The 57671-nt window shown below is 72.0% G+C and carries 48 protein-coding genes (1 of these 48 running past the window's edge); 22 read left to right on the top strand and 26 right to left on the bottom strand.

The features are described 5' to 3' along the window. Nucleotides 1-74 precede the first annotated feature (74 nt). Nucleotides 75-1268, top strand: coding sequence for a DUF4190 domain-containing protein (locus IFU40_RS00990; RefSeq protein ID WP_191916581.1), 1194 nt, complete (start codon nucleotides 75-77; stop codon nucleotides 1266-1268). 265 nt (nucleotides 1269-1533) lie between these two features. On the opposite strand, the gene IFU40_RS00985 is transcribed toward IFU40_RS00990, so the two are convergent. Beyond that, entirely contained in the window at nucleotides 1534-2550 is a 1017-nt protein-coding gene (locus IFU40_RS00985; protein WP_191925072.1) for a substrate-binding domain-containing protein, read from the bottom strand. A 42-nt stretch (nucleotides 2551-2592) separates the two neighbouring features. Beyond that, nucleotides 2593-4272, bottom strand: coding sequence for a glycoside hydrolase family 13 protein (locus IFU40_RS00980; protein ID WP_191925071.1), 1680 nt, complete (start codon nucleotides 4270-4272; stop codon nucleotides 2593-2595). Nucleotides 4273-4609: 337 nt separating this feature from the next. On the opposite strand from IFU40_RS00980, the gene IFU40_RS00975 reads away from it, so the two are divergent. Further along, complete coding sequence (locus IFU40_RS00975) at nucleotides 4610-5134, top strand: adenine phosphoribosyltransferase (RefSeq protein ID WP_055832072.1); 525 nt, start codon at nucleotides 4610-4612, stop codon at nucleotides 5132-5134. An 84-nt stretch (nucleotides 5135-5218) separates the two neighbouring features. Here IFU40_RS00975 and IFU40_RS00970 read toward each other — a convergent pair whose 3' ends face one another. Continuing rightward, nucleotides 5219-6433, bottom strand: coding sequence for an FAD-dependent monooxygenase (locus tag IFU40_RS00970; protein WP_191925070.1), 1215 nt, complete (start codon nucleotides 6431-6433; stop codon nucleotides 5219-5221). A gap of 64 nt (nucleotides 6434-6497) precedes the next feature. Here IFU40_RS00970 and IFU40_RS00965 point away from each other — a divergent pair, with 64 nt between their 5' ends. After that, the gene (locus tag IFU40_RS00965) at nucleotides 6498-7022 is read left to right on the top strand and encodes a MarR family winged helix-turn-helix transcriptional regulator (protein ID WP_191925069.1); all 525 of its coding nucleotides are present in this window, start codon (nucleotides 6498-6500) and stop codon (nucleotides 7020-7022) included. Between the two features lie 52 nt (nucleotides 7023-7074). Here the strand turns inward: IFU40_RS00965 and IFU40_RS00960 are convergent, their stop codons facing one another. The 4 genes from IFU40_RS00960 to IFU40_RS00945 all read right to left on the bottom strand — a co-directional run bounded on the left by IFU40_RS00960 (nucleotide 7075) and on the right by IFU40_RS00945 (nucleotide 13168). After that, nucleotides 7075-8985: an FAD/NAD(P)-binding protein gene (locus IFU40_RS00960; RefSeq protein ID WP_191925068.1), complete on the bottom strand. Its 1911-nt coding sequence runs from the start codon at nucleotides 8983-8985 to the stop codon at nucleotides 7075-7077. Beyond that, the gene (locus tag IFU40_RS00955) at nucleotides 8982-10370 is read right to left on the bottom strand and encodes an NtaA/DmoA family FMN-dependent monooxygenase (RefSeq protein ID WP_191925067.1); all 1389 of its coding nucleotides are present in this window, start codon (nucleotides 10368-10370) and stop codon (nucleotides 8982-8984) included. The genes IFU40_RS00960 and IFU40_RS00955 overlap by 4 nt, the downstream gene beginning before the upstream one ends. Further along, nucleotides 10367-11572, bottom strand: a complete 1206-nt coding sequence (locus IFU40_RS00950) for an LLM class flavin-dependent oxidoreductase (RefSeq protein WP_191925066.1) — start codon at nucleotides 11570-11572, stop codon at nucleotides 10367-10369. Before IFU40_RS00950 ends, IFU40_RS00955 begins: the two co-directional genes overlap by 4 nt. Nucleotides 11573-11812: 240 nt before the next feature. Next, nucleotides 11813-13168 carry an amino acid permease gene (locus IFU40_RS00945; RefSeq protein WP_249404016.1) on the bottom strand — a complete coding sequence of 452 codons (1356 nt, stop codon included), beginning with the start codon at nucleotides 13166-13168 and terminating at the stop codon, nucleotides 11813-11815. A 727-nt stretch (nucleotides 13169-13895) separates the two neighbouring features. Between IFU40_RS00945 and IFU40_RS00940 the strand changes: the two genes are divergently transcribed. From IFU40_RS00940 to IFU40_RS00915, 6 genes are all read left to right on the top strand, one after another. Further along, nucleotides 13896-15311 carry an FAD-binding oxidoreductase gene (locus IFU40_RS00940; protein WP_191925064.1) on the top strand — a complete coding sequence of 472 codons (1416 nt, stop codon included), beginning with the start codon at nucleotides 13896-13898 and terminating at the stop codon, nucleotides 15309-15311. Nucleotides 15312-15338: 27 nt separating this feature from the next. After that, complete coding sequence (locus IFU40_RS00935) at nucleotides 15339-16994, top strand: ABC transporter substrate-binding protein (protein ID WP_191925063.1); 1656 nt, start codon at nucleotides 15339-15341, stop codon at nucleotides 16992-16994. A 65-nt stretch (nucleotides 16995-17059) separates the two neighbouring features. Continuing rightward, the gene (locus IFU40_RS00930; protein ID WP_070408765.1) at nucleotides 17060-18076 is read left to right on the top strand and encodes an ABC transporter permease; all 1017 of its coding nucleotides are present in this window, start codon (nucleotides 17060-17062) and stop codon (nucleotides 18074-18076) included. Further along, on the top strand, nucleotides 18073-18921 hold the full coding sequence (locus IFU40_RS00925) for an ABC transporter permease (RefSeq protein WP_055832059.1): 849 nt from the start codon (nucleotides 18073-18075) through the stop codon (nucleotides 18919-18921). The genes IFU40_RS00930 and IFU40_RS00925 overlap by 4 nt, the downstream gene beginning before the upstream one ends. Then, complete coding sequence (locus tag IFU40_RS00920) at nucleotides 18918-20591, top strand: dipeptide ABC transporter ATP-binding protein (RefSeq protein WP_191916573.1); 1674 nt, start codon at nucleotides 18918-18920, stop codon at nucleotides 20589-20591. Before IFU40_RS00925 ends, IFU40_RS00920 begins: the two co-directional genes overlap by 4 nt. Beyond that, nucleotides 20588-21778, top strand: coding sequence for an aminotransferase-like domain-containing protein (locus IFU40_RS00915; protein WP_191925062.1), 1191 nt, complete (start codon nucleotides 20588-20590; stop codon nucleotides 21776-21778). Before IFU40_RS00920 ends, IFU40_RS00915 begins: the two co-directional genes overlap by 4 nt. 170 nt (nucleotides 21779-21948) lie before the next feature. On the opposite strand, the gene IFU40_RS00910 is transcribed toward IFU40_RS00915, so the two are convergent. Continuing rightward, complete coding sequence (locus tag IFU40_RS00910) at nucleotides 21949-22968, bottom strand: LLM class flavin-dependent oxidoreductase (RefSeq protein ID WP_191925061.1); 1020 nt, start codon at nucleotides 22966-22968, stop codon at nucleotides 21949-21951. A gap of 256 nt (nucleotides 22969-23224) precedes the next feature. On the opposite strand from IFU40_RS00910, the gene IFU40_RS00905 reads away from it, so the two are divergent. Next, nucleotides 23225-24001, top strand: a complete 777-nt coding sequence (locus tag IFU40_RS00905) for a hypothetical protein (protein WP_156784851.1) — start codon at nucleotides 23225-23227, stop codon at nucleotides 23999-24001. Between the two features lie 82 nt (nucleotides 24002-24083). Continuing rightward, nucleotides 24084-24845: a L,D-transpeptidase family protein gene (locus tag IFU40_RS00900; RefSeq protein WP_191925060.1), complete on the top strand. Its 762-nt coding sequence runs from the start codon at nucleotides 24084-24086 to the stop codon at nucleotides 24843-24845. A 121-nt stretch (nucleotides 24846-24966) separates the two neighbouring features. On the opposite strand, the gene IFU40_RS00895 is transcribed toward IFU40_RS00900, so the two are convergent. Further along, nucleotides 24967-25683 carry a GNAT family N-acetyltransferase gene (locus IFU40_RS00895; RefSeq protein WP_191925059.1) on the bottom strand — a complete coding sequence of 239 codons (717 nt, stop codon included), beginning with the start codon at nucleotides 25681-25683 and terminating at the stop codon, nucleotides 24967-24969. Between the two features lie 203 nt (nucleotides 25684-25886). Between IFU40_RS00895 and IFU40_RS00890 the strand changes: the two genes are divergently transcribed. Then, nucleotides 25887-26405, top strand: a complete 519-nt coding sequence (locus tag IFU40_RS00890; protein ID WP_191925058.1) for a GNAT family N-acetyltransferase — start codon at nucleotides 25887-25889, stop codon at nucleotides 26403-26405. A gap of 159 nt (nucleotides 26406-26564) precedes the next feature. On the opposite strand, the gene IFU40_RS00885 is transcribed toward IFU40_RS00890, so the two are convergent. From IFU40_RS00885 to IFU40_RS00840, 10 genes are all read right to left on the bottom strand, one after another. Beyond that, a complete protein-coding gene (locus IFU40_RS00885) occupies nucleotides 26565-27110 on the bottom strand; it encodes a GNAT family N-acetyltransferase (protein ID WP_191925057.1) in 546 nt (181 codons plus the stop codon). A 63-nt stretch (nucleotides 27111-27173) separates the two neighbouring features. Continuing rightward, nucleotides 27174-28148 carry an ABC transporter substrate-binding protein gene (locus tag IFU40_RS00880; protein WP_191925056.1) on the bottom strand — a complete coding sequence of 325 codons (975 nt, stop codon included), beginning with the start codon at nucleotides 28146-28148 and terminating at the stop codon, nucleotides 27174-27176. A gap of 149 nt (nucleotides 28149-28297) precedes the next feature. Continuing rightward, nucleotides 28298-29080: an amino acid ABC transporter ATP-binding protein gene (locus IFU40_RS00875; RefSeq protein WP_191925055.1), complete on the bottom strand. Its 783-nt coding sequence runs from the start codon at nucleotides 29078-29080 to the stop codon at nucleotides 28298-28300. Continuing rightward, a complete protein-coding gene (locus tag IFU40_RS00870) occupies nucleotides 29077-30123 on the bottom strand; it encodes an amino acid ABC transporter permease (protein WP_191925054.1) in 1047 nt (348 codons plus the stop codon). Before IFU40_RS00870 ends, IFU40_RS00875 begins: the two co-directional genes overlap by 4 nt. Nucleotides 30124-30472: 349 nt before the next feature. Beyond that, nucleotides 30473-31789, bottom strand: a complete 1317-nt coding sequence (locus IFU40_RS00865; protein ID WP_191925053.1) for a M20/M25/M40 family metallo-hydrolase — start codon at nucleotides 31787-31789, stop codon at nucleotides 30473-30475. An 8-nt stretch (nucleotides 31790-31797) separates the two neighbouring features. Continuing rightward, complete coding sequence (locus tag IFU40_RS00860) at nucleotides 31798-32151, bottom strand: carboxymuconolactone decarboxylase family protein (protein ID WP_055935442.1); 354 nt, start codon at nucleotides 32149-32151, stop codon at nucleotides 31798-31800. 321 nt (nucleotides 32152-32472) lie between these two features. Next, on the bottom strand, nucleotides 32473-33657 hold the full coding sequence (gene hpxO, locus IFU40_RS00855) for an FAD-dependent urate hydroxylase HpxO (RefSeq protein WP_191925052.1): 1185 nt from the start codon (nucleotides 33655-33657) through the stop codon (nucleotides 32473-32475). Between the two features lie 8 nt (nucleotides 33658-33665). After that, nucleotides 33666-33986, bottom strand: a complete 321-nt coding sequence (gene uraH, locus IFU40_RS00850) for a hydroxyisourate hydrolase (RefSeq protein WP_055935447.1) — start codon at nucleotides 33984-33986, stop codon at nucleotides 33666-33668. Then, a complete protein-coding gene (uraD, locus tag IFU40_RS00845; protein ID WP_070408754.1) occupies nucleotides 33983-34510 on the bottom strand; it encodes a 2-oxo-4-hydroxy-4-carboxy-5-ureidoimidazoline decarboxylase in 528 nt (175 codons plus the stop codon). The genes uraH and uraD overlap by 4 nt, the downstream gene beginning before the upstream one ends. A 193-nt stretch (nucleotides 34511-34703) precedes the next feature. Beyond that, on the bottom strand, nucleotides 34704-35363 hold the full coding sequence (locus IFU40_RS00840; protein WP_249404015.1) for a helix-turn-helix domain-containing protein: 660 nt from the start codon (nucleotides 35361-35363) through the stop codon (nucleotides 34704-34706). Between the two features lie 159 nt (nucleotides 35364-35522). Here IFU40_RS00840 and IFU40_RS00835 point away from each other — a divergent pair, with 159 nt between their 5' ends. The 8 genes from IFU40_RS00835 to IFU40_RS00800 all read left to right on the top strand — a co-directional run bounded on the left by IFU40_RS00835 (nucleotide 35523) and on the right by IFU40_RS00800 (nucleotide 46503). Next, a complete protein-coding gene (locus IFU40_RS00835) occupies nucleotides 35523-37295 on the top strand; it encodes an NCS1 family nucleobase:cation symporter-1 (RefSeq protein WP_191925051.1) in 1773 nt (590 codons plus the stop codon). Continuing rightward, entirely contained in the window at nucleotides 37292-38170 is an 879-nt protein-coding gene (locus tag IFU40_RS00830; RefSeq protein ID WP_342343452.1) for an aspartate/glutamate racemase family protein, read from the top strand. Before IFU40_RS00835 ends, IFU40_RS00830 begins: the two co-directional genes overlap by 4 nt. A gap of 51 nt (nucleotides 38171-38221) precedes the next feature. Further along, nucleotides 38222-39556 carry an allantoinase AllB gene (allB, locus tag IFU40_RS00825; RefSeq protein ID WP_191925050.1) on the top strand — a complete coding sequence of 445 codons (1335 nt, stop codon included), beginning with the start codon at nucleotides 38222-38224 and terminating at the stop codon, nucleotides 39554-39556. Between the two features lie 101 nt (nucleotides 39557-39657). Beyond that, nucleotides 39658-40812, top strand: a complete 1155-nt coding sequence (locus tag IFU40_RS00820; protein WP_191925530.1) for an acetamidase/formamidase family protein — start codon at nucleotides 39658-39660, stop codon at nucleotides 40810-40812. Nucleotides 40813-40975: 163 nt separating this feature from the next. Next, nucleotides 40976-42715 (top strand): AtzH-like domain-containing protein, encoded by a 1740-nt coding sequence (locus tag IFU40_RS00815; protein WP_191925049.1) that lies wholly within the window; start codon nucleotides 40976-40978, stop codon nucleotides 42713-42715. 256 nt (nucleotides 42716-42971) lie between these two features. Next, nucleotides 42972-44159 carry a pyridoxal-phosphate-dependent aminotransferase family protein gene (locus tag IFU40_RS00810; protein WP_181016019.1) on the top strand — a complete coding sequence of 396 codons (1188 nt, stop codon included), beginning with the start codon at nucleotides 42972-42974 and terminating at the stop codon, nucleotides 44157-44159. 76 nt (nucleotides 44160-44235) lie between these two features. Continuing rightward, nucleotides 44236-45519 carry an allantoate amidohydrolase gene (locus tag IFU40_RS00805; protein ID WP_191925048.1) on the top strand — a complete coding sequence of 428 codons (1284 nt, stop codon included), beginning with the start codon at nucleotides 44236-44238 and terminating at the stop codon, nucleotides 45517-45519. Nucleotides 45520-45645: 126 nt separating this feature from the next. Continuing rightward, on the top strand, nucleotides 45646-46503 hold the full coding sequence (locus tag IFU40_RS00800) for a PhzF family phenazine biosynthesis protein (protein WP_191925047.1): 858 nt from the start codon (nucleotides 45646-45648) through the stop codon (nucleotides 46501-46503). 235 nt (nucleotides 46504-46738) lie between these two features. Here IFU40_RS00800 and IFU40_RS17125 read toward each other — a convergent pair whose 3' ends face one another. The 3 genes from IFU40_RS17125 to IFU40_RS00785 form a co-directional block, all read right to left on the bottom strand. Next, nucleotides 46739-49684: a molybdopterin cofactor-binding domain-containing protein gene (locus IFU40_RS17125; protein WP_191925046.1), complete on the bottom strand. Its 2946-nt coding sequence runs from the start codon at nucleotides 49682-49684 to the stop codon at nucleotides 46739-46741. 67 nt (nucleotides 49685-49751) lie between these two features. After that, a complete protein-coding gene (locus tag IFU40_RS00790; protein WP_191925045.1) occupies nucleotides 49752-50585 on the bottom strand; it encodes an FAD binding domain-containing protein in 834 nt (277 codons plus the stop codon). A gap of 1 nt (nucleotide 50586) precedes the next feature. Then, on the bottom strand, nucleotides 50587-51201 hold the full coding sequence (locus IFU40_RS00785; RefSeq protein ID WP_070408746.1) for a pyridoxine/pyridoxamine 5'-phosphate oxidase: 615 nt from the start codon (nucleotides 51199-51201) through the stop codon (nucleotides 50587-50589). A gap of 107 nt (nucleotides 51202-51308) precedes the next feature. On the opposite strand from IFU40_RS00785, the gene IFU40_RS00780 reads away from it, so the two are divergent. After that, nucleotides 51309-52331 (top strand): methylenetetrahydrofolate reductase C-terminal domain-containing protein, encoded by a 1023-nt coding sequence (locus tag IFU40_RS00780; RefSeq protein WP_191925044.1) that lies wholly within the window; start codon nucleotides 51309-51311, stop codon nucleotides 52329-52331. A gap of 388 nt (nucleotides 52332-52719) precedes the next feature. Here IFU40_RS00780 and IFU40_RS00775 read toward each other — a convergent pair whose 3' ends face one another. From IFU40_RS00775 to IFU40_RS00760, 4 genes are all read right to left on the bottom strand, one after another. Continuing rightward, a complete protein-coding gene (locus IFU40_RS00775; protein ID WP_191925043.1) occupies nucleotides 52720-53715 on the bottom strand; it encodes an antibiotic biosynthesis monooxygenase in 996 nt (331 codons plus the stop codon). A 2-nt stretch (nucleotides 53716-53717) separates the two neighbouring features. After that, on the bottom strand, nucleotides 53718-55130 hold the full coding sequence (gene guaD / locus IFU40_RS00770) for a guanine deaminase (RefSeq protein WP_194716724.1): 1413 nt from the start codon (nucleotides 55128-55130) through the stop codon (nucleotides 53718-53720). A 188-nt stretch (nucleotides 55131-55318) separates the two neighbouring features. After that, complete coding sequence (locus IFU40_RS00765) at nucleotides 55319-56026, bottom strand: SDR family NAD(P)-dependent oxidoreductase (RefSeq protein ID WP_055935465.1); 708 nt, start codon at nucleotides 56024-56026, stop codon at nucleotides 55319-55321. Between the two features lie 126 nt (nucleotides 56027-56152). Continuing rightward, on the bottom strand, nucleotides 56153-56638 hold the full coding sequence (locus tag IFU40_RS00760; RefSeq protein ID WP_191925042.1) for a pyridoxamine 5'-phosphate oxidase family protein: 486 nt from the start codon (nucleotides 56636-56638) through the stop codon (nucleotides 56153-56155). A 178-nt stretch (nucleotides 56639-56816) separates the two neighbouring features. Between IFU40_RS00760 and IFU40_RS00755 the strand changes: the two genes are divergently transcribed. Then, nucleotides 56817-57671 carry the 5' portion of an alpha/beta hydrolase gene (locus IFU40_RS00755; protein WP_206754863.1) on the top strand. 204 nt of this gene lie beyond the right edge of the window, so 855 of the gene's 1059 nt are visible here — the first part of the coding sequence; it begins with the start codon at nucleotides 56817-56819; its stop codon lies off the right edge, out of view.

The following is a 57671-nucleotide window of genomic DNA, read 5'->3' as shown; positions in this document are numbered from 1 at the left end:
CGCGGCGCGGGTCGTCGCTAATGTGAACGCGTGCCGTGAGCCTGATCGCGACGCCACTCACCCGGGAGCTCTCTATGTCGTCTGCCCTGATCCATCTCTCCGTTCCCGTCGACGCGGCGCGCGACGCGGTCGCCGCCGCCCTCGGTGAGCAGGGCTTCCGCGTGCAGCCCACCGCGTCGGGCTCGCTCGACGTGTCGCGGGGGAGCCTCGGCACCACTCTCGTCGCCGGGGCGTTCGCCGGGCAGGACATGCACGTGCGGTTCGATGTGCACTTCGCGCCGGAGCAGGGCGGGGCGACGGCCGCGTTCGAGCACTCCGCCGCCGGCGGCTTCTTCAAGGGCGGGGCGATCGGCGCGGCGAAGTCGGGTGACGTCGTGAGCGAAGCGGCGCACGCCGTCGGTGTGCGCCTCGCGCAGCAGGGCCTCGTCGTCGGTGCCGTGCCCGCCCCGTCCGACGTGGCGGGCGACCCCGCCGCCGCCGACCCCGCTTCCGCCGACCCGGCGCTCGCCACCGCCTCCGGGTACCCGGGCTATCCCGGTGCCGCGGCGCCGTCGGCCGGATACACGGCCGGCGGGTACCCGGCCGGAGCGATCCCGCCGCCCGTCGATTACGCGAACCGCACCAACGTCGTCTCGATCGTGGCGATCGTCCTTGGCTTCGTCGTTCCCCTCGGCGGCATCATCGCCGGAGCCGTCGGCCTCGCGCAGATCAAGCGCACCGGCGAGAAAGGACGTGGCCTCGCCATCACCGGCATCATCGCCGGCTCCGTCCTCACCGTGCTGACGACCCTCGGCGTGATCGCCCTGATCGTCTTCGCCGTCTTCGCCGAGAGCCAGTCCTCCGCCGACCCGTTCGTGCCGCCGTCGACGTCGGAAGACGGCGGAGTCACCATCGCCCCCGGCGAGCCGACGCCCGACGACGTCTACGTCCTCGCCGTCGGGGAGTGCCTCGACGCCCTGCCGAGCGGGTACGTCAGCGACGACAGCTTCGTCGACTGCGCGACGCCGCACAGCTACGAGGTGTTCGCCGCGTCCTCGCTCGCCGACGGACCCTTCCCTGGAGATGACGCCATCACCGCCCAGGCGGAAGCCGTCTGCGACGCGGAGTTCGCCAGCTTCATCGGACTCTCGTTCGCCGACTCGACCCTCAACGTCGACTACTTCGCGCCCGTGGGCGAGACCTGGGCCGAAGGAGACCGCGCCGTGTCGTGCCTGGTGTCCGACCCGGCCGGCGAGGTCTCGGGCAGCCTGGCGGGTTCCGCGCGCTGATCGCGGGGCGGGGGTTCCGCACGGCAGAAGGCCGCGCGGGCCACCTGCGCGGCAGGACTCCGGCACAGCGGCCGTTTTCCGGGCCGCGGAGCCCCGCGCGCCCGGTTCTGCAGGAGGTGCGCGTTGCACAGGCGCGGCGGGTGTCGCGGACCTCCGGGAACCTCCCTCCGGTCCTCGTGCGCGGCCACGCCCCGCAGAAAGCTACCGCCCCCGCCCGTACCTCCGGGGCGGCGCGTGGGCCCGGCGACCTGACCGGCCGCGGGGCTCAGTGCCCCGACTGAGCCGACGACGGTGGCCCCGTCGAACCGCGGTCGACGAGTTCGAACGGCAACGTGCCGCGGCCCGGAGCGGGGTCGGCTCCCTCGAGCGCGGCGAGCACCGCTTCGGCGGCGCGCGCGCCCTGCCCCCGCGCGAACTGATCGACCGTGGTCAGGCTGAACCAGCGCCCCAGCTCGTGACCGTCGACGCCGATGACCGACACGTCCTCGGGCACGCGCAGGCCGAGCTCGCGCGCCGCGAGGATCGCCCCGATCGCCATCTCGTCCGAGGCCGCGAACACGGCGGTCGGTCGCTCCGCCGTCGCCAATACCCGTGTCGCCGCCGCCGACCCGCCCTCGATGGTGAAGTCGGCCGGTTCGACCCGCGGTGCCGACAGGCCCACGTCGGCGAGAGCGGATTCGAAACCCCGCCGACGCAGCCCCGGCACCGACGACGCGGCGTCGGTGGTCACGTCCGCGCCGATGTGCACGAGCCGGCGATGCCCGAGCTCGAGCAGGTGCGTCGTGGCCAGGCGCCCGACCGCGAGGTCGTCGACGGTCAGGGTGGTCAGCTGCGGGTGGGGCCCGGCGATGGCGACGATCGGAACGCCGAGGCCGCGAAGAGACGCCGACTCCTCGGCATCCACCTCGATCGCGATCGTGATCACGGCGTCGATGCGCCGGCGGCGCAGGTGATCGTCGAACACGCGGCGACGTTCGGTCGGGTCGGCGCTCACGCTGTACAGCGTGATGTCGTAGCCCTCGCGCACGAGGGCGTCGGAGATGCCGGCGAGTACCGTGCTGAAGAACCAGCGGTCGAGGAACGGCACGACCACCCCGACCGCCCGCGCCCGTCCCGTGGCGAGGCTCGACGCCGCGGCCGACACGACGTAGCCCAGTCGCTCGGCCGCGGCGAGCACGCGGTCGCGGGTCGATGTCGAGACGGGGCCGCGTCCGCTCAACGCACGCGAAACCGTGGCCGTCGACACCCCCGCCGCGCGGGCGACGTCGTCGATTCCGGCCACGGTCTCGCGTTGTTTCGTCGGATCGGTGCGGATGCGGGCGGCTCAGGCCGCCGCGATCCACACGGTCGTGTCGGTGGGCAGGCGCTCGCCGTCGAGGGGACCGCTCGCGATGAGCACCCCGCCCGCGGGCAGCTCGACCGGGGAGTCACCGAGGTTGGCGATCACGGTGAGCGTGCCGTTGCGCAGCGCCACGACGTCGTCGCCGTAGCCGTCGAGCCACTCGATGTCGCCCGCACCCAGGCCGCGCGCGCGGCGCTCGGCGAGCAGCGCGCGGTAGAGCGTGAGGGTGGAGGAGGGGTCGTCGACCTGCACGTCATGCGCGAGCTCGGCCCACTCGGCGGGCTGCGGCAGCCAGGCCTCGCCGGTGGTGTTGAAGCCGTACGCGGGGGCGTCGGCGGTCCACGGGATCGGCACGCGGCATCCGTCGCGTCCGTAGCGCTCGCCATTCGTGCGGAACCAGGTCGGGTCCTGACGTGCGTCGTCGGGCAGGTCGATGACCTCGGGCAGGCCCAGCTCTTCGCCCTGGTAGAGGTACGACGAGCCCGGCAGGGCCAGCATGAGCGAGGTGGCGGCGCGGGCGCGGCGCAGGCCCTTCACCGGGTCGGGCTTGCCGGGGGACTTCGGGCCGATGCCGGCGCCCTGCGGGTTCTCGGCCGTCAGCGCCAGGCGCGAGGCGTGGCGCACGACGTCGTGGTTCGAGAGCACCCAGGTGCTCGGGGCGCCGACGGCGGTGTACTCCGCGATCGACTCCGTGACCACGTCGCGCAGGGCCGCGGCATCCCACTTCGTTTCGAGGTAGTGGAAGTTGAACGCCTGATGCATCTCGTCGGGACGCACCCACAGCGCCGTCTGCTTCACCGTCGGCAGCCACGCCTCGGCACAGAGGGCGCGGTCGCCGTCGTATTCGGCGAGCACCTCGTGCCAGTCGCGCCACACGTCGTGCACGCCCGGCTGGCCCCAGTACGGAACCTCGGCGGCGTCGCCGCCCATCGAGCCGCCCTCGGGGTCGGGCGTGAAGTCGGGAAGACCCTCGGCCTTGATGAGACCGTGCGCCACGTCGACGCGGAAACCGTCGACGCCGCGGTCGAGCCAGAAGCGCAGGATGTCGCGGAACTCCGCGCGCACCTCATCGTTGGTCCAGTCGAAGTCGGGCTGCGACTCGTCGAAGATGTGGAGGTACCACTGGCCCGGCGTGCCGTCGGCCTCGGTCACGCGCTTCCACATGCCGCCGCCGAAGACGGACTCCCAGTTGTTCGGCGGCAGGTCGCCGTTCTCGCCCTTGCCCTCGCGGAAGATGTAGCGCGCCCGCTCGGGGCTGCCCGGCGCGGCCTTCAGCGCCTCTTGGAACCACACGTGCTGATCGCTGGAGTGGTTGGGCACGAGGTCGACGATGACCCGGATGCCGCGCTCGTGCGCACCCGCGAGCATCGCGTCGAAGTCGGCGAGGGTTCCGAAGATCGGGTCGACGTCGCGGTAGTCGGCGACGTCGTAGCCCGCGTCCTTCTGCGGTGACCGCTGGAAGGGGCTGAGCCAGATGGCATCCACCCCCAGGTCGTGCAGGTCGTCGAGGTGCGCGGTGACGCCGGGCAGGTCGCCCAGGCCGTCGCCCGACGCATCCGCGAACGAGCGCGGGTAGATCTGGTAGATGACGGCGGTGCGCCACCACTCCGCGCCGGGCGCCGAGGCGAGGTCGGAGCGCGCGTCTTCCTGCGTGAAAGTCATGCGACCACGTTAGTGCAAGCGCTTGCAGTCGTGTGTCTCGACGGTGTCCCCGCGCCCCTTGCTCGTTGAGTGTCCGGAACACGCCGCACTCCCGGGCCCGTGCGCGGCGTGTCTTGGACACTCAATAGGGGGTGCGGCGCGGGGCGGCCGGCGGGCGTCATGCGGGCCGGGGGTGGGCGTCGTGCGGGCGGCGCTCGGCGCCGCGCCCAGCGCCCGGCGCCCCGCGCCCGGCGTTGAGTGTCCGAGACATGCCGCTCGCGGTGGGGAGAGCGCGGCGTGTCCTGGACACTCAACGAGGGGAAGGGCGGGGGTGGAGCGCCGCGATTAGGCTGGGGCGGTGCCCGACGCCTCTGCTCTCGCCCGCGCTGAATCGCTCATCACGAGCATCCCCGACTACCCGAAGCCGGGGATCGTGTTCCGCGACATCACGCCGCTGCTGACGGATGCCGCGGCCCTGCGCACCGTCGTCGAGGCGTTGATCGAACCCTTCGCCGGCCGCTTCGACGCCGTCGCGGGGGTCGAGGCGCGCGGCTTCTTGCTGGCCGGCGCCGCGGCGATCGTCGCGAACGTGGGGCTCATGCCGATCCGCAAGGCCGGGAAGCTCCCCCGACCGGCCGCCGCGGTCGAGTACGACCTCGAGTACGGCTCGGCGACCATCGAGATGCACGACGACAATGCCGCGGGTGCCCGCGTGCTGCTTCTCGACGACGTGCTCGCCACCGGCGGAACGCTCGCCGCCGGCCGGGAGCTGCTGCAGACGGTGGGCAGCGAGGTCATCGGCATCGCGACGCTGCTCGAGATCGACGGCCTCGGCGGCCGCGAGGTGCTCGGCGGCGACGTGCACGCGGTCTTCCACGTCTGACGCCCGACCGAACGCTCGGCCGACGGGGAGACGGCCGGATGCCGAGAGCTTCGGATCCCGCGTCACCAGCGCCCGCGGCCGGTGTCAGGCCGCCCTCTCGCGGAGTGTCGGCAGTTCCTGATCGGTGTCCGCGACCTGGCCGAATCGCGCTGTCAGGTGAGAGAGCGGCGGCGCGGTCATGGCCTTCATGAGCACACCGCGCGCGGCCAGGCCGAGCCGGGTGTGCGGGTACGCCAGGCGCAGCATCCCGCGGGGGATGCCCTGGATCTGATCGACCAGGGGACGCATCCAGCCGTCGAACGACGAGAGCGCCTCGTCCAGTCGGTCGCGGTCGACGGGCCCGTCGACCTGCGACAGGAAGGCCGCGAGCACATATCCGCCGGTCAGCGCGAGCGATGAGCCGCCCCCGCCCATCGGGGTCACGCACCACGCCGCGTCGCCGATCACGCACACGCGGCCACGGTGCCATCCCGGCATCCGGATCTGCGTGAGCTCGTCGATGTACACATCGTCGGACGCGTCGAAGCCGTCGAGCACGCGCGGGGCCTGCCACCCGGCGTCGGCGTAGCGCTCGCGCAGCACGCGCAGGGCGTCGTCGCGGCCGCGCTGGGCGAGGCCGTCGTCACCCGCGTACGACAGGATCGCGCGGGTCGTGCCGTAGGGGTCGGGGCGCAGATGCACCTGGCGTCCGCCGACCGCGTTGTACCAGCGCCAGCGTTCGTCGTCGTCGGCGGTGCGCGGGATGGTGCCGAAGGCCATGGTGATGCCGAGGGGGTCGGCATCGACCTCCGACGTGGCGAAGAGCAGGTCGCGCGTGCGCGAGCGCACGCCCTCGGCCACGATCAGGAGGGAGGCGTCGAGGCGCTCGCCGCTCTCGGTGACGATCGAGACGCGGTCTTCTCGCGACTCGTCGACCTCCGCGACGGCATCGCCGTAGACGAAGCGGACGCCCTCGGGGAGGGATTCGAGGATCGCGCGCGCGAAGTCGCCGCGGAGCACCTCGAGCTCGGCCGTCGCCCCGTCGGGTCCGTCGGAGGGGAGCTCGGCGATGACCTTGTCGTGCGCGTCGACGATGACCGTGCCGGTCTCGGTGGTGTTCTTCGCGCGGATCGCGTCGGTCAGGGCCATGCGATCGAGCACCTCGCGGGCGATCCCGCGCACATCGACGTTCTGCCCGCCGTCGCGGAAGGCGGGTGCTCTCTCGACGACGGTGACGTCCCACCCGATCCGTCGCAGCCACCAGGCGGCGGAGAGCCCGGCGATGCTGGCGCCGGTGATGAGGGCGTGCGGTGCGGTCATGGCGACTCCTCGTGATCGATGCGAATAGCTTTACAGCAAAGTCACTTGACTGTAAAGTCATTGCATGGCCGCATTGAACTCGCTCTCGATGACCTGGTCCGACCTCGAGATCGCGGTCATGCACCGCCTCCGCGACTGGACGATGGCGTCCGACGAGCTCAACAGGCACCTCTCGGCGTGGATGAGCCTGCCGGTGTCGGATGCCGAGGCGCTCGGGCAGATCGTCTGGGCCGCGCAGTCGGGAGAGCCGGTGGCGCCCGCGCAGCTCGCGCGTCAGATCGGGATGACGTCGGGGGCGGTGTCGGTCCTGATCGACCGACTCGAGCGCGCCGGGTACGTCACCCGTCGTCGCGATGACGCCGACCGCCGACGGGTCACCCTGCACCCGACCGCGACGGCGCTGGAGGGGATGGAACGGTTCCTCGGGTTCGCCGGTGCCGAGGTGGCCGCGGCGACCCGGGAGACGACGGCCGAGGAGCTGCGCATCATCCGGGCGTTCCTCGATCGCATGACCGACGCCGCGTCCGCGGCGAACGCGCGGCTGCGCGAGACGCCCGCGCCGCACCCTCCGCGCGCCCCCCAGCGTTGAGCGTCCACAACACGCCGAGCTGCCCACCCCGGGCGCGGCGTGTCGTGGACACTCAACGAGAGGGGGCCGTCGCTCGTCGCGGTGCGCGCACCGACGCCACGGCATCCGCCACCGCTCCCGCGACCCGGTCGGTCTGGCGCAGGGGCAGGGCGTTCGAGTGGGGCCGCGTGAACGCCCCGGCCTCCATGGCCGAGGTGAAGGGGCCGAGGGCGAACAGCGTCGCGTGGGCGGAGCCGTCGCGGGCGATCACCCGGCCATCGGCGTCGACGTCGATGCGGCCGAGCGAGCCGGTGAACGTCGCGTCGCTGACCTGCACCTCGCGGCCGTGGCGGGTGGCCAGCTCGCGCAGCGCCGGATTCTCGCTCGCGGCGGCCCCGCTGCCGGGGAGCCAAGCATCGACGAGGGTGGTGGTGACCAGTTCGCCGGGAACGCGGGGAGAGGATGCCACGAAGCGGCCGTCCGCGATCCGAACGGCGACCTCGGGGCCGAGGAAGCGCACGACCCCGGCGTCGGCGAGGGCGCCGATCTCTTCCAGGCGGTGCGCGGGCGGGCCCGAGGCGACGTAGCTGAAGAACGTGTGCCAGGTCACGGGGAGGTCGACGGCCCGCGACCTGGCGCTCCACCGCTCGGTGGGGATGTCGGCCAGGGCCAGGAACGACAGCAGGATCGTGAGGAACAGCGCCTGCGCGGTGCTGCGTTCCTGCGTCGTGCGCAGCTGCAGGTCGTCGGCGATGTGGCGGCGCACGCGCCGGTGCACGTCGGCGGCGTCGACGAACGCCTCGTCGCCGAGCGGCACGTCGAGCGCGGGCACGTCGAAGCGGTCGAGCGGGTCGGGCACGACGGCGGCGACCGCGCGGCGGAGGGCGGCCGTGTTCCCGTCGACTTCGCGCAGGGTCACGCGGAAGGCCGCCCACGTCGTCGTCACCCGCTCGGGGTGGCCGGTGAACAGCTCGCGGTAGTGCCCCCACACGAGCTCCCGCGCGACGAGGGGCCACACGTCGTCGAGGAAGTCGATCGTGCCCGGACGGGCGAGAAGGTCGGCGATCGCGGCCGGGGTCAGCACCTCGCGCGTCGGCGGTTCGCCCTGCACCTGGGACGACACCTTCGAGCGGTACGGCACCCCGCGGCGGGAGCCGAGGTGCAGCCGCGGCTCCCGACCCGACGGCTCGTACCGCAGCCGGCCGTCGGCGGTGCGCGCGAAGCGGCCGCCGCGTCCTTCGGCCAGCAGCACGACGGCATCCACCGCCGCCAGGCCCATTCCGCGCACGATGACGTCGGCGCCGGGGCCGAGCACCGAGAGGTCGGCGTCGGCGGTGAACGACGGCGGCACGTAGGTCAGTCCGGCGTCGGCGGCCGCGACGAGCAGGTCGCGGGTCTGACCCTCGGGCTCGCGTCCGTTGTGGCCGAGGGCGTACACGACGATGTCGGCGGGCAGGCGGATGCCGTCGGCCAACGCCACCTCGTACCCGTCGACCGTGTCGTCGACCCACTGCACGGCGCCGCGGTGCCACCGCACCTCGACGCCCGGGGGCGCGATGGCGACCGTGCGCCGCCAGAACCAGTCGAGGTACACGCTCTGCAGCCGGCGCGTGGGGAAGCTGTCGCCGCGGAGCGCGTGCAGCTCGGCCGCGAGGTCGGGATCGTCGATCTCGACGTCGGGTAGCGAGCCCGCGCGGACGCGCTCGGCCCACTCGATGAGCGACGGTCCCGAACGCACCGGACCCGCGATCGTGCACGACTCGTCGGTGAACACCGTGACGTCGCGCGCCATCGAGTTGAGCTTGAGCAGCGGCGACTGCTCCCGCCGCCAGATGCGGCCGGCACCGGGCGGATGGGGGTCGACGAGGGTGACGTGCAGGGCCGGCGTCGCGGCCTTCGTGCGCCGGGCGAGCAGGCGCTCGACGAGCATCACCGCGCGGGGCCCCGCGCCGACGATGACGAGCCGCGCCGCCCGGTCGCTCATCGCGCGGCGGCCGTCGCGGTGTCGTGCGGCCCGGGGGTGTCCGGAGCGCCCGCGACCACCGGCGGCAGTCCCAGCAGGTCGTGCAGGGTCGCGCCCTCGTCGTACGAGCGGCGGTACGACCCGCGCTCCTGCAGCAGGGGAACGACCTTCTCGGTGAAGGCGTCGAGGCCGTGCGGGGTGACGTGCCCGACGACCGTGAAGCCGTCGGTCGCGCGCTCCTGCACGTACCGGTCGATCTCGGATGCCACGTGCTCGGGCGTTCCGACGAAGGTGTGGTTCGCGGTCAGGCGGATCACGAGCTCGCGGATGCTGAGGTTCTCGGCCGTCGCCTGCGCGCGCAACTGACCCACCCGGGCGCGGATCGCCGCGTGGCGCCCGGCGAAGCCCTGCGCGGTCTCGACGCCCGTGTCGGGTTCGACGTCGGGCAGGGGGCCGTCGGCGTCGTACCCGCTGAGGTCGCGGTTCCAGATCTGCTCGAGATAGGTGATCGCGGTCTGCGGCCGCACCTGGGCGAGCGCGATCTCGCGCGAGCGCTCGCGGGCCTCGGCCTCGGTGTCGCCGAGCACGAAGGTCGCCGCGGGCAGGATCTTCAGCGAGTCCTCGTCGCGGCCGTGGGCGGCGAGGCGACCCTTCACATCGCGGTAGAACTGCTGCGCGTCGTCGAACGCGGTGTGCAGCGAGAAGATCACGTCGGCGTGGGCGGTGGCGAAGTCGCGGCCGTCGGGGGAGTCGCCGGCCTGCACGATCACGGGCCGGCCCTGCGGGGAGCGGGGGACGTCGAACACCGCGTCGACATCGAACAACCGCGTCTCGTGCCGTACCCGCGCGATGGCGTCGTCGCGCAGGAACGCCCCGGTCTCGGCATCCGCCACGATCGCGTCGTCGCGCCACGACGACCACAGCGCCTTCGAGAGCTCGGCGAACTCGGAGGCCCGCACGTACCGGTCGGCGTGGTCGAGGTAGCCGCCGCGGCGGAAGTTCGCGCCGTGGAACGCGTCGGAGCTGGTCACGGCGTTCCACCCCGCGCGACCGCCCGAGAGCAGGTCGAGGGTGCCGAGCTGGCGCGCGAGCTCGTACGGCTCGTTGAACGTCGTGTTGAGCGTGCCGACCAGGCCGATGTGCTCGGTGACGGCGGCCAGGGCGGTGAGGATCGCGAGGGTGTTCGGGCGTCCCGCCACGTCGAGGTCGTGCAGCTGCCCGCGGTGCTCGCGCAGCCGCAGCCCCTCGGCGAGGAACAGGTAGTCGAAGAAGCCGCGCTCGGCGGTGCGGGCGAAGTGCTCGAACGACGAGAAGTCGATCTGGCTGCCCGCGGCCGGGTCGGTCCAGACGGTCGTGTTGTTCACCCCGGGGAAGTGGGCGGCGAGATGGATCCGGCGGCGGGTCATGCGCCGACCTCCTGACGGGCGTAGCGGCTGGCGAGACGGGGGAGTCCGACGCGCTCGCGCAGAGTGGGCGCGCCGTCGTCGGGGAGCAGGATGCCGGCGCTCGCCGCCCGCGGGATCACCCGGTCGGCGATGGCCTCGAGGTCGGCCGGGAGGCGGGCGGGGCGCAGGCGCACACCGTCGACCCCGGCGTCGGCGAGGGCGCGGATCTCGTCCACGACGTCGTCGGCGGTGCCCACGACCACGCGGGCGTCGGTGGTGAGCGGCGCACTCTCCTGCAGGCGGTTCCAGACCGCGGCGGCCGCGGCGGGGGTCTCTTCGACGAGCACGAGCAGGTCGGCGAAGACGCGCAGGGGCTCGTCGAGCGCGCGCGCCGCGTCGGCGGCCTCGGCCAGCTCGCTCCGGATGCCGTCGACCGCGGCCGCATCGGCGGGCGTGACGAACACGAGGTCGGCGTGCTCGGCGGCGAAGCGGTAGGGCACGCTCTGGTGGGCGAGGGCGGTGACGAGAGGTTGCCCCTGGGGGGAGCGCGGCACGATCGAGGCGCCCGTGATGGAAAAGAACTCGCCCTCGAACGCGACGTTGTGCACGCGGTCGCGGTCGAGGAACTTCCCCGACGCGAGGTCGCGCACGATCGCGTCGTCTTCCCACGAGTCGGCGAGACGGCGGATGACGTCGGCCACCTCGCCGGCCTCGCGGAAGGCCGCGAGGAGCGCCGGGTCGTCTTCGACGCGACCGGATGCCGGCAGCCCCGTGGGTCCGTCGGCGCGGCGCCCGAAGTTCGCGCGCTCCTGCGCGGTGGAACCCGCGACCAGTCGCACGCCCCCGCGGCCCCGGCTGACGTGGTCGAGGGTCTGCAGCCCCGTGGCCAGGTGGAACGGCTCGGGGTGCGCGGTCGTCGCCGTCGGCACGAGGCCGATGCGGCGCGTGACCGGTGCCAGGAACGACGCCACCAGCACCGCGTCGAGGCGCCCCCGCACGCGGTCGCGCCGGCTCTCGGCATCCGGCTCGAAGGAACGGCCGCCGAGGCTCAGCGCATCTTCGATCGTCGCGAGCAGCAGGCCCGCGTCGTCGGCCGTGCGGGCGAGCGCGCGCCAGTACGCCGGCGACGTCAGCTCGGCGGGTCGTGCCGTGGGCTCGCGCCAGGCGGCCGGGTGCCAGCCGGGGCCGTCCAGGGCGACGGCGAGGTGGATGCGGTCCGACATCGGGGGCTCCTTCTGTGAGGCGGGGTGCTGATCACTGTCGCCGGGCGCGGGGCGAGCCTCAATGCGTGTCGTCACATATCGCCTCGCGGCGTCATGAACGGGCACGAGCTCAGAACCCCGCCCGGCAGCAGGGCGTCGGAGCCCCGTTTTCTTCCGATGCTCGGGGTCGTGACCTGATTCCTGGGTGAGGTGCGGCCCAGCCCAGGAATCAGGTCGACGACGAAGGGCGTCAGGGCGCGCTCAGGAAGAGGAACCCGTGTCGTGCGCTTCCGGTGAACGTCGACGCGCCAGGTTGCGGCGGACGAGCGGCCAGAAGAGCACGAGGACGCCGGTGGCAACGAGGCTGGTCCACACCTGGGTGCGGCCGGCTTCGGTCGTCAGCATGACGACGATCACTGCGGCGATGCACAGGATCAGGAGGATGTTCAGCCACGGGTGTACCCACACCTTGAGCTTCAGACCGGCCTTCTCCTCCGACGTCATCTTCTGGCGGAGTCGCCACTGCGTGAGTGCGATGAAGACGTAGACGAACAGTGCGACGAGTCCCGCGGAGTTCATGATGAAGTCGAAGATCCCCGACCCGGGAGCCACGAAGTTGACGAGAGTCGCGATGAGCCCGCCGATGGTCGATGCGAGCAGGGCCATGATCGGCACGCCGTTCCTCGACTTCTTCGCGACGAACCTCGGCGCGAACCCCTGCTCGGCGAGGGCCGCGAACATGCGCGATGCGGAGTACAGGCCGGAGTTGAGCACGGAGATGACAGCCGTGAAGATGACGAGCTGCATGATGATGCTCGCGCCGGGGATGCCGATTCGCTCGAGCGCGTAGGTGAACGGGGCGCTCGCCACGTCTGTCGGCGCGGGCAGTTCGTTCCACGGGACGACGGTCACAATGACGAGCACCGAGCCGACGAAGAACAACAGGATCCGCCAGATGATCGTGCTCGACGCGTGACGGATGCCTTTCGCAGGATCCTCGGATTCGGCCGACGCCATCACCGCGATCTCCGTGCCGAAGTAGGAGAAGATCACCAGAGCGATGCCCGTGAACGCGATGCCGAGTCCGTTCGGCGCGAAACCGCCGTGCTCCCAGAGATTCGACACCGACGCCTCGGAATCCGGCCAGAGACCGAACGCGAACAACAGGCCCGCGCCGAGGAACACGATGATCGCGAGCACCTTGATGCTGGCGAGCCAGAACTCCACCTCGCCGAACATGCGGACGGAGATGACGTTCGAGATCACGAACAGCGCGATCAGGAAGAGTGACCAGGCCCACGAGGGGACGGCGGGGAACCAGCCGGCCATGGTCTCGCCACCCAACACTGCTTCGTACGCGAGGACGCCGACCCAGAAATACCAGTAGAGCCATCCCACCAGGTAGGCGGCCCAGTTGCCGAGCCCCACCCGCGCGTATTCCATGAACGAGCCGATTGCGGGCCGAGATGCCGCCATCTCGCCCAGCATTCGCATTGCGAGGAAGACGAGCAGGCCTCCGACGAGGTACGACAGGATTGCAGCGGGCCCCACGGTGCGGATGACATTCCCGGAACCCACGAAAAGGCTTGCGCCGATGATGCCGCCCAGTGTTATCATCGTCACGTGTCGAGAACGCAGTTGTTTTGCTTTCGGGTTGACGCCGACGAAACCAGCTGAGGTCTCAGGCGACACGGGTTTGTTCCAGTTCTGACTGTTCGAGTTGCTCATATCATTTCTCCGTAATGGTTGAATGGTGAGTCAATGTCGGCGCCGACCGTTTTGCGGCCGATGGCCGACCCTCTCGGTCGGCAAAATCGGTGGATCTGGTGAGGTCTGCCCTACAAGTGGTTGACTTGCGGCGAGCGTAGAAGCTCCGTCGCGAGCTCCACAGTCACCGCTACGTACAGTCCACTCGACTTTTTCGCCGAGATGTCTGTTGCTTCTCGAGACCGCTCTCGTCGTCGATCCGTCGGCCACGATCGAGCCGCTGCCCCGGGTCGGAGTGGGCGCGTCACTCTGCGACACCGGACCGGTGGATGCCGACCGTGCGTTCGTCGGCCAGGGCCGCGCATCGATCGCATCGCGGTCGGCGCCTCTCTCATTCGCGCCCGCGCACGCCGTCTCGGGTGAGCATGACGTCGCACGACGCTTCGCGGCGCGATGACCATCGCGGACGGCGGGGCAAAGTAGCGTCCGCTCCCGCGCAGCGCACGACTGTGACGCTGCGCGACAGCGCGTGTCGGTCGGTGACGCATCGCGACGGCCCGTGTCCTCCGAGATGAACGCGACGCCGTCGCGCCCTACGTTCGGCTGAACTCCGTCCCCTACTGCGAGAGGTCCGCCGATGAGCGCTGCCACCGCGACCGCCCCGTTCACGGGCCTGTCCACCCTGCTCGACGACGTCCGTCGCGATGCCGCCGACATCGACGTGCGGCCTCCCTCGACCGACACGGCGACCTTCGGGCACGACGCCGGAACGGCGCCGCGCAACGGATCGCTCGCGCAGGACGGGCCGGCGGTCGCGTTCCCGGCCACCGTCGCCGAGGTGCAGCAGCTCGTGCACCTCGCCGGCCGCCACGGCGTCAGCGTCGTGCCGCGCGGCGCGGGGACCGGCCTGTCGGGCGGTGCCGCGGCGGGCGCCGACCAGCTCGTGATCTCGACCGACCGACTCACCCGGATCGTCGAGGTGTCGCCCGCCGACGAGGTCGCCGTCGTGGAGCCGGGCGTGCTCAACTCCGCCCTCAACGAGCGCCTCGCCCCGCTCGGCCTGTTCTACGCCCCCGACCCCGCGAGCTGGCGCATCTCGACCATCGGCGGCAACATCGCCACCAACGCCGGGGGCCTGCGGTGCGCGAAGTACGGCGTCACGCGCGAGTCGGTGCTGGCCCTCGACGTCGTGCTCGCCGACGGCAGCCTCGTCTCGATCGGGCACCGCTCGATCAAGGGCGTCACCGGTCTCGACCTCGTCTCGCTGTTCGTGGGCTCCGAGGGCGTGCTCGGCATCGTCGTCGGCGCCACCGTGCGCATCCGTCCGCTCCCCGTCGCGCGGCGCACGGTGACGGCGTTCTTCGGCTCCACGGCCGCGGGGGCTGCGGCGATCGGGGCGATCACGGCCTCGCGCGTGCGCCCCAGCGTCATCGAGTTCCTCGACCAGCCCACCCTCGAGGGCATCGACGCGGCGAACGACTCCGGGCTCCGCTCCCGCGGTGCTGCCCTGCTGCTCATCGAGCTCGACGGGTTCGGCATCGACGAGCAGACGGCCGAGCTGACCGCGGCGCTCGAGGCCGTCGGCGCCCGCGTGCGGGTCGAGGCCGCCGCCGATGCCGAGGTGCTCTGGGAGCTGCGCCGCTCGGGTCGACGCTTCGACGACGGCTCCTGGTTCGCCGGCGGCGACGTCGCCGTGCCGAAGTCGCGCATCGCCGAGATCTTCGACGGCTTCCCCGAGATCGAAGCCCGCCACGGTGTGACCGTCAGTGCCGTCGCCCACGCCGGAGACGGCAACCTGCACCCGGTCGTCACCCTGCCCATCCCCGCCGACGCCGACCCGGCGGTCGTTCCCGCGGCGGTGCACGACGCCGCCGACGATCTGGTGCGTGCCGCCCTCGCCGTGGGCGGCACGGTCAGCGGTGAGCACGGCATCGGCACGGTCAAGCGCGCGCTCGCCGCCGAAGAGCTCGCCGCGCGCGTGCGGGCGGCGCAGCTCGCGATCAAGGACGCGCTCGACCCGGCCGGCCTGTTCAACCCCGGAAAAGCCCTGTAACCCGTTCCCCACAGCTCGAGGATTCTCATGACCATTCGCACCCGCCCACGTCGACGCCTGCTCGGAGTCGCCTCCGCCCTCACCGTCGGAGCCATCCTGCTCAGCGGCTGCGGCGCGGCCTCGACCGCCGCCCCGTCCGCCGACGCCACCCCGAGGTCGGGCGGCGACCTGGTGTTCCTCATCGACTCGCTCGGTGCCACCTGGATCCCCAACAACAGCTCGATCTCGAGCTATCAGGGCAACATCTGGGGTCACCTGACCGACAAGCTCGTCTACGTCGACGCCGAGGGCACACTCAGCCCGTGGATCGCCGAGAGCTGGGACGAGAACGCCGACAAGACCCAGTTCACCCTCCACCTCAAAGAGGGCGTGACCTTCTCGGATGGCACGCCGCTGGATGCCGCCGCGGTCGTGGCGAACATCGACATCTGGGCGAAGGGCCGCCCCGACGAGGGCATCAACCGCATCGGCCTGTTCCCCTCGGCCAACTACCAGGGCGCAGAAGCCGTGGACGCCAGCACGGTGACGGTGTCGTTCTCGGCGCCCACGCTCAGCTTCATCCCGACGCTGGCGTACCACGGCTCGATCTTGCTGTCGCCGACAACGCTCGCTCTCCCCGCCGACCAGCAGGCCGACCTCACGAACGACATCGGCAGCGGCCCCTTCACCGTCGAGAAGGTCGCTGACGGCGACAGCGTCGTGCTGAAGAAGCGCGACGACTACGACTGGGGCCCCGAGGCGATCGGACACGACGGCCCGGCCTACCTCGACACCATCACCTACAAGCAGGTGGCCGAGCCCTCGCTGCGCACCGCCTCGGTCGAGTCGGGCCAGGCGCAGGTCGCGTACAACGCCAGCCCGCAGGACCTCGACGCGCTGAAGGGCGAGGGCCTGACGGTCGAGACGCCGCGCTACCTCGGCTTCGTCAACGGCTACGCGCTGAACACCACGGTGGCGCCGTTCGACGACGTGCGCGTGCGCCAGGCGGTGCAGCACGGCATCGACCGCGACGAGATCCTCTCGACCGTCTACACCGAGGACTGGCTCGGGGCCGAGTCCTTCATCCAGAGCACGGTTCCCGAGGCGACCGATCGCAGCGCCGACTTCGCCTACGACCCCGACGAGGCGGCATCCCTGCTGGACGCGGCGGGATGGGTGAAGGGCGCCGACGGCGTGCGCACGAAGGGCGGACAGAAGCTCGCCTTCACGCTGTACCCGAACCCCTACCTCCAGGCCTCGCAGTCGGTCGACGAACTCGTCGACCAGCAGCTGACGACCCTCGGCTTCGAGGTGAACCTCGAGACGTACGACGTGCCGACCTACGGCCAGAAGGTCATCGGCAACGCCGCCGTGCCGGCGACCGAGATCACCCGCAGCTTCGTCGACGTCGGAACCGTCGCCGGGGTGCTCACCTCGCAGAAGAAGGGCGACGAGGACTGGTTCAAGGTCGGCACCTCGGATGCCACGCTCAACGACCTCGCCACGCGCATCGCCACGGCCACCGACCGCGACGCCCGTGCCGCGGTGGCCGACGAGCTGCAGGGCTACGTGCTCGACCAGGGCTACTTCGTGCCGCTCACCCAGATCGTGCAGCGCGTCTACGTGCAGGCCCCCGATGTCAGCGGCGTCACCTACAACGGCCTCGCCTACGCGTACTACCTGGACGCCTGGCTGAACGACTGACCTCGGCCGCGGGGGCGGGTGCACGGCATCCGTCCCCTGCGGCGTCAGACAGAGAGGAAGAGAACATGCTGCGCATCTACGGCCGTTTCGCCCTGCGGCGCACCGGTCAGGCGATCGTCGTCGTCGTGCTGGCGTACCTGTTCACGTTCGTCGTGATCAGCATCCTGCCCGGCGACCCCGTGACGAGCACGCTGAGAAACCCCGACAACGGGTTCACCGAGGACGACATCGCGCGCATCGTCGCCTACTACGGGCTCGATCAGCCCTGGTACGTGCAGCTCGGCTCGTCTCTCGGCCGATTCGTGGTGGGTGATCTCGGCGTCTCGCTGCGGTCGAACCTGCCCGTCGGCACCTTGGTGTTCGACGCCCTGGGCTCCACGCTGAGCCTCGCGGCGGCCGCGCTCCTCGTCGCGATCGTGCTGGCCGTCGTCATCGCGTACGGGACGCAGTTCCTGCCCCCGCGCTTCGGTCAGGGCGTGCTCCGCTCGCTGCCGTCGCTGTTCCTATCGGTGCCGAACTTCGTCATCGGCCTTCTGCTCATCCACGTCTTCGCGTTCGGCCTCGGACTGTTCAGCATGATCGACACCGAGACGCCGTGGGGCACCTTCTTCGCGGCGGTGGCGCTCGGCATCCCCGTGTCGGCGCAACTGGCGGAGGTGCTCATCGCCTCGCTCGATCACGAGTCGCGTCAGGAGTACGTCGCCGTCGCGCGATCGCGGGGGCTGCGGTCGGGGGCGCTGTTCCTGCGCCACCTCGCCAAGCCGTCGGCGTTGCCGACGGTGACGGTGCTGGCGTTGATCGTCGGCGAGCTGCTCGGCGGCGCCCTCATCACCGAGGCGATCTTCGGCCGCGTCGGCATCGGCACCCTCGTCGAGTCGGCCGTCGCCAGCCAGGACCTGCCGGTGCTGCAGGCGGTGGTGTCGCTCGCGGCCGTGGTGTTCGTCGTGGTGAACCTCGTCGCCGACCTCGCGTACCCCCTGCTCGATCCCCGCGTCTCGGTGGGTCCGTCCGGGCGCCCGGCCGTCAGCGCTTCGCGCGAGGACCCGGCGCCGCTGCTCCGCGAGGAGGTGGGAATCGTATGACCGCCGCATCGCTCCTCGCGCCGCGGGCAACGATCGCCCGGGTGCGCGGCATCCGTCTCTCCGTCCCGATCGGCGTGATCGTGTCGTTCGTCGTCGTGGCCGTCGTGCTCGCCTGGTCGCTCGCGCCCACGCTGTTCACGACCCAGAACCCCGCGCAGGGAGTCCCCGCCGACAAGCTGCAGGGCCCCAGCGCCGCGCACGTGCTCGGCACCGACCACCTCGGTCGCGACCTGTTCGCGCGCATCGTCTTCGGCGCGCAGTCGTCGGTGACCAGTGCCCTCGTCGCCGTGACGATCGGGGTGGTCGTCGGCGGACTGATCGGTCTGCTCGCCGGCTTCCTCGGATCGTGGACCGACGTCGTGCTGGCGCGCTTCGTCGACGTGCTGCTGGCGATCCCCGCCTTCCTGCTCGCCGTCGTGATCGTCAGCTCGCTCGGCTTCCAGACCATCAACGCCGCGATCGCCACGGGGGTGTCGGCCGTCGCGGTGTTCGCGCGCGTCATGCGGGCGGAGGTGCTGCGGGTACGCTCCTCGGTCTTCGTCGAGGCCGCGCGTCTGCAGGGCGGCTCGAACCTGCACGTGCTGTTCCGGCACGTGCTGCCCAACGCCTCCCGCTCGCTCGTCCCTCTCGCGGTGCTGCAGTTCGGCCTGTCGATCCTCGTCATCGCGGGACTCGCCTTCCTCGGCTACGGCGATCCGCCCCCGGCATCCGACTGGGGTCTGCTCATCTCGGCCGGCAAGGACTACCCCCGGGCGCCGTGGCTGGTCGTCTGGCCCGCCCTGGTGACCGTGGCGACCGTGCTGTCGATCAACCGCATCAGCCGCTGGCTCCGGAGGACGTCATGACCACCACCCTCGCGCTTCACCCCGAGACGGTCGTGGCGACTCCGCCGCTGCTGCGCGTGCAGGATCTCTCGGTCTCGTACGGCCGCACCCCCGTGGTGCACGACGTGTCGTTCTCGATCCCGCGCGGCGGCAGCCTCGCCCTCATCGGTGAGTCGGGCTCGGGCAAGTCGACCATCGCGCGCTCGGTGCTCCGGCTCCTCCCGCGCGGCACGGGCCGGGCACGGGGACGGGTGGCCTTCGCCGGCGACGACCTGCTCGATCTCTCCGAGGCGCGGTTCCGGCCGTACCGCGGGCGCCGGATCGGCTTCGTGCCGCAAGACCCCGCCCACGCGCTCAACCCCGTGCGCACGGTGGGGTCGCAAGCGCGCGAGGCGGCCGCCCTGGCCGGTCTCGCCGACGCCCGCGCGCAGCGCGCGGCGAGCCTCGACGTGTTCGCCCGCGTCGGCCTGCCCGATCCCGCCCGCGTCTACGACTCGTACCCGCACCAGTTGTCGGGCGGCATGCTGCAGCGCGTGCTCATCGGGCTCGCCGTGCTGCCGCGGCCCGAGCTGCTCGTCGCCGACGAGCCCACCAGCGCGCTCGACGTGACGATCCAGAAGCGCATCCTCGACCTGCTCGACGACCTGCGCACCGAGGACGGCATCGGTCTGCTGCTCATCACGCACGACCTGGCGATCGCCGCCGAGCGCACCGACGAGATCGTCGTGCTCAAAGACGGACGCGTGCAGGAGGCCGGCTCGACCCGCACCGTCTTCGCCGCGCCGACCTCGCCGTACACAGTGCAGCTGCAGGCCGATGCGCCCGCGCTGAACCCCGACCGCTACCGCGGCGACGTCGTCGACCGCGGGGTCGACGAGTGGACCACCGACACCGCGTCGGCCCGCATCCACGTCCGCGACGTGTCGAAGAGCTTCGTCGTCGACGGGACGCCGCGCCCCGCGGTGTCGGGGGTCTCGTTCCGCGTTCCGGCCGGGACGACCCATGCCCTCGTCGGAGAGTCCGGCTCCGGCAAGACCACGACGGTCCGCCTGCTCCTGGGGCTGGAGAGCCCCGACGCCGGAGAGATCCTCGTCGACGGGCAGGCGGTGACGGGCCGCACGGAGCAGGAACTGCGCGGCATCCGTCGCCACCTGCAGCTGGTGTACCAGAACCCCTTCACCTCGCTCGACCCCACCTGGAGCGTCGCGCGCATCGTGCGCGAACCGCTCGATCGCTACCGCGTCGGCACGCGCGCGGAGCGTTCGACCAGGGTGGCCGAGGCACTGGATGCCGTGGGCCTGCCGCCCGAGCTCGCTCGCCGTCGCCCCGACGCGCTGTCGGGCGGACAACGCCAGCGCGTGGCCATCGCCCGTGCCCTGGTGCTCGAGCCCGACGTCATCGTGCTCGACGAGCCGACCTCGGCCCTCGACGTGACCGTGCAGGCCGGGGTGTTCGAGGTGCTCCGCCGCCTGCAGCGCGAGCGCGGTCTCACGTACCTCTTCGTCTCGCACGACCTCGCGCTGGTCCGGCAGATCGCCGACACCGTCTCGGTGCTCAAGGACGGTCGGGTCGTCGAGGCCGGCCGCGTCGCCGACGTGCTCTCGCACCCACGCGAGCAGTACACGCGGGCGCTCGTCGAGGCCATCCCCCGTCCCCTGGCCGCCCTGGCCCGACCCTCGGAGTCGTCATGACCCTCCTCGTCTCATCCCGTCCCGCGCTCATCGAGGCGTTCACCGTCCCGAAGGGTTTCGGTGACCAGACCCTGCGCGACCGTCGGCCCGATGCGATCGAGCTGCTCGGCGGCATCCCGGATCCGTCGGTGCTGCCGACCGCCGAGCTCGCCGAGGCGACGGCCCGCGTGCTCGCCGCCCCCGGGGCGCCGTCGCTGCAGTACTCCCGCACCGAGGGCATCCCGGCGCTGCGGGAGTGGATCGCCGCGCGCGAGGGCGTCGCCGTGGAGCGGGTGCTCGTGACCAACGGCGGTTTCCACGGCCTCGCGCTCGCGGTGCAGACCGTGCTCGAGCGCGGCGACCTCGTGGCCGTCGACAACCCGGTGTTCCCTCTGTTCCTGCGCGGCCTCGAGCTGGCCGACGCGCGGGTGCTGCCCATCCGCGTCGGGGCCGAGGGGCTCGACGTCGACGAGCTCGCCGCGCACCTGCGCGCCGGTGCGCGCCCCGCCGCGGTGTACACGGTGCCGGAGTTCCACAACCCGTCGCAGTCGTCCTTGCCGACCGAGCGCCGTCGCGAGCTCGTGGCCCTGGCCGAGAGGTACGGCTTCGTGGTCTTCGCCGACGACCCCTACCGCGAGCTGCGGTTCCACGGGGAGCCCGAGTCGGTCGCGCCCTTCCACGACTCCGAACACGTCATCCACGTCAACACCTTCACAAAGACGCTTGGCCCGGGCCTGCGCCTGGGGTGGGTCGTGCTGCCGGAGCGGTTGATCCCGGATGCCGTGGCCCTGCGCAGCCGCCAGGACTCGCACTCGTCGACCTTCGTGCAGGCGGTGATCGCCGAGCTGCTCACCGGCGACGCGGGACTGTTCGACCGCGTGCTCGGGCGGGCGCGGTCGCTGTACCGCTCGCGCGCCCGGGCGCTCGCCGGCGCGCTGGAGGCCGAGGCCCCGGGGGTGTTCGACGTCACGGTGCCCGACGGCGGGCTGTTCCTCTGGCCGCGGCTGAACGATGAGGCGATCGACGCCGACCGGCTCGCGGCCGACGCGAGCGCCGAGGGGGTGGAGTATCAGCGCGGGTCGTTCTTCCCCTCCGGCCCCGGAACCGACGCCGACCGGCACCTGCGTCTGGCCTACGGCGACACCGACGAAGACGACCTGCGCACGGCCGCGGCCCGTCTCGCGCGGGCGGTGGCGCGGCAGCGATGACGCGGGGCGCTCCGGTGCGCGCAGGGTCGGTGCCGGCGTCGCGCGAGGTGGCGCGGGCGGCGCCGGCGGGTGTGCGCAGGGTCGGCGATGTGCACAACCTCCGTTCGGTTCGGCGGATGCCGGCTGAGGTTGTGCGTATCGCTGAGGTTATGCCCGCGGCGCGGCGGGGCTCACGGCGTCGGGCTCCACCCCAGCAGCGGCCCCAACCGCCCCGCGATGTCCTCGAGGATCTGCACGTAGTCGTCGGGTGCGAGGTCGAACGGCAGGGCGAAGGCCACCTCGTCGATCTCGGCGAACGACGCCGTCGCCTGCAGCTGCTCGGCGATCTGCTCCGAGGTGCCGACGAGGTCGGCGGCGAACAGCAGCCCGCGGGGACCCTGGGGGATGCCGACGCGCCCGCGCCGCGACTCGGCGTAGGCCTCGTATCGCCGACGCTGGTCGGGTGTTGCCGTGTCGGTGGGGACCACCACGAGACCCTGTGACACGCGGGCGTTCTCGCCGTCGGCGTGCGTGTCGCGGTACAGGCGGATCTGCGCGTACTGCTCGGTGTCGAAGTCGGTCGACGTCGTCGACTGGATGACGCTGCTGGTCAGTAGGTGGAAGCCGTTCTCGGCCGCCCAGGTCGTCGAGGTGGGGCTTCCTGCGCCGTACCAGAGCCGGTCGGCGAGGCCCGCGGAGTGCGGTTCGATGCGCTCGGAATACTCCTCGATGCCCTCGGTGCCCGCGAACGGGCTGACGGCCTCGCCCGCGAGGAAGCGGCGGAGCCGCGTGAGGCGCCCGTATCCGAAGTCCTCGTGGTCGGACGTGTCGGGGTACAGCGCGGCGGCGATCTCGTCGAGCCGGCGCGGCGGACCCACCGAGAAGCCCGGCTCCAGGCGTCCACCGCTGAGCACGTCGACGGTGGCCAGGTCTTCGGCGAGGCGGAACGGGTTCTCGTAGCCGAGCGGGATGACCGCGGTTCCGAGCCGGATGCGACTCGTGCGCTGGGATGCCGCGGCGAGCACCGCGACGGGGGAGGACAGGCCGTACTGCAGGTGCCGATCACGCAGCCACGCGCTGTCGAAGCCGAGGCGCTCGCCGCGCTCGATGATCGACAGGGTGGTCTCGTGCCCGGCGCGCGGGTCGTCGCGGTCGAAGAGGCCGATGGTGAGGAAGCCGAGGGAGCGGAGCGCGCGGGTCACACCGGCCACGGTAGCCGGGGCAGCGGAGGGGTGGGCCGCGCGTCGTCATGCGCAGTCACGCCGCCGGGGGTGAGTTCTCGGCCAGCGTTTTTCACCCGCTTCGCCGGACCGGGACCCGGTGAAGAGGGCGGCATCCGGCGTGGTCTACTGCGGAGGCTCACGCACCGGGCTCCGTGAAGCAGATGCCCGTTGCGCCTGGGCGTCACAGCCGGCGTCGACACCTGCTTCACGATGTCTCGCCCCGATTCCTCGAAAGGGAACCCGCATGTCGAATCTGTCATCTCCTCCTCGCGCGATGCTGAGGCGCTCGGCCGCTCTCCTGGCGACCACCCTCGTCGTCGCGTCTGTCGCACTGGGTAGCGCCGTGTCCGCACAGGCCGCGTCGGCGACCCTGACGTCGAGTTCGTCGACCGTGACGGAGGAGGGGCTCCTCACGTTGACCGCCGATGGCCTGACCCCGGGAGACGGTCTGACCTTCGTTCTCGACGGTGCGACTCCGCTGCCGACCGCCCCCCTCGACGGCGGCGCGGAATCGGCCGACGCCAACGGCACCTACGTCGGCGAAGCCTCCATTCCTCTCGGCCTGGGCCTCGGCGTCCACACCGTCGAGGTGACGGGTGCAGGCGGGTCCGCACTCGCCTCGACGACGGTGACGGTCGTCCCTCGACCCACCTCATCGGTGAGTTCGCCCTCGATCTCGCTCTCCGACTACCTGGCGGGTGGCGTCTCTGTCAGCTTCACGGGGTTCGCCCCGGGCGCGTCCGTCTCGCTCTTCGTCTTCAACGCGGCAACCGGCGACCTGGTCGGACCGGATGCCGTTGCGGGGCCGGATGGCGTCGTGTCGTTCGTCTACATCCCTCAGCCGGACAGCACCTACGCGGTGGTGGACCGGTACGCCTTGATCGCGGCCGCGAGCGACCTCAGCATCGTCTCGGAGCCCGCCAGCTTCGAGGTGACCGCCGACGCCGCCCCCAGCGGCATCGCCCCGGTCACTGCTCCCGCGGCGACGCCCGTCAAGCGCGCGGCGACCTTCACGGGCTGAGCGCAGACACTCGCCCCCGCGCCGGGCAGGTACGCACGTCCCGGCCCGGCGCGTCCGTGTTCCTGATCCTCCGGAGAAGCCCGTGATCCGCCGTACGACCGCTCGCGCCCTGGTGGGAGCATCGACCCTGCTGGTGGCCCTGCTCTTCACCGGGTGCGTCGCGGCGAGCCCGCCCGCGGCGACGCCGGCCGCCTCCCGCTCCGCCGCCACCCCCGTACCGAAGTTCCGCAGTCCCGAATCCACCGCACCACCCGCCGTCGGAACCTCGGCGACCGCCGTCGCGGAGCAGCTCGTGATCCACGCGGAGCCCGGCGGCGACGTGACCCAGACGCTCCCGAACCCCCAGGAGTCCGGTGCGCCGCTGACGCTCCTCGTCGTCGCGCGCCGAGACGGGTGGCTGCAGGTCGCCCTCGCTCAACGGCCGAACGGGACTACGGGATGGGTCGCCGCCGAGGCCGTCACCCTGCACACCCTCGTCTACAGCCTCGACGTCTCCACCGAGCAGAACACCCTGACGCTGAGCGAGAGCGGCCGAGCGGTGAAGACCTACGCCGCGGCCACGGGCACGGGCGGAACCCCCACCCCCCACGGTGCGTTCTACCTCACCGAGCTCTTGGAGCCCACGAACGAGGGGTACGGACCCTACGCCTTCGGCTTGTCGGCGTTCTCCGACGTGCTCTCCAGCTTCGGCGGCGGCCCCGGGCAGATCGGCCTGCACGGCACCGATGACGAGGCGAGCATCGGGCAGTCCGCCAGTCACGGGTGCATCCGCCTGTCCAACGTCGACATCACCGAGCTCGCCCAGATCCTCCCTCTCGGCACTCCCGTCACCGTCGGCCCGTGAGGGTTCGCAGAGGGTGAGTTCTCGGCCCGAACCGGGCGAGATGTGGGAGCGTTCGATCGCGCGACGCTCGCGGCGAAGTCCCGCGTTCAGAGCACGGTTGCGCCGAGGGCCCGCCGTCGGCTCAGGCCGGCGTCCGCACCGAGACGAACCGGTTCCGCCGCCGCAGCGCGAAACCCAGGCGCTCGTACGCCGCGATCGCACCGACGTTCGTCGCCGCCGCGTGCAGCAGTGCGCGGTCACCTCGCTGCTGGATGTGGAACGCCACGTCGAGCACGAGGCGCGAGGCGAGGCCCTGGCGCCGGTGGTCGGCATCCACCGCGACAGCACTGATCTCGGTCCACCCCGTGGGGTGGAGGCGCTCGCCGGCCATGGCCACCAGACGGCCTTCGCGACGGATGCCGATGTATCGACCGAGCTCGTAGGTGCGGGGCCGGAAGGGGCCGGGCTGATTGCGGTCGACGATCGCGATCATGTCGGCCGCGTCCGCGGCATCCAGTTCGATCGCTTCGTCATCGGGACGCGTCCGCAGGGCGTCGGTCTCGACGAGCTGCACCCCCTCGCCCCCGCCGAGGTACTCCCACCCCTCGGGGAAGCCGCCCTCGTAGCCCGACAGGCCGACGTCGGCGCCCGGTCCGACGAGGTCGCGCAGGGCGTCCCAGACCCCGGGTTCGTCCCACGTGCGCACGGCGACGAACGGCGCGACGCCCTCGGGATACCGGCGGACGAGGTCGCCGCCGATGGCGAACGAGGAGTGCGGGCCGGCCAGGGAGTGCCAGGCGGCGTTGTCGAGGACGGTGGCGTCGGCGTGGGGGATGTCGAGGAGCGATGCGGAGGTCACCGGGACACTCTGCGCCGGTCGCGGCGGCCGTGCAAGCCGGGGGTCACGAGACGCAACCGGACCACCCCACGATGACGGCGTGTGAAGACGTTCGACGCCCGGTGACGGTCGCCGACTCCGCGTTGCGAGTGGCGCCCGCCGAAGTGTTACCCGCGGTTTCCGGTGCCGGGGAGAGTCACGAGGAGCGGGGAGATACTGACGGGATGACGGCGGTGGACAGCACGTGGACGATCGAGCGGGTCGACTGGCACGACGAGCGGGCGGTGGTGTTGCGCACCGCGATGGACGACGAGATCGGCCCGCGGTACGCCGATGCGTTCGCGGCGTTCGATGACGAGACGCGCGCCCTGCTGGCCGAGGACTTCGCGGTCGATCCCGCCACGATCGTCGACGTGCTGCTCGTGCACGACGGGTCCGGCGAGCCGGTCGGCCACGCGGCGCTCCGCGCCCTCGGCGGCGAGCTCGAGGTCAAGCGCGTCTTCGTCGATCGCCGCGCCCGCGGGCAGGGGGCGAGTCGCGCGCTCATGGCCGAGCTCGAGCGCATCGCCCGGCACCGGGGCGCGTCCCGGCTCATCCTGCAGACCGGCGACCGGCAGCCCGAGGCCATCGCGCTGTACGAGCGCATCGGGTACCACGCCATCGACACGTTCGCGCCGTACGTGCGGTTCCCCGCCTCGCGGTGCTTCGCGAAGCCGCTGGCCGCGGGATCGCCGGCCGCGTGACCGACGACATCCTCGACGTCGCCGTCATCGGCGCGAGCGCGAGCGCGGCCCGCCCGAGCGCGGGGGTTCGGGGCGCGAAACGTGCAGTGGGGCGGACAATGACCGCCCCGCTGCACGAACCCCGCCCCGAACGGTGCGGGGCGGGTCGCACCAGCGCCGTCAGAGGTCGTACGCGAATGCCCGCAGGTCGAGGAAGCGACCGGGCTCGACCTCGACCGGATGCTCGCGCTCGGTCAGCCGGCGGAAGCCGAGCTTGAGGTACAGCGCGTGGGCGCCGAGCATCTCGGGGCCGCTGTTCATCACGACGCGCACCGCCCCGCGCGCCCGGGCCAGCCCGATCACGTGACGGGTGAGGGCCTCGCCCACGCCGCGCCCCCGGGCCGTCGGCGCAACAGCGAGCTGACGGAAGTCGAGCTCGCCCTCGGCCGCGAGTGGCGACAGGCGCTCGCCGGGCCGGGGTGTCCACACGGTGCCCACGATCTCGTCGCCGTCGAGGGCGACCCACACCTCGCCCTGCGCGACCCGGGTCGCGACGTCGGCGAGCGACGCGAGGTAGCCCGCGGTGAGCCCTTCGTAGCTGTGGCGGTAGGCGTCGGCGGTGAGGCGCCCGGCATCCGCGTGCTCGTCGGGCGCGACGAGGCGGATCGTGAGGGGGCGGGCGTCGCCGGCGCCCGCGGCGCGGTCGGCGGGGAGCGAGGTGGTCATGGCATCCCTTCGATGGAGCAGGAGCGCGGCCCGGTCTCGAAGAAGACCGGGCCGCGCTCGAGGTCAGGATTTCGGGAGTCCCGGCGGGTTGATCTGCGAGGTCTCGATGCCCTCGGACTCGAGGTTCCACACCTTCAACACGTCGGCGTACTTTCCATTCCGGATGAGCTCCTCGAGCGCGACGTTGACCGGCTCGACGAGCCCGTTGCCCTTCCTCGTGCCCGCGGCGATGTCGGCCTGCAGCGGCCAGCCGCCGGGGACGATCCCGACGATCTTGGTCTCGCCGGTCTCTTTCGCCGCCCACGCGGCGGTGGCGTTCGGACCGAAGGTCGCGTCGACACGGCCCGACTGCAGGGCGAGGGTCGCCGCGGCATTGTCGTCGTAGTAGTTCAGCTCGGCGGGGGCCTTGCCGGCGGCCGTCAGCTCGGCGTTCCAGCTCAGCAGCACCTTCTCTTGGTTCGTGCCCGAGCCCACGACGACCTTGAGGCCCGAGATGTCGTCGGCCTTCTCGATCTTCTCGATCGCGCTGTCGGAGCGCACGGCGAAGCCGAGCAGGTCCTGCCGGTAGCTGGCGAAGTCGTACAGCTCCTTGCGCTCCTCGGTCACGGTGACGTTCGAGGTGATGAGGTCGTACTTGCCCGATTGGATGCCGAGGGGCCAATCCGCCCACGCCACCACGACGGGGTTGTACTCGAGGCCGAGGCTCTCGGCGATGAGCAAGCCGATGTTGGGCTCGGTGCCGGCGGGCAGCGTCTCGCCGTCGGGCACGTAGCTCAGCGGCGGCACGAAGGCTCCGACCGCGACGGTGAGCTTGCCCGGCTCGATAGGCGCGAAGCCGCTGGCTTCGAGCGCGGCGACGGCGTCGGGGATCGGATCGGTGTGCACCCACTCGACGGCGGGGGCGGATGCCGAGGGCTCCGGCGCCGCGACCGCTTCGGCCGGGCGGTTGATGCCGAGGGCGACGCCGCCGGCGACGACGGCGACGACCGCCGCGGCGATCACGCCGATCGCGATGCTCTGCTTCTTGCTGAGGGCCATGCTGTGTCTCCTTGTGAGGGGTGGATGCCGTGGCGCCGGTGTCGCGTCACGGACGGCGGTGTGATGCCTCCGGCGGGCGCCGGACGGCGTTTCGGGTACGGGTCGGAGCGAGCGCGCGGGCGGCGCGACTCGGGGGGCGGGGCCCGGGTTCAGCCGAGGACATTGGCCAGGAACTCGCGTGTCCGCGGGTGCCGCGGGTGTTCCAGCACCTCGTCGGGCGTGCCCTGTTCGACGATGCGTCCCTGATCGAGGAACACGACGCGATCGGCCACCTCGCGGGCGAAGCCGATCTCGTGCGTGACGATCACCAGCGTGGTGCCGAGCTTCGCGAGGTCGCGGATGACGTCGAGCACCTCGCCGACGAGTTCCGGATCGAGCGCGCTCGTGGGTTCGTCGAAGAGCAGCACCTGCGGTGTGAGGGCCAGCGCTCGAGCGATGGCGACGCGCTGCTGCTGGCCGCCCGAGAGCTGCCTCGGGTAGGCGTCGGCCTTGTCGGCGAGACCGACCCGGTCGAGCAGGCTCCGGCCGAGCCCGCGCGCCTCGTCTCTCCCCAGCCGTTTCAGGGCCAGGGGCGCCTCGGTGATGTTCTCGAGAGCGGTGAGGTGGGGGAAGAGGTGGAAGTTCTGGAACACGATCCCCACCCGCGTCCGCCGCTGCAGTACCTCGCGCTCGTGCAACTCGTGCAGCCTGCCGTGGCGCAGCTCGTAGCCGATGAACTCGCCGTCGACCGTGATCGAGCCGGCATCCACCGTCTCGAGGTGGTTGATCGTGCGCAGCAGCGTCGACTTGCCGGAACCGCTGGGTCCGAGCAGCGCCACGACCTCGCCGGGCTCGACGGTGAGGTCGATGCCCTTCAGTACCTCGACGCCGAGGAAGCTCTTGTGCACGTTGTGGATCTCGACGAGCCCGCGGGTCGCGGTGGCGGCGGTCATGCGCGGCCGCCCGTCGACGTCGCGGCGGGTTCGGTGGCATCCGTTCGTCCCGGCGGCGCCGGGGTGTCGCCGAGGCGCGCCCACTGGACGCCGGCCCAGGTGCGCGCCCGCTGCACCGGGGTCGGCGGCAGGGCCCGAGCCGCGCCCCGGGCGTAGTGGCGCTCGATGTAGTACTGGGCGACGCTGAGGATCGTCGTGATGAGCGTGTACCAGACCACCGCCACCAGCAGCAGCGGGATCACCCGGCTGTTGCGGTTGTAGATGACCTGCACCGCGTAGAAGAGTTCGGGGATGGCGATCACGAAGACCACCGACGCGCCCTTCACCAGACCGATCACTTCGTTCGTGGCGTTGGGCACGATCGAGCGCATGGCCTGCGGGAGGATGATGCGGAACAGCCGACGGGATGCCGGGATGCCCAACGCCGCCGCAGCCTCGTGCTGACCGGGGTCGACCGAGACGAGACCGCCGCGGATGATCTCGGCCGAGTAGGCCGCCTGATGAAGACCCAGCCCCAGGATCGCCGCCGCGAACGCGCTGACCAGCTGCACCGTCGGGAACTCCACGATCCAGAAGTCGGTGGTGAACGGGGTACCCAGGCCCAGTGTCGGGTACAGGTAGCCGAGGTTGTACCAGACGATGATCTGCACCACGAGGGGCACCGAGCGGAAGAACCAGATGTAGCCCCACGCCGCGGCGTTGAGCAGCGGCGACGCCGACAGGCGGCCGAGGGCGAGGACCGTGCCGAGCGTGAACCCCACGACCGTCGAGATGGCGGTGAGCGAGAGCGTGTAACCGATGCCGATGAGCACGGGCTCCGAGAAGAAGTACTGCGCGAAGGTGTCCCACATGTAGCGGTCGTTCGTGACGAGGCTCCACGCGAACTGTGCGACGACGAACACCAGCAGCGCGCTGAAGATCCAGCGCCACCAGTGACGCGTGTGGACGACGGCGATGGTGCCGAGGTCGATTCGGGTGGCGGCGGGCGTGCCGGTGGGTTCGGCGTTCGGGCGGGCGGCGGACGCCGGCGCGGTGGTGGTCATGGGTGCTCCTCGGACTCCGGACCGGCGGGGACGCCGGTGGGTGACCGAAACGCTATGACGGGGTCGGAGGGCGCGTGCGGCGCGGTTTCACACGCCGCAATGCCCCGATACGCACCGCAACCCCGCGCCACGCGGGGTAACAGGCCGGCGCGTGACGGCTCGTCGAGATACGGCCGGGGCCGGGCGGGGGTTACCGGGCCGGTGCGGGCCGAACTCCTGAGGATCGCGACGGCGGCGCGGCGCGCGGCGCGTCGTTTCGAGGCAGAGTCGGCCTCGGCATCCGGTTCCTCAGGAGTTCGGCACGCCGCAGCGGGGGCCCTGCGGCGACCTCGCCGCCGCCCGGCCGGCCTCACGCCTCCCGCAGGATCCGCGCCGTCACTCGCGTGCCGAAGTGCAGCGCGTCGACGGGCACGCACTCGTCGGCGGCGTGGAACTGCCCGAACACGTCGAAGCCGGCGGGCACCCGCAACGGCACGAAACCGTAGCCCCGGATGCCGAGGTGCGCGAGGTGCTTGTTGTCGGTGCTGGCCGGCAGCAGGTACGGCACGACCGTGCCCTCGGGGTCCTCCGCGGTCACGGCGTCCTGCAGCACGTCGACGAGCCGCGCGTCGACGGGCGACTCGATCGCGTGCACCGCGCGTCCCCACGCGATCTCGACGTCGGGTCCGACGAGCGCCGTGAGCTCGTCGCGCAGGGCGTCGTCCTGCCCGGGCAGCACGCGGATGTCGAGGCGCGCCGAGGCCGACGAGGGGATGACGTTCGTCTTCGTGCCCGCCTCGAGCACGGTGGGCGAGGCCGTCGAGCGGGTGCTCGCGCCGATCAGCGAGGCGGCGAAGCCCAGTCGCTCGAGATCGTCGTCGAGGTCGGCGCCGTCGAAGGGACGACCGCTGGCGCGTCCGTAGACCTCGAGGAAACGCTCGAGGGTGGCCGTGCGCACGAGGGGGAAGCGGTGCGCGCCGACGGCGGCGACCGCCCGCGACAGCCGCACGATGGCGTTGTCGGCGGTGGGCCGCGAGCCGTGGGCCGCGTGGCCGCGCGCGGTGAGGGTTGCCCAGGTGACGCCCTTCTCGGCGGTGGCGACGAGGTAGGCGCGGCGGTCGTCGGGCAGCGGCAGCGAGAAGCCGCCCACTTCGCTGAGCGCTTCGGTCGCTCCGGCGAACAGCTCGGGGCGGTTGTCGACGATCCACCGTGCGCCCCAGACGCCCCCGGCCTCTTCGTCGGCGAAGAACGCGAAGATCAGGTCGCGCCGCGGCACGATGCCGTCGCGGCGGAAGGCGCGGGCGATCGCGAGCAGCATCCCGGCGAAGTTCTTCATGTCGACGGCCCCTCGGCCGTACAGGACGCCGTCGTGGATCTCGGCCCCGAAGGGCGGGTGCGTCCAGTTCTCGGCCTCGACGGGCACGACGTCGAGATGGGCGTGGGCGACGAGTGCTCCGGCATCCGGATCCGACCCCGCCAACCGCGCGATCACGCTGGCGCGTCCCGGCACCGGCTCGACCAGCGTCGTGTCGTACCCGGCGTCGCGCAGCTGCTCCTGCACGAACAGCGCGGCCCGGGTCTCGCCGTCGCCGATGGTCGCGGCCTCGCCCGTGTTGACGCTGTCGATGCGGATCAGGGCGCGGATGAACTCGAGCGCTTCGGCCTCGAGGGGGGAGACGTCGGCCACGGCGCGGGTCAGTGCTGGTGGTCGGGACGGGCGTCGTCGGCGAGTTTGAACGCCAGGCGTCCGTGCGCGTAGCCGCCGCCGGCGCGGATGGCGGTGGCGACCCACGCCGCCTCGGCGAGCTCGGCCTCTGTCGCGCCGGCCTTCACGGCGTTCTGCGAGTGCCCGTCGATGCAGTACACGCACTGCGTCGTGATGCCCACCGCCAGCGCGATCAGCTCGCGGTACTTCAGCGGGATCGCGCGCCCCTCGGGAGCGAAGACGGCCTGGTCGAAGGCGGCGAACGCGGCGAGGATGTCGGGGGTCTCGGCCTTGTAGACCTTGGTGTAGGTCTTGTCGGCGGTGCGGTCGAAGTACTCGGACATGGTGCCTCCCGAAGGCAGTGCGGGGTCGGTGTGCGTCGGTCCCACGGTGCCACGGCCCTCCGCGCTCGTCCCCGTCCCGCCGTCACGCGAGGTCACACGCCCGGCTCGGCTTCGCGTCGCGTCCGCGCGGCCCGCGTCCCGCTTTCGGTGGACGGTGTCCCCGAAACGGCTGCCTGCGCGGCTCCCAGGCCGCCGAAAGTGGAACGAGGGTGCGGGCGTCGGCGGCGGATCGACGTCCCGCTTTCGGTGGATCGTGTCCCAGAAACGGCTGCCTGCGCGCCTCCCAGGCCGCCGAAAGTGGGACGAGGTTCGTGGCGAGGCTCAGCCCAGCACGCTCGCCCCGAGTTCCACCGGGCTGCCCTCGATGTTGCCGACGATGCCGCGGATGACGCCCGTGCCGTCCTCACGGCGCAGTCCGTCATACCAGGCCTGGGTCGCGTCGACGTCGAAGGCGTGCGTCTCGTGCGCGCGCTTGCGGGCGCGCAGCACCAGGTCGCCCGCCCGCTCGGTGCGGATGCGCTCGTACCGCTTCAACGCGTCTTCGACGCCGAGGGTCGAGGTCGCGAACACGATGCCCAGGGCGAAGCTGTCTTCCAGGGCCGAGCAGGCGCCCTGACCGATGTCGGGGGCGGTGTTGTGCGCCGCGTCGCCGAGGATGGCAACGCGACCGCGCACCCAGGTGTCGAACGGGTCGATGTCCCAGATCTCCACGCGGTTCAGGGACTCGTCGGGGTCGATGCCGTCGAGAAGCGCGCGCACCCCGGGGGCGCCCCACGAGCCGAACGCGGCCTCGAGAGCCGACATGCGGTCTTCGACCACGCCCGAAGGCCCGGGCACATCGACGAAGAAGTAGAAGCGGTCGCCCGCGACGGGCATGACGGCACACCGTTTGCCGTCGCCGACGTAGGTCGTCCACTGGTCGAGGGGCCCGATGCGCTCGTCGGCGGCGACGAGGCCGTTGTAGTTGACGTAGCCGGAGTACGTGCGTTCGGGGCGGATGCCGGTGGGCTCGGTGACGTAGTCCCGCACGAGCGAGCGTGCTCCGTCGGCGCCGATGAGCAGGTCGGCGGTGTCGGTCGTCCCGTCGGCGAACGTGGCCGTCACCGTCTCGCCGTCGTCGGACACCCCGACCAGCTGACGGCCGAGATGGATGTTCGCGGGTCCGACGGCATCCATCATCAGCTGCTGCAGGTCGGCGCGCGCGACCGGGTACGGACGCTGACCGGTCTGGGTGGTGACGGGGGCGAGGCTGAAGCGGCAGAGCTCGTCTCCGGTGTGGCCGTCGTAGTAGGCCATGTCGTCCATCTGCCCGCCGAGGGCGGCGACCTGGGGTCCGAGGCCGAGCCAGTTGAGCACCTTGACGCCGTTGGACCACAGCGACAGGGCTGCTCCGACCGGGCGGTTCTCGCGCATCCGGTCGTAGACGACGACGTCGTGGCCGAGCTTCTGCAGGGCGAGGGCGGCCGAGGTGCCGCCGACGCCCGCGCCGATGACGATGACTCTCATGGTGCTCCTCAGCTGCCGCGGTAGGTCGAGTAGGCGAACGGGCTCAACAGCAGCGGCACGTGCAGGTGCGCGTCGCCCGCGACGGTGAACGCGACGCTCGCCACGGGGTGGAACGACGCGACACCCCGGGCGCGGAAGTACGCGCCGGTGGCGAAGGTCAGGCTGTAGTCGCCGTCGTCGAGGCGGTCGGGCCCGAGGGCGAGGCGGCCGTCGGCGTCGGTCTCGGCCGCGTCGATCGTCGCGCCGTCGAGATGGGCCAGCGTCACGGCGACGCCCGCGGCGGGGGTGCCCGCCGTGGCATCCAGGATGTGGGTGGTGAGGTGGCTCATTCGGCGGCCTCCGGTTCGGCGGGGGCGTCGTCGGCGAAGGTCGTGCGCAGGCGCAGCAGGGCGATCTCGGCGAGTTGGCGCGTGGCTTCGATGGTCTCGCCATCGGGGTCGTTGCCGAGGCGGCGTTCGAGTTCGGCCCGCAGCTCGCCCGGGGTGCGGCCGGCGGCGCGGATGAGGAAGACGCGGCCGAAGCGCTGCTCGTACGCAGTGTTGCCGGCGGCGATCGCGGCGACGTCGTCATCGGCGGCGGCGGCCATCGAGCCCTGTTCGCGCCGGGATGCCGCGGCCTCGGCGCCGTCGCCCGAGACGTTCGCGCCGATGCGGGGGTGGGCGTGCAGGGCGGCCTCGAGGTCGGCGGGCGACCAGGCGGCGGCGAGGTCCGCGGCGTAGGCGGCGAGGGCGTCGACGCTCGCGTACGGGCGGCCGTCGACGACGGCGTCGACCCAGCCGGGCACGTCGGCCCAGACGCGGACGACCGCCGTGGCATCCGCGTCGTCGAGGGCATGGAAGTCGTGCAGGTGCATGTCGGCCAGGTTAGGGGTGCTGCGTTACGGGGCTGTGGCGCGATGTGTCGGCGATGTTGCTGTGGGGAACATTCCGGTGGCGGAGGCGCGGGCCGGACGCCCCACTGCGGGGCGCGTTCCGTGCACCGGGGCGCGCAACGACCGCCCCGGTGCACGCATCGCGCCCCGAACCCGACCCGGCCGCGCGGCGGACTCAGCCGTGCACGATCAGCCAGTGCGCCACGGCATCCGCGTCGCCGGTGTTGTGCAGGCGGTGGGGGACCGAGCAGGGGTAGCTGATCGCGTCGCCGGCGCGCAGGATCACGCGCTCGGCTTCGAAGTCGATGGTGAGCTCGCCCGCCACGACCGTGCCGACCTCGTACCCCTCGTGATGGAAGAGGCCGTCGGCGCCGTGGGCGGCGGCTCCCGGCGGGTAAATGGATTCGAAGTAGTCGATGCCCGGTGACGAACCGGGGGTGAGGCGGCGGAACGACACCCCGCTGTCGAGCACGATGTCGGGCGTCTGCCCCGCGCGCTGCAGCGTGAATCCCGAGGGGCCGGCGGGTTCGACGGGCCGGTCGGATGCCGGGTCGAAGGCCGCCACGAGCGGAACCCCGAGGGCGTCGGTGATGGCGATGAGGCGCGAGACGCTCGGCTGCATCACTCCCCGCTCGATCTGCGAGACGGCGCTGGGGGAGATGCCGAGGGTCTTCGCGAGGGCGCGTGCGGAGATGCCGCGGGACTGGCGCAGGTCGCGGATGCGTCCGCCGACGGATGCCTCGGCGGGTACTCTCGCGTCCGTCGTGGTCGCGACGTCGGTGCGGGCGGCGGTGGGCGTGGCGCGGGCGTCGTCAATGGCGGCGGGCTGCGTCATGCCCCGAGTCTAAGGACGCCTCGCTCGTGAAGACCTGACTTCACATGTCTGTTACACGAGTGAAACCCAGCGCACGATGTGAACCCATAACTTCACATCAGAGCTCCACTCCGGCCGCGGACTCCACGTCGTGGCATCCATCGTCCTGAGAGGAATGACATGACCACGACGCCGCTCACCGGTCCCCACGATCTCGTGGAGGCCGCTGGCCACCCCCACGGCGGGGGCAACATGAAGCCGCACTACGACGACCGACTCGCCAACGAGGATCTCGCCCCGCTGCGAAAGCAGAAGTGGTCGAGCTACAACATCTTCGCTTTCTGGATGAGCGACGTGCACTCCGTCGGCGGCTACGTCACCGCGGGCTCGCTCTTCGCGCTCGGGCTGCAGTCGTGGCAGGTGCTGGTGGCGCTGATCGCCGGCATCGTCATCGTGCAGATCTTCGCCAACCTGGTCGCCAAGCCCAGCCAGAAGACGGGCGTGCCCTACCCCGTGATCAACCGCGTGGTGTTCGGCATCCGGGGCGCGAACATCCCCGCGATCATCCGCGGCCTCATCGCCATCGCCTGGTACGGCGTGCAGACGTTCCTCGCGGCCGAGTCGCTGAACATCGTGTTCCTGAAGTTCATCCCCGGCTCCGCGGCCCTGCTCGACGTGTCGTTCGCGGGTCTGTCTGCCCTGGGCTGGATCTCGTACGGCATTCTGTGGACGGCGCAGTTCCTGCTGTTCTGGAACGGCATGGAGGTCATCCGCCGCTTCATCGACTGGGCGGGACCGGCGGTCTACCTCGTGATGATCGTGCTCGCCGTGTATCTCGTGTCGCAGGCCGGCATCCAGAACATCTCGTTCACCCTCTCGACGACCCAGCTCGACTTCTGGGCCTCGATCCCCGTGATGTTCGCCGCGGTCGCGCTCGTGGTGTCGTACTTCTCGGGCCCGATGCTGAACTTCGGCGACTTCGCCCGCTACGGCAAGAGCTTCGCCGCGGTGAAGAAGGGCAACTTCTGGGGTCTGCCGATCAACTTCCTCTTCTTCTCGCTGCTGACCGTCATCACCGCCTCGGCGACCGTGCCGGTGTTCGGCTCGCTCATCACCGACCCGATCGCGACGGTCGAGCGCATCGACACCCCCTTCGCGATCCTCCTCGGCGGCCTGACCTTCGTCACCGCCACGGTGGGCATCAACATCGTCGCCAACTTCATCTCGCCCGCGTTCGACTTCTCCAACGTCGCCCCGAAGAAGATCTCGTGGCGCGCGGGTGGCATGATCGCCGCCGTCGGTTCGACGTTCCTCATGCCCTGGAACTGGTACTCCAACGCCGACGCCATCCACTACTCGCTCGGCGTGCTGGGCGCGCTGATCGGCCCGCTCTTCGGCATCCTGATCGCCGGGTACTACATCGCCGCCCGCCAGCGCGTGAAGGTCGACGCGATGTTCACGATGGACACCGCCGGCCCCTATTGGTACCGCAACGGCTTCAACCCGAACGCGGTCAAGGCGGTCATCGCCGCGGGTGTCCCGACGGTCGCGATCGCGATCTTCCCGAAGCTGTTCGCCGATCTGGCCCTCTTCAACGTCTCGTGGATCAGCGACTACAGCTGGTTCATCGGCTGCGGCCTGGGCTACGTGCTGTTCCTGCTGTTCGAGCGCCGCGACCCCCGCATCCCGACGTTCGAGGGCGAGACGGAGGGCATCTCCGACGGCACCGTCGACGCGGTCGCCGAGGTCGCGGCATCCGAGGCTCCGGTGCTCGCGCAGACGGTTCCGGATGCCGGGACCGCAGCGTCGGCGTCGGGTGTGGTGCTCGCGCAGAACGCTGCGGCCGCGCCGGACTCGGCGCCGGTGCTCGCGAACGAGGTTCCGGATGCCGCGACCCCCGCGTCAGCGCTCCGGCGACCGACCGCCGGCCCCTCCCGCGAGGCGCTCGCGTGAGGATCCTGCTGATCAACCCCAACACCTCCCGGGCGATGACCGAGAAGATCGCCGACGCCGCCCGGGAGGTGGCGGGACCCGACGTGCTCATCGAGGCCGTGTGCCCCGCCACCGGAGCCGAGGCGATCGAGAGCCACATCGACGAGATCGCGGCGGCGGCGGCCGTCGTCGAGGCGATCGCGGCCGATCGCGACGGCCACGACCCGGCCGACGCGTACGTCATCGCGTGCTTCGGCGACCCGGGCCTCGACGCGGCGCGCGAGATCGTAGAAGTCCCGGTGGTCGGCATCGCCGAGGCGGCGATGCACCTGGCGGCGGTGTCGGGTCGGCATTTCGGGGTCGTGACCACACTCAGCCGCACGCTGGGCCGTGCCGAAGACCTCGTCGCCCGGTACGGCATGGAGCGCGCCTGCGTGTCCCTGGCGGCGACCGGCATCCCAGTGCTCGACCTCGAGGACACGGGATCCGAGGCGGTCACGACCATCGAGCGGTACGGGGCGCGCGCCGCGGCCGCCGGCGCCGACGTCATCGTGCTCGGCTGCGCCGGCATGGCCGATCTCTGCGCCGAGCTCACGGCGCGCATCGGGGTGCCGGTCGTCGACGGCGTCGCGGCGGCGGTGGGCATGGCATCCGGGATGGTGCGCATGGGGCTGGGAACCAGCAAGCGCGATGAGTACGCGCGGCCGCCGCGGGAGCCCCGCCCCGCGGGGGTGTCGGGTGGCGCGGGCGGCCGCGAACGGGGCGCGTTCCATGCACCGGGGCGGTCCGTGGAGGCCCCGGTGCACGGCGAGCGCCCCGGTATGGCGGCGGACGGCGCGGCGGGGTCGGTCCGCGCCCCTTCTCCCCACGCGGGCGATTTCGCGGTTTTCGCATGAATGTTGATGACGGTTACATTCAGGAAATGCGGGGCGCCTAGCGTGAACGACATGAGCACACGGATCGCCGCCCGACGGATCTACCTCGACGGCGCCTTCAGCCCCGCCACCGTCGTGATCGACGACGGTCTGATCACCGCCGTCGAGGCCTTCGACGCCGCCGCCGTCACCGTGCTGCCCGGCGACGCGGTGCTGCTGCCCGGGCTCGTCGACTCGCACGTGCATCTCGACGAACCGGGCCGCACCGAGTGGGAGGGGTTCGCGACGGGCACCGCCGCCGCGGCGGCCGGTGGGGTCACGACGGTGGTCGACATGCCGCTGAACAGCCTGCCCGTCACCACCACCCCCAAGGCTTTGGATGCCAAGCGCGCGGCCGCGGCGGGAAAGCTCGCCGTCGATGTGGCGTACTGGGGCGGCGCCGTCCCCGAGAATCTCGGATCGCTGCGCACGCTCTCCGAGGCCGGCGTCGTCGGGTTCAAGTGCTTCCTGTCGCCGAGCGGCATCGACGAGTTCGGACACCTCGACACCGACCAGCTCGAGCGGTGCCTCGCCGAACTCGCCGAGTTCGACGGCCTGCTCATCGTGCACGCCGAAGACCCCGCGCACCTGCACCCCGATGGCGCACTCGGGCCCCGCTACAGCGACTTCGAGGCCAGTCGCCCCCCGCTCAGCGAACGGGCCGCGATCCGCCGGGTGATCGACGCCGCACGCCGCACGGGCGCCCGCGCGCACATCGTGCACGTCTCCGACGGCGGCGCGCTCGACGACGTGCGGGCGGCGAAGGCCGAGGGCGTGCGCCTCACGGTCGAGACGTGTCCGCACTACCTGACCCTCGAGGCCGAAGACGTGCCCGACGGTGCGGGGGCGTTCAAGTGCTGCCCGCCGATCCGCGGCGGCGCCAATCGCGACCTGCTGTGGGCGGGGGTCATCGACGGCACCATCGACGCGATCGTCAGCGACCATTCGCCGTCCACCGTCGAGCTGAAGGGCAATCCCGACTTCGGCCTCGCCTGGGGCGGCATCGCGGGGCTGCAGACCGGCCTGTCGGCCGTGCACACCACCGCCCGCGAGCGCGGGCTGGCCTTCGAGAGCCTTCTGCCATTGCTCACGACGGGCCCCGCGCGCATCGCGGGCCTCGAAGGGCTCGGCGTCATCGAACCGGGAGCGCCGGCTCACCTCGTCGCCTTCGCTCCCGACGAGACCTTCGTGGTCGATGCCGCGGCGCTGGAGTACCGCAACCCCGTGACGCCGTGGCACGGCAAGACCCTCACCGGCGTCGTACGCGAGACCTGGCTGCGCGGCGAGTCGGTGTACCGCCGCGGTGCCGCCGTGACCGAGCGTGAGGGCCGCGAGATCCTGCACACCCCCGCGGCGGTGGAGGCGTGAGCGCCCCCGCGGCCGGGGTCCCCGCCGCGACCCGTGCTGCGGCCGGGGCCTACGCCGGGGCCAGGGTTCAGGCCGAAGTCCCTGAGCCTGTCGAGGCGACCGTGCCCGGTGCCGCGTCGCCGGTGCCCATCCTCCAGCCCGGCGTCGGCGCCGTCCCCGGCGACCACTACCTCCGCGCCACCCCCGACACCGTGCTGTGGGGGCGCCTGCCGTGCGCGGGCGACACCGCCGTGCTCGAGATCGCGTCGGGTGCCAGCGTCACGTTCGACACCGTCAGCCACGAGGGCATCCTCGACGACCAGGGCAAAGACCCGGCCGCCTACTTCGCGGCACACGGTGTTCCGCGGGAGCAGGTGCTCGACGACGCCGTCGAGATCGCGGCATCCGTCTCGCGCGATGCGATGGCCGACGGACCCCACGTCGTCGTCGGTCCCGTGCACGTGCGCGATGCCCATCCCGGCGACCTGCTCAAGATCACCGTCGAGACGCTCGTTCCGCGGGTGCCCTACGGCGTCATCTCGAACCGCCACGGCAAGGGTGCGCTCGTGGGCGAGCTGCCGCGCGGCGAGCACAACGTCAGCGTCTTCGCCGCCGTCGCCGAACGCGACGGCATCCTGCACGGCACGCTCCCCGTCGTCGAGGGCGGCGACCCGGTCGTCGCGTTCCCCCTCGCGCCGTTCCTCGGAACGATGGGGGTCGCCGTCGCCGGTTCGGACCGACCCCACTCGGTGCCGCCGGGCACGCACGGCGGCAACATCGACATCAACCTCCTCGTCGAGGGGACGATCCTCTACCTCCCCGTGCAGGTCGAGGGGGCGCTCGCGTACGTCGGCGACCCGCACTTCGCCCAGGGCGACGGCGAGGTCGCGCTCACCGCGCTCGAAGCATCGCTGCGTGCCACGCTGCGCTTCGAGGTGATTCCCGCGGTCGCGGCCCGCGCAGCGTTCGGCGAGGTCGCAGGTCCCCTCGTGCGCACGCCCGACTACCTCGTGCCGACGGGGATGGATCCCGACCTCGATGCGGCCATGCGCGCCTGCGTGCGCTCGTCGCTCGCGCTCCTGCGCGGCCGCTGGGGCATGGACGAGCACCTGGGCTACGCCTACCTGAGCGCGGCAACCGACTTCGACATCTCGCAGGTGGTCGACATCGTCTCGGGCGTGCACGCGCGCATCCGCGAGGCCGACTTCGCGGGTGTCCCGGCCGTCGAGCCCGAGCCCCTGGCATCCCGCCCCATCCCCGACGGAGGCACCGCATGACCCCCGCACTGGCCGCCGCACTCGCTCGCGTCGAGTCCGCCCTCGACCCCACCCTCGAGCCCGCGGAGGGTCGAGTGTCCATCACACGCCGTGAGGCGCCGCCCCGGAACGGCGTGTCTCGGACACTCGACGGGCGCGACAACAGAGGGCGCGGGGTCGCACGATGACGGATGCCAGCAACCCGGCCACCGGAACCGGCGACGCCGGCACCGCGCCCGCCGCCCGGACGGCCGAGATCGCGCCCGGAGCCGCCGTGCCGGCCACTCGCCCGACCGAGACCGCGCCCGGAGCCGACGGCGCCCCGCCCCTCCCCGCCGACCTCCGTGCGGCCTTCGACGCGTACGAGCGCGCGATCGTCGCGAACGACCTCGACGCCCTCGACGCGTTCTTCGCGTCCGGCCCCGACACCCTCCGCGGTGATACGGCGGGGCTCCTGATCGGTCACGACGCGATCAGCGGTTTCCGCTCGCTTCGCGGCGGCGTCCCTCCGCGCGACATCGCCGAGATCCACTACCGGCCGCTCTCGTCCGCGACCGAGGGGGAGAGCACCGATGGCGACGCCGCCCTGCTGATGTCGGTCTCGCGCTTCGTCGGCGGTGGGCGCGGCCTGCAGACGCAGGTGTGGCAGCGGATCGACGGACGCTGGCTCATCACCGCCGCGCATGTCACCCCGCGTACCCCGGCGCTCGACCGCACGATCTGGCGCAGCGTCGGCGATCCGTTCTTGCAGGGCGCGTGGGAGGGGCCGCTGGCGGGGCTCACGGTCGCGGTCAAAGACCTCTTCGCGATCGCCGGGTTCCGCATCGGTGCCGGAAACCCGACCTTCCTCGAAGAGGCGCGCCCCGAGAAGGCCACGGCTCCCGCGGTCGCGGACCTGCTGCGGGGTGGTGCGTCGCTTCGCGGGATCGCCCGCACCGACGAGTTCGCCTACTCGATCGCCGGAGACAACGCGCACTACGGCACCCCGCCCAACGGTGCCGTCGTCGGCGCGCTCCCGGGGGGATCGTCGAGCGGACCGGCGTCGGCGGTCGCCTCGGGACACGCCGACATCGGCCTCGCCACCGACACCGCGGGTTCCATCCGTGTGCCGGCGTCGTACCAGGGCCTGTGGGGTCTGCGCACGACCCACGACCTCGTTCCCCGCCAGGGGATGCTGCCGCTCGCGCAGTCCTTCGACACCGTCGGGTGGCTCACCCGCGACGGTGCGACGCTGCAGAAGGTGGCCGACTGGTGCCTCAGCTACGACGGCTCCGACTCGACCGAGAACGTCTACGGAGCTTCGGGTGCCGACCTGCCGTGGCGCTTCCTCGTGCCCGAAGAGATCCTCGACCACGTCGAACCCGCCACCCGCGCGGCGTTCTCCCGCCTGTTGGCCGCGCTCGCGGCATCCGATGATCCGCCCCCGTTCCGGGCCGTGCACACGGGCGATCTCGATGCCACGTTCACGGCGTTCCGCACGGTGCAGGGCGCCGAGGCATGGCGCAATGACGGCGACTGGCTGCGCGCGCATCCCGGCGCCGTCGGCCCGGCCGTGGCCGAACGTTTCGAGATCGCGTCGCGCATCACGCCCCAGGCCGAGGCGGGGGCGCGCGCCGACCTCGAGCCCCTCGCCGAGCACCTCGCCGAGCTGGTCGGCGACGCCGTGCTGATCTTCCCCACGGTGCCGGGCCCCGCCCCGCTGCGCACGGCCGACGTCGAGGCCGTCCGCGCCGCGACGCTGCGCATGACGGCCCCGGCGGCGGTGGCGGGGCTGCCCGCCGTCTCGGTGCCGTTGCTGACGCTGCCGACATCGGCCGGTCCGGCGCCGGTCGGTGTCTGCCTGGTCTCGCGCGCCGGCACCGACATCGCCCTCGTGCGCCTCGCGCGTCGGCTCGCCGCCCTGGTGGGCGTGGGCACGTCGTGAGGGTGCGGATGCGGTTCCGGGACGGCGAGCCCTCCCGTGCGAAACTCCTGAGAAAACGCGTCGCGTTCAGCACCCGACCCCATGACGACGGGGCGCGAACCGCGGGCGCCGTCGGAAACTCAGGAGTTCTGCGCGGCGCGTCCCTCCGCTCCAGCCCCTCCCGCTCCCATCGCCCCCGTCCCTCCCGCTCCCGCACCATGGAGACCTCGTGAACACCCAGATCCCCGGCCCGATCGACCCGCCCGCGCGTCTGCTGATGGGCCCCGGGCCCATCTCGGCCTACCCCAGCGTGCTGCGCGCGATGGGTGCGCCGCTCGTGGGCCAGTACGACCCCTTCATGACAGCGACCATGACCGAGACGCAGGATCTGTATCGGCAGGTCTGGGGCACCGACAACGACGCCACCGTGCTCATCGACGGCACGAGCCGCGCGGGCATCGAGGCCGCGATGATCTCGCTGATCCGTCCCGGGGACCGGGTGCTGGTGCCCGTGTTCGGGCGCTTCGGCCACCTGCTCGCCGAGATCGCCGAGCGCGCGCTGGCCGAGGTGCACACGATCGAGGTGCCGTGGGGGCAGGTGTTCCCGGTCTCGACCATCCGCGAGGCGATCGAGCGGGTGAAGCCGCACCTGGTGGCCTGCGTGCAGGGCGACACCTCGACGACCATGCTGCAGCCCCTCGACGAGATCGGCGAGATCTGCCGCGCCCACGGCGCCCTCTTCTACACCGACGCGACCGCCTCGCTCGGCGGCAACGCCTTCGAGATGGATGCCTGGGGGCTGGATGCCGCCACCGCCGGGCTGCAGAAATGCCTCGGGGGCCCCTCGGGGTCGGCACCGCTCAGCCTGTCCGATCGCGCGGTCGAGATCGTGCGGTCCCGCGCGCGCGTCGAAGCCGGGATCCGCGAGGAGGGCGATGCCGTGGCCTCCGACTTCATCCGCTCGAACTACTTCGACCTGGCGATGATCCTCGACTACTGGGGCCCGCGGCGCCTCAACCACCACACCGAGGCCACGACCATGCTCTACGGGGCGCGGGAGTGCGCGCGCGTGCTGCTGCTCGAGGGCCGGGACGCCGTGATCGAGCGGCACGCCCTGCACGGCGCCGCGATGCTCGCCGGTGTCGAGGGCCTCGGGCTCACCGTGTTCGGTGACGTTGCCCACAAGATGACCAACGTCGTGGCGGTCGAGATTCCCGATGCCGTCGTCGGCGACGCCGTGCGCAGCGAGCTGCTGAGCGACTTCGGCATCGAGATCGGCACGTCGTTCGGCCCGCTGCACGGGCGCGTCTGGCGCATCGGCACGATGGGCTACAACGCCCGTACCGATGCGGTGCTCACCACCCTCGCCGCCCTCGAGGCGGTGCTGCGTCGACACGGGGCAGCGGTGCCCGCGGGCGGCGGTGTCGAGGCGGCGCAGGGCGTGTACGCGGGGGCGGTGGCGTGAGCCGCGCTCTCGTCCCCGGTGCGGCCGTCGTGCTCGGCCGCGGTCGCCGCGGCCCTCGTTCGCGCGGAGAGCGATCGTGACCGCCGCCACGCGCCTCGCCGTCGATCCCGCGCACATCGACGCGGCCGCCCGGCGCGTCATGGGGCGGTGCGAAGAACTGGCGCGCATCACCGCAACGCCCGGCAGCATCACGCGCGTCTACCTCTCGCCCGAGCACGCTCGCGTCAACCGCCTCGCGGCCGAGTGGATGCGCGAGCTCGGCATGACGACGCGACAGGACGCGGTGGGCAACCAGGTCGGCCGACTCGCCCCCGCGGGGGCGCCCGACGCCCCGGCGCTGTTGATGGGCTCGCACCTCGACACCGTGCCCGACGCCGGCCGTTTCGACGGCATCGTCGGCGTGCTGATGGCCCTCGAGGTCGTGCGGCTCGTGCGACGCATCGACGACGACGGCGTGGCATCCAGTCCCTTCCCGTTCGCTCTCGAGGTCGTCGCGTTCTCCGACGAGGAGGGCACGCGCTTCGGCAAGGCGCTGCTGGGGTCGTCGGCGGTGGCCGGCCAGTGGGATGCCTCGTGGTGGGAGCTGACCGACGCCGACGGAGTCACCCTGCGCGACGCGTTCCGCGACTTCGGTCTCGACCCCGGCCGTATCGGCGAGGCCGCCCGCGAGCCCGACCACCTCGTCGCCTACCTCGAAGCCCACATCGAGCAGGGACCCGAACTCCACCGCGCCGGACAGGCGCTCGCGGCGGTGTCGTCGATCGCGTCGGCGCGGCGCTTCCAGCTCGTCGTCGAGGGCGAGGCCCGGCACGCCGGCGGCACGCCCTACGACCTGCGTCGCGACGCGCTGCTCGGCGCGAGCGAAGCCGCCCTGGCGGTCGAGCGCATCTGCCGCGGCGAGCACCACATCGTCGGCACCGTCGGACAGCTCGAGGCGTTCCCCGGCGCGGTGAACGTCGTGCCCGGTGAGGCGCACCTCTCGCTCGACCTGCGCGGTGAGTTCGACACCACCCGCGACAACACGTGGAACGCGATCTCGGCCGAATTGGATGCCATCATGGGCCGCCGCGGCCTGCGGTGGAGCGCCCGCGAGGTGCACAGTGCGCCCGCGGTGTTCTGTGCCCCGCTGCTGCAGGACGTCGTGCGCGCGGGCATCGGCGGTGAGGCCCCCACCCTCTTCAGCCGCGCGGGGCACGACGCCATGGCGATCGGCGCCATCACCGACGTCGGCATGCTGTTCCTGCGCAATCCCGACGGCATCAGCCACCACCCCGACGAGGCGGTCGCGGGCGGCGATGTGGCGGTGGGGATCCGCGCGCTCGCCGAGGCGGTGCTGCACCTGGGGGCGGAGCCCCGCTGAGGCGGTACGGCGATCGCGTGCGCGGCAAACGTCACCCGACGTGCGGCGTCCCCGGAGTGCGGCGACCGATCCACTCACCCTGGATTGGCTGTCAGACGATCGCCGGTCCTGCACGAGAATCGTGGCATGACCGACACCCCCGGCATCCTGCAGTTGCTCGCCTTCGCGGCCGAACCCGGGGGCGGCAACCCCGCGGGTGTGGTCCTGGACGCGACCTCCCTCGACGACGCGCAGATGCAGCGCATCGCGGCTGATCTCGGCCACCCCGAGACGGCGTTCGTGACCGCGCGCGAGGGCGACCGCGTCGCCGTGCGGTACTTCTCGCCCGACGACGAAGTGCCCTTCTGCGGACACGCCACCATTGCGACGGCGGTCGCGCTCGCCGAGATCGAGGGCGCCGGCAGCTACGTCTTCGACACCGCCGCGGGCGCGGTCGACGTGGTCACCGAGCGCGACGCCGAGGGCGCCCTGGTCGCCGGTTTCACCAGCGTCGAGCCGCGGGTCATCGACCTGGAACCCGAGGTGGCCGACCGCCTGCTCGGCCTGATGGGCCTGACCCACGACGACCTGGACGAGCGGATGCCGCTGGCGCAGTCCTTCGCCGGCAACCTGCACCCGGTCGTCGCGGTGACCGCGCGCGAGGTGTTCGACACGTTCACCTTCGACCCCGGTGCGATGCGGGAACTCCTCGACGAACGCGGATGGAAGGGCACCGCCATCGTGGTGCACGTCGCGGGCGGTCTCGCCGACGGCCTCGTCGCCGAGGCCCGCAACCTCTTCCCCGTCGGCGACATCACCGAAGACCCCGCCACCGGCTCCGCCGCCGCCTCGCTGGGGGCGTATCTGCGCGACCGCGTCGGCGTTCCCGCTCCGTTCGGCTTCACGGTGCGGCAGGGGCGGCACATCGGCCGGCCGAGCGTGCTGAGCGTCGACGTCCCGGCATCCGGCGGCATCGTCGTGCGGGGCGGAGCGACGCCGCTCTGACCGCCGGACGCGGCCGCGGCGGTCGCGGGCGGCGGCCGAGGAGCGACGCCTCAAATTGGGGCGGCAACGGTGCAGCGGGGCGGGTCAAGGACGCCCCACTGCACAATGCGCGCCCCGAACCCCGCAAGCGCGCGCCACGCTGACCCTGCCCCGACGGCGAGCCCCCGTGTCCCACTTCGTGCAGGTTCCGGGGGCGTGAGTCGCACGAAGTGGGACACGCCGCATTCGGCCCCGCTCAGGCCCCGCCCGCCAACCTCCACACCCGGTCACGCGAGAACGGCAGCTCGTACCCCCGGCGTCCCAGGGCGCGCGAGACCGCGTTGCCGATGGCGGCGCCGACCGGGTTGTAGGGCGATTCGCTCATCGACTTGGCCCCGAACGGCCCCAGACTGTCGTCGGTTTCGGCGAAGTACACCTCGGTGTCGGGCACGTCGGCGAACTGCGGTACGCGGTACGTGCGGAACGCCGGGTTCTGCACGACGCCGTCCTTGAGCATCACCTCTTCGTACAGCGCGCCGCCCAGCGCTTGAGCGGCGCCGCCCTCAATCTGCCCGCGGCACTGCGCCGGGTTGATGACCACGCCCGCGTCGGCGGTCTGGATCGACTGCAGCACGGCCACCGTGCCCGTCTCGGGGTCGACGGCCACCCGCACGGCGTGCACGTTGAACGCGAGCGAGCGCAGGTCGCCGAACTCCGCGCCGTCGGCCGTGAGGCCCGCGGCGTCGACGTGGTCGGCGGGGGCGGCCGCGATGATCCGCTCCCACGTGACGACCTCGTTCGCGACGCGGACCCCGGATGCCGTGAACTCCACGTCGTCGACCGTCTCGGCCGCGGCGGACTCCCCGCCCGCGAGCTCGGTCGCGAGGGCGATCATGCGGCGGCGGAGCGCGGTGCACGCGCCGTGCAGGGCCTTGCCGGCCACGACGGTTCCGGCCGAGGCGAAGGCGCCCGTGTCGTGGCGCACCGCGTCGGTGTCGGCGGCCCACAGCTCGAGACGCTCGGGAGCCGCGTCGAGCACGGTCGCGGCGATCTGCCGGTGCACCGTGGAGGTGCCGTTGCCGAACTCGGCGGTACCGACGCGCAGCAGGTAGGTGCCGTCGGGCCGCAGCGTCGCCGTGGTGTGGGCGATGTGTCCGCGCGGGGCCATCGTCGCGATCATCGCGGCGGCCATGCCCTCGCCGACGACCCAGCCCGCGGGGGCCTCGACGCCGTTGCCGCGACGCAGGGCGTTCTGCGCGAGGTCGAGACACTGGTCGAGGCCGTAACTGCCCCAGATCAGGTCTTCCTCGTACTTCTCATCGTCGTCGGGGTGCAGCCGGTCGCCCTCCTTCACCGCGTTGATACGGCGCAGGTCGAACGGGTCGATGTCGAGCCGCTCCGCGAGCGCGTCGAGCGCCGACTCGACGGCGAAGACCACCTGCCCGAGGCCGTATCCGCGGAACGCCCCCGACGGCGGGTTGTTCGTGTACACGGCCTCGGCGTCGATCCACTTCACCGGGACGCGGTACAGCGTCGTCGACTCGGCGCACGAGTGGAACAGCACGCCGATCGCGTGGTTGCCGTACGCGCCGGTGTCGCTCAGCACGTCGAGCTTCATCGCGGTGAGTGTGCCCCCGGCATCCGCCCCCAAGCTCACGCGGACGCGCATCGGATGCCGGAGGGACGCCCGCACGAACTGGTCGGTGCGCGAGAACTCGTACGCGACGGGCCGGCCGAGTCTCAGCACGGCGAGGGCCGTGAGGTCTTCGGTGAACAGCTCCTGCTTGCCGCCGAAGCCGCCGCCGACACGGGTGGCGTAGACGCGCACGCGGTGCGGCTCGAGGCCGAAGATGTGCGCGAGCTCGTTGCGGGCGAGGAACGGCACCTGGGTCGACGAGCGCACGACGAGGCGCCCCTCGTCGTCGAGCCATCCGACTGAGCCGTGCGTCTCGAGCGCGGCGTGCGTGACGCGCGACGAGCTCCATTCGCCGGTCACGGTCGTGTGGCTCGCGGCGAGGGCGGCGTCGATGTCGCCGCCGTGCCCGGTGTGGAAGCCCGCGACGACGTTGCGTTCGGCCGCCATCACGCGCTCCGCGGGCGTGCGGTCGGGGTGCAGCAGCGGAGCGCCGGGGCTCCGCGCCTCGTCGGGGTCGAAGACGGCGGGCAAGACGTCGTAGTCGATGCGGACGGCCCGGCACCCGGCATCCGCCGCTTCCGCCGTCTCGGCGACGACCGCGACGACGCGCTGGCCGACGTGGCGCACGACGTCGTCGAGCATGCGGGTGTCGTCGGGGTCATCGGTGCGGTGCTCGTGGCGTCCGGTGGAGTAGCGCACCTCGGGGACGTCGGCGTGGGTGAACACGGCGACGACGCCGGGCACGGCGAGGGCGGCGGCGGTGTCGATGGAACGCACGCGCGCGTGGGCGTGGGGCGAGGTGACGACGCGCAGGATCAACGGCGGGCCGCCCGGCACGGGCTCGTCGAACGTGAAGGGTTCGCGGCCCTGCACGATCCGACGCGCCGCTTCGGGGACGACCGAGGTGCCGATGCGTCCCGCTGCCGCGGCGTCGACCCCCGGCTCGGCGTGGGCGTCACGCGGCGAGGTCGCGCCGTGTCCCGCGCACGGTCCGGCACCGGTCGCGGGGGCGCACGAGTCCTGCGCATGCGGCTGCGCCAGCGATCCCGGCACGGTCGGCGACGGTACAGCCGGAGTCGTGCACGTCGACCGCGGCGCACGCGTCTCGGCGACCCCACCCGTCTCGCGCACGGGACCCAGCACCGACGCCCGGATCGCTTCGCGGATCGGACGGTACCCCGTGCACCGGCACAGGTTGCCCTTCATCCGGCGGTCGAGGTCGGGGAGGTCGTCGGGGGTGAGCGTGGATGCCGTGACACTCATCCCCGGAGTGCAGAACCCGCACTGGAAACCGAAGCCGGCGGCCAGTGCCTCTTGCACCGGGTGGAGCTCGTCGCCGGGGGCGAGCCCCGCCGCCGTCGTGATCGCCCGGCCCTCCAACCGCACGGCCGGCACGATGCACGAGTGCGTGGGTGTGCCGTCGAGCAGCACCGAACAGGCGCCGCAGTCACCCGCGTCGCAGCCCTTCTTCACCTCGACGTGGCCCGTCTCGCGCAGCAGCGTGCGCGCGCTCTGCCCCGGGCGGGGATCGGCCTCGACCGTCGCCCCGTTGACTTCGAATCTCACGCGCGGCCCCTCCGTCGAGCGATCGAAACCGTGACGGTCGTGCGACGCGCGGGCAACGCCCGGGCCCTCACGCGGCACCCGCCTGCAGATCCCGCGACAACGCCGTCCGCAGACGCTCGGCGAGCACGACGCTGACCCCGCGCCGCCAGTCGGCGCTGCCGAGCGGGTCGGTGTAGAAATCGGGGGCGGAGGCCACGGCATCCCGCAGCTCTCCGGCGCCGGGCAGGCGGCCGAAGCGCAGCACGCGCGGTCGACGCACCGCGGCGGTCACGACGAACACGGCCGCCCCGTCGGGGTCGACGCGGGCCGTGACGACGGCGCCCGAGCGCCCGAGCTCGGCCAGGGCGATCTTCTGCAGCCCGACCCGCGAGCGCAGTGCGTGCGCGGGAACGTCGAGGGCGCGCACGACCTCGCCCGGTGCGAGCGAGGTGGCGGCGTTGTCGATGACGAGGTCGGCCACGGCGATCACGCGCTCGCCGCCGTCGGGCGTCCACACCAGGGCCGTGGCATCCAGGGTCGAGAGCAGGGCGATCATGGCCCCCGCCGCGAACGCCTGGCACACGTTGCCGCCGACGGTCGCGGTGTTCCAGATCTTGAACGAGGCGAGAAGTGCGTCGGCGGACGGGCGGGCGAGGGCGAGCGAGGTCCACTCGAGCGGAGCCTCGTGCTCGGCCCACGCGAGCAAGCGCGCGATCGTGCAGGTCGCGCCGATGCGCAGGCCCTCGGCGGTGATCTCGAGGTCGGGCCAGTCGAGGGTCGTGAGGTCGACGAAGCCGGTGGTGCCGGGCTGCGGCTCACTCATGATCCAGGTGCCGCCCGCGATGACGGCCTCGCCGGGGGCGAGGGCGAGGTCGGCGCGCGTGCGGGCGGGGCGGTACGAGGTGACGGTGGTGATGTCCATGTCAGCCCGCCAGGATCCGGCCCGACCAACGGCCGTCGTCGAGCGTGTAGTGCTGCCGGGTGCTCTGGCCGAGGGGATCGCCGCGCCAGAACGTGAGGGTGAGGGGACGCAGACGGAATCCCACCCAGCGCGCAGGCGGCTCGAGCTGGGGGTGCGCCTCGTCGAACTCGGCCCAGAGATGCCGGCGGGCATCCGCGGGGAGGTGGGCGTTCTCGCGCGTGTTCACCCAGGCCAGCAGCTGCAGGTACCGCGAGCGCTGGGCGTACACCGTGGCGGCCTCGGCGGGCGTCACGCGCTCGACGATCCCGCGCACGACGAGCTGTCGACCGAGCTCGGGCCACGCGACCGCCATCGCGGCGACGGGGTTCGCGCCGATCTCGGCGACCTTCGCGCTGGCGGCGTCGGTGTGGAACGTCAGCCCCGCGGCATCCCGGTCGCTGATGAGCACGTGCCGCAGCGACGGGAGGCCGTCGAGGCCGAGGGTCGAGAGGGCGGCGAGTGGACGCAGCTCGCTGTCGTGGGGAGGAAGCCACTGCACCATCAACGCGAGCGGATCCTCGACGAGCGCGTCGGTGTCGTCGACGTCGAAACCGAACGTGGTGCCGGCCGTGATCATGGGTCCTCCGGGAGGCTGCGGGTATCGCCGAGCGTAGGCATCGCGCATTTCGGCGATGTTGCCGCCATGAACATTCGTGGAAACACGCGCTCCGTACACTCCCCGCCATGACCTCGCTGCCCCTCATCGACGCGTGTCCCAAGCGCATGGAGTACGGCCCGTGCGGCGGTGTCGGCTTTCACGGTTCGTGCGAGATCGACGCGGATCACCGCTGCGCGTTCCTGCACCGCCCGACCGTCCCCTGGACCGGCATCGACCGATCGACGGTGCCCGCTCCCGCCCCGCGCACCGCCGGAGCCCTCGCGACGCTGGACGCTCTCGGCACGCGGCCGTGGGTCGTGGCCGATCTTCCCGCGCGGGCGTTGAGCGTGGCATCCATCGACGCGTGTGCCGCCGTGCTCGCCGGAGAAGTGGATGCCGTCCTCGCCGGCGACGCGGGGAGCGCCCGCGTGCAGTTCCCACCCGCGTACCGCGCGTCGCTGGTGCAGCGCCGGGGGCTGCGCGTCTGGACCGGGCTGAACATGCGCGACCGCAACCGCGTCGCGATCGAGGGGGAGCTGGCGGCGCTGGCCGTCGAAGGGGTGGCCGGGGTGCACTGCGTCACCGGCGACCACACCGAGACCGGGCATCGACCCGATGCCGCGCCCGTGTTCGACCTCGACTCGACCGAGGCGACGGCCCTCGCGCGTGCCGCCGGGCACGTGGTGTCGGTCGCCGCGTCTCCGGCCGCGCCGCCCGTCGAACGCCGGGCCGCCCGGCTGCACGAGAAGCTCCGGGCGGGTGCCGACGTGTGCTTCGTGAACCACGCCGGTGGGGCGGCGCCCGTGCGCCGGTTCATCGACGAGGTCTCCGCCGAGGCGATGTACATCCCGTGCGTGCCGGTGGTGGTCGATCACGCGTCCGCCGCCCTGCTGGAGTCGTTCACCACGCTCGTGCTACCCGAGGACTTCCTCTCACGGGTGCGAGACGCCCACGACCCGCGGGCCGAGGGCATCGCCCTGGCCGTGGCGCTCGCGGAGGAGATGCTGGCGCTCCCCGGCGTCGTGGGGGTCAATCTCTCGGGCGGTCGCGAGGGTGCCGAGGAGTCGTTCGCCGAGGCGATGGCCGAGGTGTCCCGGCGGCTGCGCTGACGCGCTCGTCCGCCGGCGGCACGTCGTCGCGCGCGTCGCCGCGCCCGCGCCGCCGCGCCCGCGCCGCCGCTTCGCCGCCGAGCGCGCTTCGCCGCTGCGCCCCGGGCGACACATCTCTGTTGAGTGTCCAGGACACGCCGCGCCGACGCGCAGCGATGCGGCGTGTTCTGGACACTCAACGCCTGGGGGCGGGGCGCGGCGCCGTCGCGCGGTCCGGTGGCACTTCGTCGTCGAGCGTGCCGGCGCGGCCGCGCCGCCGTGCCGAGCGCATCGCCCCGGCGACACCCCTCTGTCGAGTGTCCAGGACACGCCGCGCCGACGCGCTGCGATGCGGCGTGTCCCGGACACTCAACAAGGGGGTCGGCGCGGGGGAGACGCGGGGGAGGGGCTAGGCCGCGAGCGACAGCAACCAGGCGTAGAGCGCCATCGATGCGCCGTAGACGACGATCAGGATGCCGAACCCGAGGAGTTGCGCGCGCCAGCCCGGCTTCGGCTTCAGCCACCAGGCGAACATCTTGAACACCCGGGGCATCACGAACCAGCCGAGAAGCTGCGTGCTGACGAAGTTGCCGACGAACAGCGACAACCAGAACGGGATGGCGTGGGGTCCGTCGAAGAGGGGGGTGCTGACGAAGTAGCCCCACCCGAACACGATCGGATACAGCGCCGCCAGCACGAGCAGGTTGTTCTTCATGACCGACTCGCGCGCGGTCTCGCCCCTGGGCGTCCAGAAGTCGAAGCCGAAGCTCGACGTGGCGACAGCGAGGTCGGCGTTGAACCGTTCACCCTCGCGGAGCAGACGTTTCCGCTCGGGCGAGTCGATCCAGACCGCGAGATTGTCGGCCGAGTCGAACGTGAGGATGACGACCCACTCGTCTTGGACACCCGGCACGGGTCGCTGGATGCGGTGCCCTCGAAAGCCCCGGAACTGCGCCTCGGTGTCGGAGATGCGTTTCTGCCACGCCAGGTAGTCCTGCTCGAGCGCCGCGGGAACGGTGGACGAGATGAGCACCGAGACCTCGTCGCCGTGCGTCGGGTCCTCCCGGAACAGCGTCACTTCCTCGTCGAGCACCTGCACGTCGGCGATCTGCGCGTAGAGCGAACGCCGAGCGGGGCCGTCGAGCCAGGCGCGCGCCGAGGCGGCATCGGTGAAGCGCTGCACGAGCGTCCAGTCGCCTCGCGCGTCGGTCGGCGTGATCACGGTGCTGCCGAGGTACCCGGGCGTGCCCGCGAGCGACCGACCCGATTGCTCGACCCACCCCTCGAAGGCCTCGACGTCGTGCGCCGCGACCTTCCGGTGGGTCACCAGCGTGACGGCGGTGTCGTCGGCGCCCGACACCTCCCCGGCGACCGGTCGGCCGTCGGTGACGGCGAGGCGCTCCACCCCTAGCTCTTCTTGTAGCGGCGGATGCCGGAGACCCAGGTCTCGTCGACGTTGCGGTCGTCGCCGACCATCATCACCGCGAACAGTGCGTGCGCGGCCTGTTCCATCGTGGTCGGGCCCTCGTCGCCGAAGAACAGCGACTGGTGCCACGGCATCGCGGATGGACCGGCGTTCCAGTCGAGCGCCACGAAGTCCGCGGACTTTCCGACTTCGAAGTTGCCGACCTGGTCGTCGATGTACAGACCCTCGGCGCCGCCGAGGGTGACCGACCAGAACGCGCGGTAGGGCGAGAGCTTGCTGCGCTCGGCCGCGGCCAGATCCTGGGTGATGCGGTTCGTGGTGCCGTCGAGCAACGTGTTGCCCAGCATCCCGACCTTGTAGGCCTCGTCGAGCACCTGGATCATGCTGAACCGGTTTCCGCCACCCATGTCGGTGCCGAACGACATCTTGACGCGCTTGTCGGGGTCGGTCGCTTTCGCCAGGCGGAAGATGCCACTGCCGAGGAAAAGGTTCGAGCACGGGCAGAACACCACCGCGCCGCCGCTGTCGGAAAGACGCCCGAATTCGTTGTCGGAAAGCCAGACCGCGTGCCCTCCCGAGAATTTCGGGCCGACCAGATCGTATTTCTCATAGACGCCGAGATAATCCGTGCAGTCCGGGTGCGCCAGAAGAAGGTTGGAGATCTCCAACGGATTCTCTGAGATGTGGGTGTTCACCCAGAGGTCGGGGTGCTCTTGCTTGAGCCGCTGGCACGCCTTCAGCAGGTCCTTGCTCGCGCCGAGGGCGAACCGCGGGGTGATCGCATAGCGGTTGCGGCCCACACCGTGGTACTTGGCGATCATCGCCTTGCTGTCGTCGTAGAACTCCTCGGGCGTGCTCGTCGAGCCCTCCGGTGCGAACTGGTCGATACCGGTGACGCCGCTGATCACCAGCATGTCGCGCCGGGCGGCGGCCTCGAAGAACTCCTCGACCGCGACGGTGGAGGTCGTCGTGAACGCCTGCACCGTCGTCGTCCCGCCCGCGAGCATGTTGTCGAGGAAGCGGTCCGATCCGGCGCGCGCGTAGTCGCGGTCGCTGTAGCGGGCCTCTTCGGGGAAGACGGTGTCGAGGAGCCATGGCAGGAGCTGCTGCCCGAAGGCGCCGAGGGCGCGCGTCTGCGGAACGTGCACGTGGCCGTCGATGAAGCCGGGCGTGATGATGCGCCCGCTGATCTCCGTGATGTCGAGGCCGGGGTACTGGGGCGAGATGTCGTCGAAGGGTCCGAAGGCGACGATCAGGCCGTCGTCGACCACGAGCAGGCCGTCACGGAGGAATCGCGCCGATTCCTCTTCTCTGCCCACGTGCTTCCACGGGTCGTCGATGAAATCGAAAAACGTGCCGCGGATTCCAGAACTGACGATGATCGCGCCTTTCATAGAGGGCTGTTCGATGTCCGCGCCCCAGGCATCTATACCGTCGGCGGGTCTTTATCGGACGCCTGACGACATAGTGGCACAAAACAGTTTTGGTCCGAGGAAATTATCTGCGAACAGTCCGGGGCAGGTTATTCGGGGCCGGAAAACCCCCTTTCCTGCCTTCTCGTCCGGAGTCGAACCCGCGTGACTCAGTGCATGACCATTCCGCCGGTGACGTTGATCGCCTGTCCCGTCAGATAGCTGCCCGACGGTGACGCGAGGAAGTGCGTCACCCCCGCGACATCCTCCGGAATGCCGAGTCGCCCCAGCGGAGACTTCGCGCTCCACGCGGCGACGTCGGCCTCGGAGCGGGTGTCGGCACCCATGTCGGTGAGCACGTATCCGGGGCACACGGCGTTGACGGTGACGCCGTGGCATCCCCATTCCTGCGCTCCGGCACGGGTGAGGGCCACGACCGCGGCCTTCGACGCCGCGTAGTGCCCCTCGCCTCCACCGCCCTGCTTGGCCGCCATGCTGGCGATGTTCACGATCGCGCCGCTGCGGGCCTCGAGCATCGTCGGCGCGACCGCTTGCATGGTCACGAGGGTCGCGCGGGCGTTGATGTCGAGCACGCGATCCCAGTCGTCGACGGTGATGTCGAGCAGCGACGCGTGCTGGAAGACCCCCGCGCAGTTGACCAGCACGTCGACGCCGCCGAGGGCTGCGACCGCTTCGCCCACCGCTCGCCGGGTGTCGAGCGGATCGCGCAGGTCGACGGCGAAGAAGCCGGATGCCGCGCCCTCGGCCGGAGCGCGCCGATCGAGCACGACGACCGCGGCGCCGTCGGCGGCGAACCGGGCGACGATGGCGGCACCGATGCCGCCGGAGCCGCCGGTGACGATGACGCGGTAGGACATGGCACTCCTTCTGGCGAGGTTCGGGTCGCCCTCGGGCGTCACCGTACGCGGAGCGTCGCACGCCGTGACGTCGGGGCTGTTTCGTCGGCGTAACGCTCGCGCCCACCCGCGGCGGCGGGCGTCACCTCACGTGAGTCGCGCCCAGACCGCCGCCGCGTCGACCTCCAGTCGCGCGTCGGTTCCGCGCGTGCGCCACGCGTCGCGGTCGAACACGAACACGCGCTCCACCTCGAGCACGTACAGGCGCTTGTCGGGGACCGCCAGCACCGCGGCGGCGTCGTCGTCGGTTCCGGCATCCCTCGGCAACCGCTCGGCCAGCACGGCGCTGATCGCCGAGGCGTCGGCATCCACCTCGCTCGCCCGGAACGACAGCTGCACGCCGTCGGCGTCGGCGATCGCGGCCGACGAGTCGTAGATGACTCCGGATGCCACCCCCGAGGCCGAGATCGCGCGCGCGTGCCGCGAGGCGCGGCCGGACTCCACGTACATGCCGCGCGCGAGCAGACGGTACTGCGCGGCAGCGGTCCACGGCCCGTCGGCGTCGGCCGTGCCGATCACGACGTAGCGCTGCGCGGCGAGGATCGAGGCGGCGCGCTCTTCGGGCCAGGTCATGTCGCCATCGTGGGGGTGGCGCGCGACGTCGGTGTTTCGGCCCCGTAACGCTCTGGCGAACCTGCCCTCGGGGTGCGATCGCGCCCCGTACTCTCGCTCTCGCCCGCACCCCCTCTCGTGAGTGTCCAGGACACGCCGCATCCCGCCGCACGGGCGCGGCGTGTCCTGGACACTCGACATGCCTGGAGACCCCGTGACCGACACCGTGCACCCGGCCATCACCGACCCCGACGTGCGCGCACACCTGGCCCGCCTCGCCGCGAGCGCGGGCACGATCCCCTCAGGAGCGACCGATGCCGACGGCGACGACGCCGCGCGCATCGCCGAGCTGCGCGCCAACCCGTCGTGGGTGCGCCTGCCTGACGACGACGTCGTCGAGTCGATCGACACGGATGCCGACGGCCTCGCGCTCCGCCTCTACCGATCCCGCACCGGCCACCGGGGCACGCTCGTCTTCGCCCACGGCGGCGGCTGGGTCGCGGGCAACCTCGACAACAACGACGCCCTGTGCCGCGCGCTCGCCGCGGCGACCGGCACCCAGGTGCTGAGCGTGGACTACCGACTGGCGCCCGAGCACCCTTTCCCGGCCGGTCTCGACGACCTCGACCGCGCCCTGCGCTTCGCCGCCGAGGGCGCGGACCGTCTGGTCGACCCCGACCTTCTCGGCGTTGCCGGGCACAGCGCCGGGGGCAACCTCGCCGCGGCTCTGGCGCTGCGTTCGCGTGAGGGCCGGGCTCCCGGCATCCGGTGCCAGGTGCTGCTGTGCCCCGTGCTCGACGCGCCCGATCCCGACCGCCCGAGCTACCGCGCACACACTGAGAACCTGCCGCTGACCTCGCGCGGCATGCAGTGGTACTGGGGGCTGTATGTGCAGGATGCCGCGGCCCCGGCCCCGGCCCCGGCCCCGGCCCCGGCCGCGGCGCCGCAGCCCGGCCCGGCGGCAGCGGTGCCCGGGGCAGTCGCCGCGACGACCATGTCCGCGGTCCCGGTCGAGGCCGCGCCGTTGCGCGCCCCCGACCTCACCGGCTCGGCG

The sequence above is a fragment of the Microbacterium sp. CFBP 13617 genome (assembly GCF_014839445.1).
Lineage (GTDB): Bacteria > Actinomycetota > Actinomycetes > Actinomycetales > Microbacteriaceae > Microbacterium.
This window is presented reverse-complemented; position numbering and strand designations above follow the sequence as displayed.

Coding starts and splice junctions, on each gene's coding strand:
- IFU40_RS00885 (WP_191925057.1), bottom strand. CDS start 27,110: ATGACCACCTCGCTCCCCGCCGACCGCGCCGCGGGCGCCGGCGACGCC.
- IFU40_RS00965 (WP_191925069.1), top strand. CDS start 6,498: ATGGCCGCATTGAACTCGCTCTCGATGACCTGGTCCGACCTCGAGATC.
- IFU40_RS00790 (WP_191925045.1), bottom strand. CDS start 50,585: ATGGACATCACCACCGTCACCTCGTACCGCCCCGCCCGCACGCGCGCC.
- IFU40_RS00870 (WP_191925054.1), bottom strand. CDS start 30,123: ATGACCACCACCGCGCCGGCGTCCGCCGCCCGCCCGAACGCCGAACCC.
- IFU40_RS00955 (WP_191925067.1), bottom strand. CDS start 10,370: ATGACCCGCCGCCGGATCCATCTCGCCGCCCACTTCCCCGGGGTGAAC.
- IFU40_RS00815 (WP_191925049.1), top strand. CDS start 40,976: ATGACGGATGCCAGCAACCCGGCCACCGGAACCGGCGACGCCGGCACC.
- uraH (WP_055935447.1), bottom strand. CDS start 33,986: ATGAGCCACCTCACCACCCACATCCTGGATGCCACGGCGGGCACCCCC.
- IFU40_RS00785 (WP_070408746.1), bottom strand. CDS start 51,201: ATGATCACGGCCGGCACCACGTTCGGTTTCGACGTCGACGACACCGAC.
- IFU40_RS00905 (WP_156784851.1), top strand. CDS start 23,225: ATGTCGAATCTGTCATCTCCTCCTCGCGCGATGCTGAGGCGCTCGGCC.
- IFU40_RS00780 (WP_191925044.1), top strand. CDS start 51,309: ATGACCTCGCTGCCCCTCATCGACGCGTGTCCCAAGCGCATGGAGTAC.
- hpxO (WP_191925052.1), bottom strand. CDS start 33,657: ATGAGAGTCATCGTCATCGGCGCGGGCGTCGGCGGCACCTCGGCCGCC.
- IFU40_RS00835 (WP_191925051.1), top strand. CDS start 35,523: ATGACCACGACGCCGCTCACCGGTCCCCACGATCTCGTGGAGGCCGCT.
- IFU40_RS00875 (WP_191925055.1), bottom strand. CDS start 29,080: ATGACCGCCGCCACCGCGACCCGCGGGCTCGTCGAGATCCACAACGTG.
- IFU40_RS00765 (WP_055935465.1), bottom strand. CDS start 56,026: ATGTCCTACCGCGTCATCGTCACCGGCGGCTCCGGCGGCATCGGTGCC.
- IFU40_RS00980 (WP_191925071.1), bottom strand. CDS start 4,272: ATGACTTTCACGCAGGAAGACGCGCGCTCCGACCTCGCCTCGGCGCCC.
- allB (WP_191925050.1), top strand. CDS start 38,222: ATGAGCACACGGATCGCCGCCCGACGGATCTACCTCGACGGCGCCTTC.
- IFU40_RS00890 (WP_191925058.1), top strand. CDS start 25,887: ATGACGGCGGTGGACAGCACGTGGACGATCGAGCGGGTCGACTGGCAC.
- uraD (WP_070408754.1), bottom strand. CDS start 34,510: ATGCACCTGCACGACTTCCATGCCCTCGACGACGCGGATGCCACGGCG.
- IFU40_RS00880 (WP_191925056.1), bottom strand. CDS start 28,148: ATGGCCCTCAGCAAGAAGCAGAGCATCGCGATCGGCGTGATCGCCGCG.
- IFU40_RS00990 (WP_191916581.1), top strand. CDS start 75: ATGTCGTCTGCCCTGATCCATCTCTCCGTTCCCGTCGACGCGGCGCGC.
- IFU40_RS00970 (WP_191925070.1), bottom strand. CDS start 6,433: ATGACCGCACCGCACGCCCTCATCACCGGCGCCAGCATCGCCGGGCTC.
- IFU40_RS00960 (WP_191925068.1), bottom strand. CDS start 8,985: ATGAGCGACCGGGCGGCGCGGCTCGTCATCGTCGGCGCGGGGCCCCGC.
- IFU40_RS00925 (WP_055832059.1), top strand. CDS start 18,073: ATGACCGCCGCATCGCTCCTCGCGCCGCGGGCAACGATCGCCCGGGTG.
- IFU40_RS00810 (WP_181016019.1), top strand. CDS start 42,972: ATGGGCCCCGGGCCCATCTCGGCCTACCCCAGCGTGCTGCGCGCGATG.
- IFU40_RS00760 (WP_191925042.1), bottom strand. CDS start 56,638: ATGACCTGGCCCGAAGAGCGCGCCGCCTCGATCCTCGCCGCGCAGCGC.
- IFU40_RS00945 (WP_249404016.1), bottom strand. CDS start 13,168: ATGATAACACTGGGCGGCATCATCGGCGCAAGCCTTTTCGTGGGTTCC.
- IFU40_RS00935 (WP_191925063.1), top strand. CDS start 15,339: ATGACCATTCGCACCCGCCCACGTCGACGCCTGCTCGGAGTCGCCTCC.
- guaD (WP_194716724.1), bottom strand. CDS start 55,130: ATGAAAGGCGCGATCATCGTCAGTTCTGGAATCCGCGGCACGTTTTTC.
- IFU40_RS00860 (WP_055935442.1), bottom strand. CDS start 32,151: ATGTCCGAGTACTTCGACCGCACCGCCGACAAGACCTACACCAAGGTC.
- IFU40_RS00800 (WP_191925047.1), top strand. CDS start 45,646: ATGACCGACACCCCCGGCATCCTGCAGTTGCTCGCCTTCGCGGCCGAA.
- IFU40_RS00930 (WP_070408765.1), top strand. CDS start 17,060: ATGCTGCGCATCTACGGCCGTTTCGCCCTGCGGCGCACCGGTCAGGCG.
- IFU40_RS00915 (WP_191925062.1), top strand. CDS start 20,588: ATGACCCTCCTCGTCTCATCCCGTCCCGCGCTCATCGAGGCGTTCACC.
- IFU40_RS00950 (WP_191925066.1), bottom strand. CDS start 11,572: ATGTCGGACCGCATCCACCTCGCCGTCGCCCTGGACGGCCCCGGCTGG.
- IFU40_RS00920 (WP_191916573.1), top strand. CDS start 18,918: ATGACCACCACCCTCGCGCTTCACCCCGAGACGGTCGTGGCGACTCCG.
- IFU40_RS00840 (WP_249404015.1), bottom strand. CDS start 35,363: ATGACGCAGCCCGCCGCCATTGACGACGCCCGCGCCACGCCCACCGCC.
- IFU40_RS00940 (WP_191925064.1), top strand. CDS start 13,896: ATGAGCGCTGCCACCGCGACCGCCCCGTTCACGGGCCTGTCCACCCTG.